This window comes from Halalkalibacter flavus (genome assembly GCF_036663575.1).
GTDB lineage: Bacteria > Bacillota > Bacilli > Bacillales > Bacillaceae_D > Halalkalibacter > Halalkalibacter flavus.
In genome coordinates, this window is record NZ_JAWRVK010000017.1 from 57,672 (window position 1) to 106,515 (window position 48,844).

General features: G+C 37.3%; 52 protein-coding genes and 1 pseudogene (1 of these 53 running past the window's edge). 17 read left to right on the forward strand and 36 right to left on the reverse strand.

Annotated elements, in window-relative coordinates:
• Window positions 1-404, reverse strand: partial view of an MFS transporter gene (locus SAY88_RS12815; protein ID WP_332632216.1) — the 5' portion only. The gene continues 337 nt to the left of window position 1, outside the view; 404 of the gene's 741 nt are visible here — the first part of the coding sequence; it begins with the start codon at window positions 402-404; its stop codon lies beyond the left edge, outside the window.
• 142 nt (window positions 405-546) lie between these two features.
• Window positions 547-825 carry a YlbG family protein gene (locus tag SAY88_RS12820; protein WP_332632217.1) on the reverse strand — a complete coding sequence of 93 codons (279 nt, stop codon included), beginning with the start codon at window positions 823-825 and terminating at the stop codon, window positions 547-549.
• 140 nt (window positions 826-965) lie between these two features.
• Here SAY88_RS12820 and SAY88_RS12825 point away from each other — a divergent pair, with 140 nt between their 5' ends.
• Window positions 966-1,289: a hypothetical protein gene (locus SAY88_RS12825; RefSeq protein WP_332632218.1), complete on the forward strand. Its 324-nt coding sequence runs from the start codon at window positions 966-968 to the stop codon at window positions 1,287-1,289.
• Between the two features lie 63 nt (window positions 1,290-1,352).
• On the opposite strand, the gene SAY88_RS12830 is transcribed toward SAY88_RS12825, so the two are convergent.
• Both SAY88_RS12830 and uvsE read right to left on the reverse strand, forming a co-directional pair.
• Window positions 1,353-1,793 (reverse strand): YlbF/YmcA family competence regulator, encoded by a 441-nt coding sequence (locus tag SAY88_RS12830; protein WP_332632219.1) that lies wholly within the window; start codon window positions 1,791-1,793, stop codon window positions 1,353-1,355.
• Window positions 1,794-1,834: 41 nt separating this feature from the next.
• On the reverse strand, window positions 1,835-2,824 hold the full coding sequence (uvsE, locus tag SAY88_RS12835) for a UV DNA damage repair endonuclease UvsE (protein WP_332632220.1): 990 nt from the start codon (window positions 2,822-2,824) through the stop codon (window positions 1,835-1,837).
• A 75-nt stretch (window positions 2,825-2,899) separates the two neighbouring features.
• Here uvsE and SAY88_RS12840 point away from each other — a divergent pair, with 75 nt between their 5' ends.
• Window positions 2,900-3,673 (forward strand): ATP-grasp domain-containing protein, encoded by a 774-nt coding sequence (locus SAY88_RS12840; protein ID WP_332632221.1) that lies wholly within the window; start codon window positions 2,900-2,902, stop codon window positions 3,671-3,673.
• Here the strand turns inward: SAY88_RS12840 and SAY88_RS12845 are convergent.
• The 4 genes from SAY88_RS12845 to SAY88_RS12860 all read right to left on the reverse strand — a co-directional run bounded on the left by SAY88_RS12845 (window position 3,660) and on the right by SAY88_RS12860 (window position 6,222).
• On the reverse strand, window positions 3,660-4,106 hold the full coding sequence (locus tag SAY88_RS12845; protein WP_332632222.1) for a hypothetical protein: 447 nt from the start codon (window positions 4,104-4,106) through the stop codon (window positions 3,660-3,662). The genes SAY88_RS12840 and SAY88_RS12845 overlap by 14 nt on opposite strands.
• Before the next feature lie 91 nt (window positions 4,107-4,197).
• On the reverse strand, window positions 4,198-4,461 hold the full coding sequence (locus SAY88_RS12850; protein ID WP_332632223.1) for a YlbE-like family protein: 264 nt from the start codon (window positions 4,459-4,461) through the stop codon (window positions 4,198-4,200).
• A 24-nt stretch (window positions 4,462-4,485) separates the two neighbouring features.
• Window positions 4,486-4,914 (reverse strand): YlbD family protein, encoded by a 429-nt coding sequence (locus SAY88_RS12855; RefSeq protein ID WP_332632224.1) that lies wholly within the window; start codon window positions 4,912-4,914, stop codon window positions 4,486-4,488.
• A 234-nt stretch (window positions 4,915-5,148) separates the two neighbouring features.
• Window positions 5,149-6,222, reverse strand: coding sequence for a CAP domain-containing protein (locus SAY88_RS12860; RefSeq protein ID WP_332632225.1), 1,074 nt, complete (start codon window positions 6,220-6,222; stop codon window positions 5,149-5,151).
• Window positions 6,223-6,494: 272 nt separating this feature from the next.
• Here SAY88_RS12860 and SAY88_RS12865 point away from each other — a divergent pair, with 272 nt between their 5' ends.
• The gene (locus SAY88_RS12865) at window positions 6,495-6,845 is read left to right on the forward strand and encodes a YugN family protein (RefSeq protein WP_332632226.1); all 351 of its coding nucleotides are present in this window, start codon (window positions 6,495-6,497) and stop codon (window positions 6,843-6,845) included.
• 31 nt (window positions 6,846-6,876) lie between these two features.
• Here the strand turns inward: SAY88_RS12865 and SAY88_RS12870 are convergent, their stop codons facing one another.
• On the reverse strand, window positions 6,877-7,326 hold the full coding sequence (locus SAY88_RS12870; RefSeq protein WP_332632227.1) for a TcaA NTF2-like domain-containing protein: 450 nt from the start codon (window positions 7,324-7,326) through the stop codon (window positions 6,877-6,879).
• A 170-nt stretch (window positions 7,327-7,496) separates the two neighbouring features.
• Here SAY88_RS12870 and ytvI point away from each other — a divergent pair, with 170 nt between their 5' ends.
• Window positions 7,497-8,558 (forward strand): sporulation integral membrane protein YtvI, encoded by a 1,062-nt coding sequence (gene ytvI, locus SAY88_RS12875; protein ID WP_332632228.1) that lies wholly within the window; start codon window positions 7,497-7,499, stop codon window positions 8,556-8,558.
• Between the two features lie 51 nt (window positions 8,559-8,609).
• Here ytvI and SAY88_RS12880 read toward each other — a convergent pair whose 3' ends face one another.
• From SAY88_RS12880 to cyoE, 6 genes are all read right to left on the reverse strand, one after another.
• Complete coding sequence (locus SAY88_RS12880; RefSeq protein WP_332632229.1) at window positions 8,610-9,170, reverse strand: DUF420 domain-containing protein; 561 nt, start codon at window positions 9,168-9,170, stop codon at window positions 8,610-8,612.
• Window positions 9,171-9,390: 220 nt separating this feature from the next.
• Window positions 9,391-9,735: a cytochrome C oxidase subunit IV family protein gene (locus tag SAY88_RS12885; RefSeq protein ID WP_332632230.1), complete on the reverse strand. Its 345-nt coding sequence runs from the start codon at window positions 9,733-9,735 to the stop codon at window positions 9,391-9,393.
• 13 nt (window positions 9,736-9,748) lie between these two features.
• The gene (locus SAY88_RS12890; protein ID WP_332632231.1) at window positions 9,749-10,363 is read right to left on the reverse strand and encodes a cytochrome (ubi)quinol oxidase subunit III; all 615 of its coding nucleotides are present in this window, start codon (window positions 10,361-10,363) and stop codon (window positions 9,749-9,751) included.
• A gap of 3 nt (window positions 10,364-10,366) precedes the next feature.
• The gene (ctaD, locus tag SAY88_RS12895) at window positions 10,367-12,235 is read right to left on the reverse strand and encodes a cytochrome c oxidase subunit I (RefSeq protein ID WP_332632232.1); all 1,869 of its coding nucleotides are present in this window, start codon (window positions 12,233-12,235) and stop codon (window positions 10,367-10,369) included.
• 26 nt (window positions 12,236-12,261) lie between these two features.
• A complete protein-coding gene (gene coxB / locus SAY88_RS12900; protein ID WP_332632233.1) occupies window positions 12,262-13,290 on the reverse strand; it encodes a cytochrome c oxidase subunit II in 1,029 nt (342 codons plus the stop codon).
• Between the two features lie 112 nt (window positions 13,291-13,402).
• The gene (gene cyoE, locus SAY88_RS12905; RefSeq protein ID WP_332632234.1) at window positions 13,403-14,338 is read right to left on the reverse strand and encodes a heme o synthase; all 936 of its coding nucleotides are present in this window, start codon (window positions 14,336-14,338) and stop codon (window positions 13,403-13,405) included.
• 298 nt (window positions 14,339-14,636) lie between these two features.
• On the opposite strand from cyoE, the gene SAY88_RS12910 reads away from it, so the two are divergent.
• The gene (locus tag SAY88_RS12910) at window positions 14,637-15,536 is read left to right on the forward strand and encodes a COX15/CtaA family protein (protein WP_332632235.1); all 900 of its coding nucleotides are present in this window, start codon (window positions 14,637-14,639) and stop codon (window positions 15,534-15,536) included.
• Window positions 15,537-15,741: 205 nt separating this feature from the next.
• On the opposite strand, the gene pyc is transcribed toward SAY88_RS12910, so the two are convergent.
• From pyc to glsA, 3 genes are all read right to left on the reverse strand, one after another.
• Complete coding sequence (gene pyc, locus SAY88_RS12915) at window positions 15,742-19,188, reverse strand: pyruvate carboxylase (RefSeq protein WP_332632269.1); 3,447 nt, start codon at window positions 19,186-19,188, stop codon at window positions 15,742-15,744.
• A gap of 278 nt (window positions 19,189-19,466) precedes the next feature.
• Window positions 19,467-19,748 (reverse strand): Fpa/YlaN family protein, encoded by a 282-nt coding sequence (locus SAY88_RS12920; RefSeq protein ID WP_250095249.1) that lies wholly within the window; start codon window positions 19,746-19,748, stop codon window positions 19,467-19,469.
• Between the two features lie 98 nt (window positions 19,749-19,846).
• Entirely contained in the window at window positions 19,847-20,776 is a 930-nt protein-coding gene (gene glsA / locus SAY88_RS12925) for a glutaminase A (protein ID WP_431308868.1), read from the reverse strand.
• 207 nt (window positions 20,777-20,983) lie between these two features.
• Here glsA and SAY88_RS12930 point away from each other — a divergent pair, with 207 nt between their 5' ends.
• A complete protein-coding gene (locus SAY88_RS12930) occupies window positions 20,984-21,493 on the forward strand; it encodes a peptidyl-prolyl cis-trans isomerase (RefSeq protein WP_332632236.1) in 510 nt (169 codons plus the stop codon).
• A gap of 70 nt (window positions 21,494-21,563) precedes the next feature.
• On the opposite strand, the gene SAY88_RS12935 is transcribed toward SAY88_RS12930, so the two are convergent.
• Together SAY88_RS12935 and SAY88_RS12940 are read right to left on the reverse strand one after the other, a co-directional pair.
• Entirely contained in the window at window positions 21,564-22,895 is a 1,332-nt protein-coding gene (locus SAY88_RS12935; protein ID WP_332632237.1) for a PhoH family protein, read from the reverse strand.
• Between the two features lie 219 nt (window positions 22,896-23,114).
• Window positions 23,115-23,573 (reverse strand): pyridoxamine 5'-phosphate oxidase family protein, encoded by a 459-nt coding sequence (locus SAY88_RS12940; protein WP_332632238.1) that lies wholly within the window; start codon window positions 23,571-23,573, stop codon window positions 23,115-23,117.
• A gap of 251 nt (window positions 23,574-23,824) precedes the next feature.
• On the opposite strand from SAY88_RS12940, the gene SAY88_RS12945 reads away from it, so the two are divergent.
• Window positions 23,825-24,028, forward strand: coding sequence for a YlaI family protein (locus SAY88_RS12945; protein WP_332632239.1), 204 nt, complete (start codon window positions 23,825-23,827; stop codon window positions 24,026-24,028).
• A gap of 21 nt (window positions 24,029-24,049) precedes the next feature.
• On the opposite strand, the gene SAY88_RS12950 is transcribed toward SAY88_RS12945, so the two are convergent.
• A complete protein-coding gene (locus tag SAY88_RS12950) occupies window positions 24,050-24,376 on the reverse strand; it encodes a YlaH-like family protein (RefSeq protein WP_332632240.1) in 327 nt (108 codons plus the stop codon).
• A gap of 21 nt (window positions 24,377-24,397) precedes the next feature.
• Complete coding sequence (gene typA, locus SAY88_RS12955; protein ID WP_332632241.1) at window positions 24,398-26,233, reverse strand: translational GTPase TypA; 1,836 nt, start codon at window positions 26,231-26,233, stop codon at window positions 24,398-24,400.
• 268 nt (window positions 26,234-26,501) lie between these two features.
• Here typA and SAY88_RS12960 point away from each other — a divergent pair, with 268 nt between their 5' ends.
• Window positions 26,502-26,687 (forward strand): DUF5325 family protein, encoded by a 186-nt coding sequence (locus SAY88_RS12960; protein ID WP_332632242.1) that lies wholly within the window; start codon window positions 26,502-26,504, stop codon window positions 26,685-26,687.
• 76 nt (window positions 26,688-26,763) lie between these two features.
• On the opposite strand, the gene SAY88_RS12965 is transcribed toward SAY88_RS12960, so the two are convergent.
• The 3 genes from SAY88_RS12965 to SAY88_RS12975 form a co-directional block, all read right to left on the reverse strand.
• On the reverse strand, window positions 26,764-27,654 hold the full coding sequence (locus tag SAY88_RS12965; protein WP_332632243.1) for an NAD(P)-dependent oxidoreductase: 891 nt from the start codon (window positions 27,652-27,654) through the stop codon (window positions 26,764-26,766).
• Window positions 27,655-27,657: 3 nt separating this feature from the next.
• A complete protein-coding gene (locus SAY88_RS12970) occupies window positions 27,658-28,458 on the reverse strand; it encodes an inositol monophosphatase family protein (protein ID WP_332632244.1) in 801 nt (266 codons plus the stop codon).
• A gap of 146 nt (window positions 28,459-28,604) precedes the next feature.
• Window positions 28,605-28,793, reverse strand: coding sequence for a hypothetical protein (locus SAY88_RS12975; protein WP_332632245.1), 189 nt, complete (start codon window positions 28,791-28,793; stop codon window positions 28,605-28,607).
• Window positions 28,794-29,033: 240 nt separating this feature from the next.
• Here SAY88_RS12975 and SAY88_RS12980 point away from each other — a divergent pair, with 240 nt between their 5' ends.
• Entirely contained in the window at window positions 29,034-29,663 is a 630-nt protein-coding gene (locus SAY88_RS12980) for a YktB family protein (RefSeq protein WP_332632246.1), read from the forward strand.
• 22 nt (window positions 29,664-29,685) lie between these two features.
• Here SAY88_RS12980 and SAY88_RS12985 read toward each other — a convergent pair whose 3' ends face one another.
• Together SAY88_RS12985 and SAY88_RS12990 are read right to left on the reverse strand one after the other, a co-directional pair.
• Window positions 29,686-29,961 carry a UPF0223 family protein gene (locus SAY88_RS12985; protein WP_332632247.1) on the reverse strand — a complete coding sequence of 92 codons (276 nt, stop codon included), beginning with the start codon at window positions 29,959-29,961 and terminating at the stop codon, window positions 29,686-29,688.
• Between the two features lie 3 nt (window positions 29,962-29,964).
• The gene (locus SAY88_RS12990; protein ID WP_332632248.1) at window positions 29,965-30,933 is read right to left on the reverse strand and encodes an NAD(P)H-dependent flavin oxidoreductase; all 969 of its coding nucleotides are present in this window, start codon (window positions 30,931-30,933) and stop codon (window positions 29,965-29,967) included.
• Between the two features lie 183 nt (window positions 30,934-31,116).
• Between SAY88_RS12990 and SAY88_RS12995 the strand changes: the two genes are divergently transcribed.
• Window positions 31,117-32,592, forward strand: coding sequence for an aminotransferase class I/II-fold pyridoxal phosphate-dependent enzyme (locus SAY88_RS12995; RefSeq protein ID WP_332632249.1), 1,476 nt, complete (start codon window positions 31,117-31,119; stop codon window positions 32,590-32,592).
• Window positions 32,593-32,706: 114 nt separating this feature from the next.
• On the opposite strand, the gene SAY88_RS13000 is transcribed toward SAY88_RS12995, so the two are convergent.
• The 4 genes from SAY88_RS13000 to SAY88_RS13015 form a co-directional block, all read right to left on the reverse strand.
• Window positions 32,707-32,832 (reverse strand): GapA-binding peptide SR1P, encoded by a 126-nt coding sequence (locus SAY88_RS13000; protein WP_084138636.1) that lies wholly within the window; start codon window positions 32,830-32,832, stop codon window positions 32,707-32,709.
• A gap of 182 nt (window positions 32,833-33,014) precedes the next feature.
• Window positions 33,015-33,464: a hypothetical protein gene (locus SAY88_RS13005; protein WP_332632250.1), complete on the reverse strand. Its 450-nt coding sequence runs from the start codon at window positions 33,462-33,464 to the stop codon at window positions 33,015-33,017.
• Window positions 33,465-33,568: 104 nt separating this feature from the next.
• Entirely contained in the window at window positions 33,569-34,663 is a 1,095-nt protein-coding gene (locus SAY88_RS13010; RefSeq protein WP_332632251.1) for a M23 family metallopeptidase, read from the reverse strand.
• 267 nt (window positions 34,664-34,930) lie between these two features.
• Complete coding sequence (locus SAY88_RS13015; RefSeq protein ID WP_332632252.1) at window positions 34,931-35,773, reverse strand: polysaccharide deacetylase family protein; 843 nt, start codon at window positions 35,771-35,773, stop codon at window positions 34,931-34,933.
• A 151-nt stretch (window positions 35,774-35,924) separates the two neighbouring features.
• Here SAY88_RS13015 and SAY88_RS13020 point away from each other — a divergent pair, with 151 nt between their 5' ends.
• The 3 genes from SAY88_RS13020 to SAY88_RS13030 all read left to right on the forward strand — a co-directional run bounded on the left by SAY88_RS13020 (window position 35,925) and on the right by SAY88_RS13030 (window position 39,454).
• A complete protein-coding gene (locus tag SAY88_RS13020) occupies window positions 35,925-36,965 on the forward strand; it encodes an FUSC family protein (protein ID WP_332632253.1) in 1,041 nt (346 codons plus the stop codon).
• Window positions 36,966-37,119: 154 nt separating this feature from the next.
• Entirely contained in the window at window positions 37,120-38,736 is a 1,617-nt protein-coding gene (locus SAY88_RS13025; RefSeq protein WP_332632254.1) for a glycine betaine uptake BCCT transporter, read from the forward strand.
• A gap of 205 nt (window positions 38,737-38,941) precedes the next feature.
• The gene (locus SAY88_RS13030; RefSeq protein WP_332632255.1) at window positions 38,942-39,454 is read left to right on the forward strand and encodes a hypothetical protein; all 513 of its coding nucleotides are present in this window, start codon (window positions 38,942-38,944) and stop codon (window positions 39,452-39,454) included.
• 18 nt (window positions 39,455-39,472) lie between these two features.
• On the opposite strand, the gene lpdA is transcribed toward SAY88_RS13030, so the two are convergent.
• The 5 genes from lpdA to SAY88_RS13055 all read right to left on the reverse strand — a co-directional run bounded on the left by lpdA (window position 39,473) and on the right by SAY88_RS13055 (window position 45,415).
• The gene (gene lpdA, locus SAY88_RS13035; protein ID WP_332632256.1) at window positions 39,473-40,882 is read right to left on the reverse strand and encodes a dihydrolipoyl dehydrogenase; all 1,410 of its coding nucleotides are present in this window, start codon (window positions 40,880-40,882) and stop codon (window positions 39,473-39,475) included.
• Between the two features lie 2 nt (window positions 40,883-40,884).
• Entirely contained in the window at window positions 40,885-42,171 is a 1,287-nt protein-coding gene (locus SAY88_RS13040) for a dihydrolipoamide acetyltransferase family protein (protein ID WP_332632257.1), read from the reverse strand.
• 92 nt (window positions 42,172-42,263) lie between these two features.
• Window positions 42,264-43,241, reverse strand: a complete 978-nt coding sequence (locus SAY88_RS13045) for an alpha-ketoacid dehydrogenase subunit beta (protein ID WP_332632258.1) — start codon at window positions 43,239-43,241, stop codon at window positions 42,264-42,266.
• A gap of 3 nt (window positions 43,242-43,244) precedes the next feature.
• Window positions 43,245-44,330, reverse strand: a complete 1,086-nt coding sequence (gene pdhA / locus SAY88_RS13050; protein WP_332632259.1) for a pyruvate dehydrogenase (acetyl-transferring) E1 component subunit alpha — start codon at window positions 44,328-44,330, stop codon at window positions 43,245-43,247.
• 434 nt (window positions 44,331-44,764) lie between these two features.
• Window positions 44,765-45,415, reverse strand: coding sequence for a YkyA family protein (locus SAY88_RS13055; RefSeq protein ID WP_332632260.1), 651 nt, complete (start codon window positions 45,413-45,415; stop codon window positions 44,765-44,767).
• 343 nt (window positions 45,416-45,758) lie between these two features.
• Here SAY88_RS13055 and SAY88_RS13060 point away from each other — a divergent pair.
• The 4 genes and pseudogenes from SAY88_RS13060 to rnjA form a co-directional block, all read left to right on the forward strand.
• Window positions 45,759-45,836 (forward strand): annotated as a pseudogene (locus SAY88_RS13060) (YjcZ family sporulation protein); the annotation flags it as partial.
• Between the two features lie 116 nt (window positions 45,837-45,952).
• The gene (gene def / locus SAY88_RS13065; RefSeq protein WP_332632261.1) at window positions 45,953-46,501 is read left to right on the forward strand and encodes a peptide deformylase; all 549 of its coding nucleotides are present in this window, start codon (window positions 45,953-45,955) and stop codon (window positions 46,499-46,501) included.
• Window positions 46,502-46,858: 357 nt separating this feature from the next.
• Entirely contained in the window at window positions 46,859-47,068 is a 210-nt protein-coding gene (locus SAY88_RS13070; protein WP_332632262.1) for a DNA-dependent RNA polymerase subunit epsilon, read from the forward strand.
• 4 nt (window positions 47,069-47,072) lie between these two features.
• Window positions 47,073-48,740: a ribonuclease J1 gene (gene rnjA, locus SAY88_RS13075; protein ID WP_332632263.1), complete on the forward strand. Its 1,668-nt coding sequence runs from the start codon at window positions 47,073-47,075 to the stop codon at window positions 48,738-48,740.
• Window positions 48,741-48,844 lie beyond the last annotated feature (104 nt).

Sequence of the window (48,844 nt, forward strand, 5' to 3'; positions counted from 1 at the left end):
ATATCAGTTACAAATGCTTGCAGAATTGAAAATAATGCTACTCCAAGCATAGAATAGATTAAAACATGCTGCGCACCTTTCTTATCACTTAATTTCCCTAATTGAGGGGAAGTAAGCATATTTGCAAACCCCATCACCGAAATGGCTAAACCTGCATAGACAGCAACCGTTGTAGGAGACGTTAACTCTTCTACAAACAAAGATAAGAGAGGATTAACCCCCATGACAGCAAATTGTATTAAGAAAATTACGACATAAAGTGATAGAACTGGCTTCTTTTTTATAATGAACTTGAACTCAGCAACTGTACTTGATTTCTCTTGTGCATTAACTGGAGAGAATTGCTCTTTGACAAAGAGGAGGACAACAAATGTTGCGAGAAGAATACACGAAAGTCGAAACATTCAACATCGATTATGCATCTTATCTGTGCCTATGACTATACTTTTTAAATAAAAGATCTCTCTATCTCCGTTTTTATCCAATTATGTGTAAATAAAAAAACGACTCTGTAAAAGCCGCAAACAGCTTCTATACAGAATCGTTCTATATCCCCATTTTATAATCATATTCCTTTGCTTTATCGGGTTTTGCGTTTTGAAATTCTGTCTCGATAAAAGGACGCATCGAAGGTTTCACATCACGTACAAAGGGAAATGCTTGTAATTTCTTGATTGTCTCATCAACTTTTTCTTGATCACAATAAAAAACAACATATTTCATTTTTTTCGAGACATAATGGACATTACCAAACCGTCGCAGTTGTCTAGCAAATTTAAGTGACGTTAGCCAAACTGCCACTCCTTGCCGCTTTGAACCTAGCATAAATTTTTTCTCCTCCTAAAGAGTATACTCTTTAATTAGTCTAGCACGTTCGTAACGTTCCAGCAATAGAAGTAGTTGTCATAATTAAACATGAAGATTATCTTAGTACTACGTAGTGTTCATTTAGAGGGGGAAAGAAAATGGACCTTGAAATAATTTGGAATTCATTTATAGAAAAGTTACAAAAAGACGAGTGCATTCAATCAATTCAGAGAAAGAAGTTTGGTGGTCTCCCTTTTGTTTATATTGACTTAGAAAAACCAATTAGTAAACTTCAGTTAGATCACCTGCTCACACGCTTTTCTAAAGAAGCAATGCAAGGAAAACGTCTCAGTTGTGACATCTCTTTTGTTCGGATGCAAAAGAAAGCATTTGTTTACCACATTCGCTTTAAAGTACCTCAAGAAAAACTTTTCTGTTGTGGAAACGGATGTACAGATTGTGTACGGCACAAAAAAGTATAGCCACGTATCAACCTTTTCTTCTACCTAAAAAACGAGGGAGAAGCTGACGCTTCTCCCCTCGTTTTAACTGCAGCCACAACCGCCGCCTGTACTACATCCACCACTACATGACATATTGTCAAAAAATGGATTACCAGTTGGGACCTTTATCGTATCTGAAACAGCCCTAGCAACAATCTCGCTAATTTCGTTCAACAGAGATTCTAGCTCGCGTTCTGCCTTCTTGAAAACAGAGACGGCTTCAGTTAAATCAACCTCTCGTTTCACTTGCCTAATGTCTTTTGAAACTTTATCGTAATCTGGGTGATATTTCCCAAAGCGTTGTACTTCTTCATATTGATCCTTTAGTTGATTAAACTTGCGAATTCTCTCTTGCGCATTAGGGTCTGCTTGCAGCTCTTTCTTTGCTAGCATATATTGCTGATATACATCAGACTTTATAATAGCTTGACCAAGTTCACTAGCTTCGTCAATCAACTCGTATGTTGATATAGTTGCGAGCATACTCACACCTCCTAGCAATCATTATAACACGTTCTTATCAATTAAGATAATGGTGTGCTATTGATCATAATAGAAGAAGGATTCTGAACTTGTATACTTTTTATTTGAGACAACTCTTCGGATAACTTTAATAGAGCTTTATCTTTTTGTTTCGCTTCGATCATAACATCCACTTGATCAACCGTACCTGATATTAATTGCAAAAAATCATAGAACCTTTGAACATCGATGAAATCATGATGCTTTCTATCATCTTTTCCATTTTTCGGACTTGAAATATGGATTTTAATTGGCAAAGGGCTATGTTTCCACGTCTGCACGACTCGCTCCCACAATGCAAGAAGATCGGTTGATTCATGTAATACATCAAAATGGTGAAGGTCTAGGATAACAGGTATATGTAACTTTTCTCCAATGTATAACACGTCTTCAAGAGGGTAATTCATATCATCATTTTCTAACATAATCATCTCCTGAATGACTGTTGGAATCTTCCCAAAGTTTTCAATGAATTGTTCTAACCCCTCTTCTCTTCCAGCTTTCTTACCACCAACATGTAAAACACAACGATGTACATGAGAGAACCCCATGCCCTTTATTAATTTATAATGCATGATAAGTGTCCGTAATGATTGTTGTAATATTTCTTTAGAATTATTATTTAGCACGACAAAATGATCCGGGTGAAAATCGACTCTCATGTTTTCTTTCTTTATAAATTCACCTATCTGTTTTAATAATGGTGCCAATGCTTTCTCATATCTCCATCCTTCGGTTAACGGATGATTTGCAAGTGGAACGAGACGAGATGATAAACGAAAAAAAGAAATATCGTGAGCTTTATTGTGCTTTAACAATCGAAAGCAATTGTTTAAATTGGATGAAGCAATCCGTTCCAACTTTCGAATTCCAGCTTCCTGGTCTGAAATTTGTTCAAATTGCCTCACCGTCATCGTTTGGGAAGGAGAAGCATTTGAGAGTACTACACTCATTGCTACATACCCTAGACGAACCTTAAAAGTTTTATCCATGATTGACTTCCCTCCTGACTTTGTCTATAATTCACTCGTCTTGTTTAATTGAATAAAAGAAGGTGAGTCGAATAAATGAAGATTGTAACATTTAACCCATTTCGAACAATTGGTATGCCCGGCATTCAGTATGTGAAGCCTGAGCGTATGTTCGACGAACGCGAAAAAATTGCTAATGCAGACGTTTGTTTATTTCCAGAAAATTGGCAAGTGAATGCACTTGTGTACGGTATGAAAAAAGCTATTTTTCCAAGTATTCAATCCATTCAAATGGGCTTTAATAAAATTGAAGTTACCCGTGCTCTATGGAGTGTGTGCCCTGATCATGTTCCGCGAACGGTAATTTTAGGTCGTAATCACGATAATATTAATCGGGTTTTCGCAGAATTTCCTTTTCCTTTTGTTGCAAAAGAAATCCGTAATTCAATGGGTAAAGGTGTATTTTTAATTGAAAATCATAAGCAATTTAGTGAATATGCCGAAAACAATCCATATTTCTATGTACAGGAGTACTTACCAATTGACCGAGATTTACGTGTTTGCTTTGTTGGAGATGATGTTGCATTAGCTTATTGGCGAATTAATGATCATAATACGTTCCGAAACAATGTAGCACAAGGTGCCCGAATTTCTTTTGAGAATATTCCTGAAGAAGCGCTTGATCTTGTACGAACAACGGCTAGAAATTTAGGTGTCAACCATGCTGGATTTGATGTCATTTCCGTTGGTGGAAAATATTATTTCCTTGAATTTAATACTCTTTTTGGCAATCAAGGTTTTCAACAATTAGGAGTATCAATTGAACAAACAATCTATAATTACCTACAAAAAACAGTCAATCTATCGTAACTACAAATGTCTCTTCAAGTTCATATGGCGAACGGTCATTTTTCACAACAACGACTCGTATTTCATATTCACCTGAAGGAATGCCCTCAATAAGGAAGGCTGATTCATAAAGAGTATCAACATGCTCATCGTTTATATAAAGTCGGATATGCCCTTCTCCATCTTGATGAAGTGCTCCGGCTTTTTCTTGATTAAACGAGAAGTGATTAACAAAACACTCTACGAACAAATCATTTTGCCTAACTTCATGATAGACATTTAATTCTCTTTTTCCACCTATTTGCACTCGAACAACGCCCGTATTTTGCAAAGGGACAATATGTAAACCTTTAAGGTCGTTTTTTTCAGCGATGTCTGTATTTGCACTTACAGTAGGTGAGAAGTTTATGATTAGAAAAAGAACACACACTAAAACAGTTACAGATTTCAACATTTCCCTGCTCCTCCTATATTTTGTCACCTTTATCGTCTCACTTCCTTCGATCTTCTATTCGCTTCGTTAGGCATAAAAAAAGACCTGTCATCTATTGAACAGGCCCTTGTGAATCACCAACAGTTGATTGCCCCATTTTTAACATTTCCATCATCATCATGACAAGCCCAAGAGAATTTTGAACCCTTTCTACCCGTTGAGGAAGTGTACGTCCGTAAAATTGGTTGGCCTCCTTTTCTAAGGTTGGGAATTGACTCGGATCTCTTGACAATTTGCGATACCAATTAGGATGCTGCCTTATATATTGGCGTAGCTCAGGGCGTTCATAAAGCATTTGTTGAACCTCAGCTCTCAAACTAATCTCCTCCTATACAATCAATTAGTCACGCCGAAATGAAAATGGATGGTCATGTTGCCTTTGATGTGGTGGATTAGAAGGCTTCTGAAATGATTGAATGACATTTTGAACATTAGACAGTACCGAACTAAATTGCGTAAGGTGGTACTGAAGGTCATCGACATTCATACGTTTGATAAGTCCCATAATCTGTCCAAGGGTATCACTTGCACTTTTGGATGACTTTTCATTCTCTACACTTTCTTCAGTTTCTGCCTTCGCACCATTTTTAGAAGGGGTTGTTTCATAATTTTCCCATTGCTCATGTTCACTGCCTAATACGCTCCATTCTTCAAAAAGTTCTTGAAGCGTTTTTCTTTTTTCTTTTACTTCCTTCAATAAGTGCGGGTTAGACTTCATGAATTGTTTAAATTCTTCAACAGAAGGATGCAAACCCTGTCTAGATTCCATCTCCTTCGTCCTCCTTTTTCTCTTCTTTATAAATAGTTTACACAGGTGCCCAGTCCAACGTTCGCGAAAAAAATCACCTTATTAGTTATTTGCTACAATATAGGAAATAAGAAGGGGTTGTTCTAAAAGGTCTTTTTTGACCTTCTAAAACAACCCCCCAAAAATGAGTAACTACCTCTTTAAAAGCATAAAAGAACGATTTTCTCTTCCCATAGTCAGTAGACAACAAAAGATTCACAGTTGCCAAGGAGTCAAGAAATTTTGGGTATAGTGCTCTCTAAATACCCCTACGCCCAAATGCGTAAATTCTTCATGAAGTAGATTTAAACGGTGCCCTTCACTATTTAACCATCCTTCAACTGAAGCCAAACCATCAACATATTTAGCCGCAATATTTTCTCCAGCTAACATAAAGGGAACACCTTCACGATCAAACCTATCCGCTACCTCTCCGTAGCTAGGTGAGGTGTGTGAAAAATACTCACTCTCACTCATATCTTTACTGTGTAAATAAGCAACTCTAGACACATTTTCTTCCCATTCAAATGGCTCTAAGCCATGTCTAGTTCGAATAATATTCGTAAAGTCAAAAATTTGTTTTGCATTCCCTTCTTCAATCCGAGCCCACTGATCCTCAGAAAAAGTTGGGCGTTCTGGAGGTGTTCCTCGGTAAGAAACGGAATAAGGTCTCTGTTTTATGAGAACATCCTTTTCTAGAATACGCATACTCGATAATTCATCTGTATGCGTGTCAAAATAAAATTGGACCCACACATCTTCAATCTGACCAAGTGGTCTCATCTTTAAATCTTCATTTGTTAATTCAAATTGATACATTCCTCCATCACTTGATATTACATCTACTTTTTCTTTAAATTGTAATAACTCATTTATTTCATCATACGTCTGCCCTAAAGAAAGAGATTCTCCTCGTATGTTACCTGTTAGAAAGACTGTAACAACCTCCCCCTTTTCTATCCCTATTTGCATATACGAATTATTTGAAAGTGGATAAATCCACCAGTCATACCCGTATGCCGATAAATCAATGCGCGTCGGTTCACCAAATTCATTTTTTATTTCTTCATCTGTCAAACCTATAAAACGCTCATGGCCTGCAAAAGACAATGAATCTTCTTCCTCTGTTTGTGTTACGATTGAGGAGACTTCCTCAGCAGCTAACGTCTCTTCCTCATAGGGTTCTGTCTGCTGAAACCATTCTGAAATTTGATCCTCATATACGTTCTCAAAAAGAACGATGGAAACAAATAGCAAAATGGTTCCTGCTATCATATTTTTTTTCTTCATATATTCCCCTCTCTCTCAAATTAAAAAGATCTTGTATTCCATTGTTAACAACAAATGTAATAGTCACACACTCTTTAATATCCTTTACAAAAAATTCGCAGTGCACCTTGTCATATCCTTTCACTAACTATGTAAGGTTGTGTCGCTTCCAACACCAATACTGTCGAAGAAATTTTATCCATAAAACATTCATGATTAATTGATTGCAACTGAAGAGTTTTCATACTATCATAAGTAGAGTACATATTTGATGAATTGGAGGCGCATTCGTAGTGAAATTTGAACATATTGAACTTGCAGACAAAGAATTAAAATTTGAAACACTTCGTTACGCTGCGGAATCAATTGGCTTTATTCATGCTGGTCAATGGGATTACCAACGAGTAACATTCGATTACAAAATTATCAATCAAGGAGATGTCTATTACCTTCGTGTTCCTGCATATGCAGTAAAAGGAGATATTCCTAAGGACGACACAATTGTTAAACTTATGACACCTATGCTTGGCAAACACTATTATCCTCATGGTGTTGAATATGAAGGAGAAACATTCCCACAGCCAATTATTGATAAGTGTAATAAAAAACTTGAGTTACTATTAAAAAACATTGAGACAAACTAAAAATAAGACAACGAGGGAGTCCCTCGTTGTCTTATTTTCTTTCTTTTATCGTTACAATACGAAAAGAATCATCCCCGCCACGAACGAGTTCAAAGCGTAATTTCCTAGAGATCTTCTTCTCTTCACCATGCTCGTACAATGTCACCACTTCGTCAACATCAGAATGAATTTCTCCAATTTCATCTTCATAGACTGCTTGTACATCAAAATGATCCAACTCTTTTGTGGAGCGCTCTCCGTGTAAATCGCTCGAATAACGCCTTAAGGAGTGATAGAAACTATTATTTGTAATTAAATAAGGTTCTAACTTGTTGAAATCACCAGTATTAACTGACTCAATCATGTTTTCCTTGTATGAAAGTAAAAAATCAGCAACCTCATCGGCTTGTTCACCTTCTAGTAATATTAATTCTTCAGGCTCTGAAGAACCACATGCTGTTAAGGCTATTAACAACATAAAATAGATACATAATTTTTGCATTCAAACTCTCCTTGTTTCCCTATTTTTTATCTTCGAATGATTATAACATAGAATATGAAGCAAGCAGTAACGATTAAAAATGACGACTTTAGGAAATTAAGTCATTAACCTGTTCATCTGTTTAGGTTCGTAATATAATAAAGATAGCATTACGAGAGAGGAGTCTCACATTGGCAGCACTTATGACAAAAAAGACGTTAATAATAATAATAATAACTATTCTTGCCGTTTTACTTGTAGCTTATTTTATCTTACCTGTATCAATCCCACTTATTGCGGCTTTTGTAACAGCACTTATTTTGACACCTGCTGTCACTGCGTTACATAAACGAGCCAAAATAAAAAGAAATATAGCTGTAATGATTGTGTTCACTTTATTTGTTTTCTTTATCGGACTAGCTGGTTATTATATTACAACCCAAGCAGTCACTCAAGGAACACAAATTGTAGAAAACTTACCGCAATACGTTAACGATATAAATCGAGCTTGGCTTAATTTCCAGCGAAGTTTAGAAGAAGAATATCAAAATCTTCCACCAGATCTCGTTCAAGAAATTAATGAACAAGTAACCAATACATTAAACTCAATTCGAACAACGATTGCTGAACGTAATTTAATAAATGACGTGGCATCTGTTATTACAAGTATTCCCGGATACTTAGTTACATTTATTGTTTACTTAATTGCTTTGTTCTTATTTATGCTTGAATTACCGTCACTGAAAAATAAAGCTTTTACGTATTTATCAGATCGTACAAAAGATAAAGTGAACTTTATGACTTCAAGGTTAACATATGTCATTTGGGGCTTTTTCAAAGCACAATTTTTAGTAAGTATTATTATTTTTATTGTTTCTTTAATAGGATTGCTACTAATCGTACCAGAATACGCGTTACTTATGGCTTTTATCATATGGTTAATTGACTTTATTCCTTTAATCGGATCAATTGCCATTTTAGCTCCATGGGCTATTTTTCAATTAATTGCAGGCAATACTACTATAGGGACTCAGCTGTTAATCTTAGCTGCTGTATTACTCATTATCCGGAGAACTGTCGAACCTAAAGTAATGGGCCAACAAATTGGGTTGTCACCTCTAGCCACATTAATTGCGATGTATTTAGGCCTTATGTTATTTGGTGTTATGGGCTTTGTTATAGGACCACTTCTTGTCATCGCCTTCACTTCAGCAAAAGAAGCTGGAATTATTAAATTGAATATTAAGATCTAACATCAGTAAAAAGACGTAAAAAAAACTTGGTCACCATCGTGACCAAGTTTTTTAGTAATAAGGTGAAATCATAATATAAACGAGAACACCTGTTAAACTTACATATAACCACAAAGGCATTGTCCACCTAGCAATCTTACGGTGTCGCTCATTTTCCATATTCCAAGCACGAGCAACAGAAGTAAGAGCAAGAGGAACAATCACTGCAGCTAAAATAATATGCGTAATTAATATAAAATAATAGAATCCAGCCATGACCCCTGTTCCTCCATATGGAGTAGAGGCGGATAAGAAATGATGGGCTACATAAGTGACAAGAAAAAGAGTAGTTGTAATAAAAGCTGCATAAATAAAACGACGATGGATAACTACATTTTTCTTCATAATCGCAATTAATGCCGCAAGCAAAAATAAGAATGTAAAGCTATTAAAAATAGCATTCATCAATGGAAGAATCTTCACATCAAATGCATTGAAATTTTCAACTCCAGGTAAACCTGCAAGTAGTGCTACTAACCCGTTAATTAAAATCGTAATGATAATAATAGCAGGTTTATAATTACGTTTACGATGGGTTTGACTTAAAACCCCTTGATTTTCTTGATCGTTCATTTAATCACGCCTTCTTCTAGTTTTCATACGTGTTCATTATACAACAAAAAAACGACAATATACCATGATCGCTCTTTACAATATCATGAACAAAAATAGGTTCGAACCCGTAAAAAGTAAGGCACTGCAAAGGTAAACACCTTATTTAGAGCAGTCGTAATTAGCCTCCATACCTAAAAAAAGAGGTGACTCTATTATTAGAGTCACCTCTTACTTTCATTTAGTATTTTGTAATACCAAGTAGCAACATTAGCGCTGCAATCGTTGGAACTGTTACAAAGATACCAGAAATCATAAACGCAGTTGCCCAACCGTGATCCTTATCTTTTAAATGCATAAAGAATATCAACTGCAAAGCAAGTTGTACCAATGCTAAAAGTAGAATAAACGGAATCGCAAATGAGCGTGGAATAATATCTGCTCCGACAGCTAAAAACGAAATAATTGTTAAGAAAATCATTAGCGCAAAAACAACAATCTGTTTACGAATTTCCTTACTCGTCTGACGTTTTTCTTCTTCTGTCATCGCACTTTTCTCAAATGGTGTACTTAAGTTATCTGCCATATACTAGCCCCCCTTATACTACTCCCATAAGATATACAACCGTGAAGATGAATACCCACACGACGTCAATGAAGTGCCAGTATAAACTAGCTAAATAAAACTTAGGAGCATTCGTTAATGTAATACCAGTCTTATTGTAGCGAATAAGTAGGACAGTAATCCAGCACAAACCGAAAGCAACGTGGGCACCGTGCAATCCAACAAGTGAGAAGAATGAAGATGCAAACGCACTTGTTGTAAAGCCTAAGCCATGATGAACATACTCATAGAATTCGTAAATTTCAAATCCTAAGAATGCAAGACCAAGTAAAACCGTAATCCACATCCAAATCTTAAATGTGCCAAATTTATTTTTCTTCATTGCAAACATAGCTAATACACTCGTCAAACTACTTGTTAAAAGTAGCATTGTCATAATGAAAACAAGTGGTAAATGGAACAAGTCTTGTGACGTAGGACCATCCGCAACACCGTTTCGAAGTCCTAAGTACGTTCCAAAAAACGTTGCAAAAAGTATTGTTTCCCCGCCAAGGAAGAACCAGAAACCGAGAAATTTGTTTTTACCTTCTAGTGTCGCTCTCTCCGGATGCGAAGGAAGCCCTTTGGAAGTATCTACATGTCCCGCCATTTCTTAGTTTCCTCCTTTCTTAAGATCCGCTTTTACTTGCTCAACAGGAACATAGTAGCCATGATCCTCTTTCACAGAACGGACAAACATTGCGCCAAATGTGATAGCTAAACCGCCAACTGCAACAATCCATGGATTGATAATTGGGTTTTCCATGTTTAACATAATCATCCCAAACCCTGCAAAGAAAAGACCTACAGAGATAATTAGAGGTAAAATTGACCCATTAGGCATGTGAATCGGTTGAACTGGTTCAGCCGGCTTCATATTTCCATCACCATGAATTTTTTCATAGAATAATGGATCTAATGAACGAACTTGTGGTGTTTGTGCAAAGTTGTACTCTGGCACTGGAGTAGGAACAGCCCACTCAAGCGTACGAGCATCCCATGGATCTGCAACTGTTACACGCTCACCCTTAAACGCAGAATAGATAACATTAATCACGAGAAGGATCACACCTGCTGACATGAAGAATGTTCCAATTGTACTAATAAAGTTAAATGTATCTAGTCCTTGATCGCCAAGATACGTGTAAACACGACGAGGCATCCCCATTAGACCTAATAAGTGTTGAACAAAGAAAGTTAAATGGAAACCAATATAGAATACCCAGAAGAAAAGCTTTCCAAGTGTTTCATTTAACATATGTCCAAACATTTTTGGATACCAATAGAAAAGACCAGCAAATAATGCTAACACGATACCACCAACAATTATGTAGTGGAAGTGAGCAACAACAAAGTACGTATCATGGTAAAGGTAGTCAACTGGTGCCATTGCAAGCATAACCCCTGTTACCCCACCAAGTACAAATGTTGGTACGAATGAAGAAGCAAAAAGCATTGCCGTATTAAACGTGATTTTTCCGCCCCACATCGTAAATAACCAGTTAAAGATTTTAATACCAGTCGGAACCGCAATCGTCATTGTTGCAATCGCAAAGATTGAGTTTGCTACAGGTCCCATACCTACTGTAAACATATGGTGAGCCCAAACCATGAATCCTAAGAAAGCAATAATCATCGTAGCAAATACCATTGCCGTATAACCGAATAGACGCTTTCTTGAGAATGCTGGAATAACCTCAGAAATAATACCAAATGCAGGTAAAACAAGAATATATACTTCCGGGTGACCAAAGATCCAGAAGATATGTTGCCATAAAACAACATTACCACCCATATTTGGAATAAAGAACTGTGCATCAAATATACGATCTAACATTAAAAGTGCAAGACCAGCAGCAAGTGGTGTAAATGCAAATAAAATTAATGTTGAAGAAATAAATGATGTCCATACAAACAATGGTAAACGCATCATTGTCATTCCTGGTGCACGCATATTAATGATTGTTACTAAGAAGTTAATTGCTGAAACTAGTGTACCAATACCTGATACTTGTAAACCTAATACATAAAAGTCAAGACCTACTCCTGCGTAGTCACGACTTGAAAGTGGTACATACGCAGTCCAACCTGCGTCTGGTCCTCCACCAAAGAACCAACTCATACTAAGTAACAAACCACCTGATAGGAAGATCCAAAAACCAAGTGCGTTAACAAATGGGAACGCAACATCACGAGCTCCAATTTGTAGTGGTATGACATAGTTCATAAATGCAAATAATAATGGTGTGGCAGCTAAAAATAGCATAATCGTACCATGCATCGTAATGAATTCATTAAATGTTTGACCACTTAAGAAATTCATCTCTGGATACATGAGCTGGATACGCATAAATAGCGCCATCACACCAGCTTTTACAAAGAAAAGCGTCCCTGCAATCAAATACATGATTCCAAGCTTTTTATGGTCAACCGTTGTTAACCAATCCCAAATAACGCTTTTTTCCTGTTTTTGTGCAGCCAAAGGGTTTACCTCCTTTTAATTCAATTTTAATGGTTTTGAACGTCTAGAGAACGAAGGTAAGCAATAAGCGCTTCCATATCTTCATCGCTCATATCTGGAAATGCTGGCATGTTATTGCCTTGTTTTAGAGCTTCTGGATCACGAATCCAAGCTTCTAAGTTTTCATCATTGTTTTCTAAGTATCCTGCAACAACTTCACGATTTGCAAAGTCTGATAGAGCAGGTCCTGTAGCTGATCCCATGCCGCCTACTGCGTGACAGCCAATACAGCTAGCTTCGAATACATCTCTTCCTTGTTGAGCTAAAGCTTCTGTAGGCTCTTCTACTTCTGCTTGCATTCCTTCAACCCATGCATCATACTCATCACGCTCAAGGGCGATAAGTTTAAAGTCCATTAATGCATGTGAAGGTCCACAAAGCTCAGCACATTTACCTTTGTAAACACCTGGCTCATCAGCTTCTAGCCACATATGATTCGTAATACCAGGAACCGTATCAAGCTTACCACCTAGAGCTGGTACCCAAAATGAATGCAATACATCTTGTGCATGTAATTCGAAGATTACTTTTTCTCCTACTGGAATGTATACTTCTTGCCCAGCAGTAAAGCCTTCATCTTCATAATCAAATTGCCACCAGAATTGGTGACCCGTTACTTTAATATAGACTGTATCTTCGCCGATCTCTGGATCAGGCTCTACATCAGCTAACATAAATTGTCCAGTAATTGTTGGAACAGCTAAAATTGTTAACAAGATAATTGGGATAACAGTCCAAGTAATTTCTAGTGCCGTATTTCCGTGTACTTGCTTTGGAATCTCATCGTCTCCTGGAGCACGACGGTACTTTGCAAGAATAATGAAAAAGATTGCGAATACGACAATTGTCACTAAGGCCATGATGTACAACGATAATAACATGTTGTCAAATAACCATTGTGATTGTGGTCCCTTTGGATCAAGGGCAGTTAAGTTCGTCTCTCCCAAACAACCCGTTAAAACAAACACGAGCAATGAAAGAGGTAGAAAACGCCATGCAGTTTTCCAAAGTTTCATCTGACAATCCAACCTCACTTTCGTTACGTAGTTAAAACTACAATTAAGATATATATCTACAGTCATTATTCATTTTAATATCTTCCAATAAGTAATAGAGATATCTGCATTATTAAATATGAACAATAACCATAAGAACAAAGAGAATAGTTAAATAATTGAGCGAGTAAACAAACATCAGCCTTGCCCATTTTATATCATCTTTCATTTTAAAACCAGCAAATCCTAACACAATCCATCCTAAACCGAGTATTGCTGCTACAACTGTATACACAATACCAAATGGATATAGCATAAGTGAAACTGGCAGTAAAGCAATAACATAGACGACCATTTGTCGTTTTGTCACTTCAAACCCTGCAACAACTGGTAACATAGGTATTCCTGCTGCACGATACTCTTCCACGCGCTTCATTGCAAGAGCTAGGAAATGTGGCGGCTGCCAAAAGAACATAATAAAAAATAACACCCAAGCAAATGTGTGTAAACTTCCATCTATGGCTGCCCAACCAATTAACGGCGGTACAGCTCCAGAAAAGCTACCAACAATGGTGTTTAACGTTGTAGTACGCTTTGTCCACATTGTATATAAAACTACATATATAAATAATCCAATTAACCCAATGACAGCTGCTGTTGCTGTCGTTAGGGCTAAAAAGCCTAAACCGAAAGCCGCTTGGAGTAATCCAACTAACAAAACATGACTAGCAGAAAAACGCCCTGTAACCGTTGGACGATCCTTCGTTCGTTCCATAATGTGATCGATATCTCGATCAATGTAATTATTTAACGTACAACCACCTGCCATGACAAGCGCCGCACCAATTAGTGCAAAGAACATTGTTGCAAAATGTGATCCTAATCCAACCCCTGTATAAACAGCCGCTAAGTATATCCCGGCAAATGTAGTAATCAAATTCGACGTAACAATCCCTTGCTTCGCAAGTACTAGATAGTCCTTCCATGACTTTTGCTGACTAACAGCAACTGATGAATCAGGACTAGCTATAACTTTTGATGAGTCCAAAACAGTATTAGTCTTATTCATCAAATCTTCACCTCCTTTGTAGAGTCAACCAATTCGAGCACTTTCGTAAACAATAAATAAAGGAAACAAAATTAATTAGATGTGCTACAAGTCACATTATATCTTAAAATCTATTTAGTTTCATTAAAATCATGAGTTTCACATTATCTTCACATTTAGCGACGTCCATAAAAAATTCACTCTAGTAAAATTGACTTTTTTCTCGTTTGTTTTTAAGATCAATGAGGAAGCTTTAAAGTTTTCCCTTGCTAACTCTAGCATATATCTTAACAATTTTATAGAAGGAAAGGTGAATTGAATGCATAAAAGATTAAAAATCTACGGCATTCTGACCTCAATTGGCTTACTCATTGTCCTACTTCAAGGTGCACTTGTTACAAAGACGGGATCCGGAGAGGGCTGTGGTGCAACATGGCCTTTATGTTTTGGAGAAGTGATCCCTGTCAATCCTGCTATTGAAACGATCATTGAATATAGTCATAGAATTGTTTCTGGTTTAGTAGGTGCAATGGTCATTATACTTGCCATTTGGTCATGGAAGCAGCTAAAGCATATGAGAGAAACGAAATTCATGGCTATTGCTGCCGTCGCTTTAATAATTTTCCAAGGTTTACTTGGTGCCGGAGCCGTTGTCTTTGGTCAATCAAAAGCAATATTAGCTCTTCATTTCGGCATATCAGCAATGTCGCTTGCCTCTGTTGTTCTCTTGATGATCTTAGCTTTTGAAGATGGAAAACCTAAACAGATAGCTCCTAAAGTAACAAGAGGATATAAAGCATTTTTCTTCTTTGTCATCACATATTGTTATGCCGTTATTTACACTGGTGCATATGTGAAACACACTGATTCAGCTTTAGCTTGTGCTGGATTCCCTTTATGTAATGGAATGATATTCCCTGGACTAACCGGACCAATGGGAGTACAATTTTTGCATAGGGTAGCAGGAATAACGTTGGCGATTTTGTTGCTTATTCTTATGATGTGGACAATTAGCAGCTTTCGAAATGAGTTAGTGCTCGTTTGGACAAGCATCATTGCCTTTATTCTTATTATTTTACAAATGATTACTGGAATTTCAGTTGTATTTACTCAGAACGATATTTTATCAATAGGTCTACTGCATGCATTAATCATTTCGATCTTATTTTCTAATTTAGCTTATATGGCAATGGTCTTACTCCGTAAATCAACAAAATAAACCTGAAAAAAATGACAGCATTTCTGAGGGCACTAAAAAAGGCGGTTTTCCCTTTTTTAGTGCCCTCTTTCAGTGGCTTCCATTCTCGCTGTCATTTTTTCATTTATTACCCAGTTTAAGTAATTTTATACGTCTTCAATAGATCATCTTATCAAAAAAAAGCTGACCTACCCTTAGCGAATGGATAGATCAGCTATTCTTATTATTATGCTAATTCAATTAATAAATCTCCCGTTAAAATTGGATCTCCATCATTTACATAGACATCCTTAACAATACCATCAAATTGAGCTTGAACTGTTGTTTCCATTTTCATTGCTTCTGTAATCATTAAATGATCACCTTTTTTCACTTTATCTCCTTTTGAAACTAGCGTCTTAACTACCGTTCCAGGCATTGAAGCCCCAATTTGATTTGGGTTATCATTATCTACTTTTGGTCTTGAGACAGAACTCGTTTGAACATTTACATCTTTTATCATAACTTCACGAGGCTGTCCATTTAGCTCAAAGTAGACGATACGTGTCCCGTCTTCTTTTGGCTTGGAAATAGAGACCAGCTTCACTATTAAAGTTTTCCCTTTCTCAATTTCTACTTCAATTTCTTCACCTAAACGCAAGCCGTAGAAGAATGTAGGTGTATCCAGAACAGAAATATCTCCAAACTGTTGACGGAACTGCTCGAATTCCATAAATACTTTCGGATAGATGGCGTATGAAAGTAAATCGTGACTTGTCACTTGACGATTTAACTTTTTAAACAGAGATTCTTTCACCTCTTGGAAGTTTACCGGTTCCATTGTTTCACCAGGTCTTCCCTCAATCGGCTTTCTCCCCTTTAAGATGATCTCTTGAAGCTTTTTAGGAAAACCTTGATACGGTTGACCTAATTGACCTTGGAAAAGCTCTACAACTGAGTCAGGGAAATCAAGCTTTTCCCCTTTCTCATACACATCTTCTTCCGTTAAGTTATTTTGAACCATATAAAGAGCCATATCCCCAACAACTTTAGAAGAAGGTGTTACTTTTACAACATCACCGAACATGTCATTGACTGTTCTGTACATCTTTTTAACTTCATTCCAACGCGCACCAAGCCCAACCGCTTTTGCTTGTTGTTGAAGATTACTATATTGGCCACCTGGCATTTCATGCTCATAAACTTCCGTATGTGGTGCATTCATTCCGCTTTCAAAGCCAGCATAATATTTGCGGGTATAATCCCAAAATTCGGCTAGTTGCTCTAGTGACTTAACGTCGACATTCGGTTGACGCTCCGAACCGCTTAGCGCATAATACAAACTATTTGCACTAGGTTGTGATGTAAAACCTGCCATTGAGCTTACAGCGACATCAACAATGTCTACTCCTGCTTCAATGGCACGTGCATAAGTAAATAGACCATTGCCGCTAGTATCATGAGTATGCAAATGAATCGGAACATCTATTGTACTTTTCAACTCTGTCACAAGCTGATATGCTGCTTCTGGCTTAAGCAATCCTGCCATGTCTTTAATCCCAAGAATATGTGCGCCAGACTGCTCTAATTCTTTAGCTAAATTCTTATAATACGTTAAATCATATTTCGATCTAGAAGGATCTAAAATATCGCCAGTATAACACATTGAGGCTTCAGCAATTTTTCCGCTCTTGCGCACGGAATCGATCGCAAGTGTCATCCCTTTTACCCAGTTTAAGCTGTCAAAGATACGGAATACATCTATACCAGCCTCTGCTGATTGTTCAACAAATTCCTCAATCACATTATCAGGATAATTGGTATACCCGACAGCATTCGATGCACGAAGTAACATTTGGAACAAGACATTAGGCGCTTTTTTCCTCAGTGTAATCAACCTTTCCCACGGATCCTCGTGCAAAAAGCGCATCGTTACATCAAACGTTGCCCCACCCCACATTTCAAGTGAGAATAAATTCGGAAGCATACGAGCAGTCGGCTCAGCAATTTGTTTTAAATCATGAGTCCGTACTCTAGTTGCGAGTAATGATTGATGTGCATCGCGGAATGTTGTATCCGTAAGTAGTACTTCCTTCTGGTTTTTTACCCAGTTAGCCAAACCCTCTGGACCTTGTTCATCTAAAATTTGCTTCGTCCCATTCACAATAGGATCCGTATATTTTAGTTTAGGAACGGGCGCTTTATCAAAAACTGGCTTCTTCGAACTTTCAAGACCAGGATATCCATTGACGATTGTCTCACCAATGAACGAGAGCATTTTCGTACCTCGGTCTTTTCTTTTTGGAAAGACAAAAAGCTCAGGTGTCGTATCTATGAACGATGTGTTGTATTCACCATTTAGGAATTGCGGGTGTTGAACAACATTTTCTAAAAACGCTATATTCGTTTTAATACCACGAATTCGAAACTCTCTTAAATTTCGCAACATTTTAGCTGCAGCACTTTCAAATGTAAGGGCCCATGTGGATACTTTGACTAAAAGAGAATCATAATACGGTGTAATAATTGCTCCTTGGAAACCATTTCCTGCATCTAACCTTACCCCAAAACCTCCACCTGAACGGTAGGCATTAATACGTCCTGTGTCCGGCATAAAGCCATTGCTAGGGTCTTCTGTTGTCACACGTGATTGAATCGCATATCCATTACAAACTATTTTCTCCTGTTCTGGGATACCAAGCTTTGATCCGTGCAGCTGTTCACCATCTGCAATTAATAATTGCGACTGGACAATATCTACACCTGTTACCATTTCCGTAATGGTGTGCTCTACTTGAACACGAGGGTTGACCTCAATAAAATAGTACTCCCCCGAGTCCGTCACAAGAAATTCCACTGTTCCTGCGTTCACATAATGAATATTTTCCATAAGTTGTACTGCTGCACCACAAATACCTTTACGAACATCTTCAGGTAACGAAACGCTAGGGGCGATTTCGACAACCTTCTGGTGTCGACGTTGGACTGAGCAGTCTCTTTCATATAAATGAACAATATTTCCATGTTTATCTGCTAGTATTTGGACCTCAATATGTTTAGGGTTTTCGATAAATTTCTCAACATACACTTCATCATTGCCGAAAGCGGATTTAGCTTCAGACTTTGCACGCTCATAAGACTCTTTTAAATCATTCTCATTGCGCACAATCCGCATCCCACGCCCGCCGCCGCCAAGCGATGCTTTAATAATAAATGGATAACCATGTTGATTAGCAAAGGCTTGCACATCCTCTACACTATGTACAGGACCATCACTACCAGGGATTACAGGAAGGTTAGCTTTTAACGCTTGTTCACGCGCTTGAACTTTATCTCCAAACATTACTAGGTGCTCAAGCTCTGGACCAATAAAGATAATCCCTTCTTCCTGACAACGTGTTGCAAAATCAATATTTTCAGATAGAAATCCATAACCAGGATGGATCGCATCAACGTCATGTAACTTAGCTACTTCGATAATACCTTCAATATCTAAGTAAGCCTCAATTGGCTTCTTACCCTCACCAACTAAATACGCCTCATCAGCTTTGTAACGGTGGTAAGCACCTGAGTCTTCTTTTGAGTAAATGGCAACCGTCCGGATATGTAATTCCGTACAAGCTCGAAAAATACGAATAGCTATTTCCCCACGATTAGCGACAAGTACTTTCTTAATGTTGGTTAATCCGTTCATTTTTTCAACCTCTCTTCCTTCTCCTAAATTTGTCTTTCCCCATTGCACGATTGTTCTTCTCCCTATCTTTCACAAAATGAGTGAGCCATTGTCACTACTGACCTCTAGCTTTATTCTAGTATAGATAATAGAAGATTCCCTTGGCAATCTTTTTTTAAAGCCTCCTCAAGCGAGGGCACTGAAAAAGTGAAAAGGCGACCTTTTTTATCTCCTTGGAAAATATGCGCTTTTTTTCCAGAAAAAAATAAAGATCAAGCTATTATATAATAGCTTGATCTTTATTTTCTCACAGATGCCTCATGTAAGTCATCTAATTTACGTTGTAATTCTCCTAAAATCTGTTTGCCATGTTCCTCATTGACTAGACCCAAACGTACAGCAAAGTCAATTTCCCTTGACAGTCCAAACATTTGTGTATCAAGAACCTCTTCATAGAGAGGACATTGGGGCATCGTTAAATTCTCCAACTGCACTTCAATAAGCTGGCGAATTTTATCCGCATCTGATTTCAGAAGGGCAAATGCTTTTTCTTTATCTCCAGTCACCATTTCTGCTGACATGTTGATCCCCTCCTTTGTTGAATTTTCCTTGTCTTAATAGTATCTTTTTCAAAAGAAAATTGCAACGATTTTCACAACAAGGGCTGGTTTATAACTTTCTAAAATATACTTAGATGATACTTAGCTGATAGCAATTCTAACAATTTCATCCCTGCAATACTATTGCCTTTTTCATCTAATGCCGGACCATACAGACCGATTCCAATCCCCCCCGGAACAGCACCTACAATTCCCCCAGATACTCCACTTTTTGCTGGTATGCCAACACGAATAGCAAATTCACCCGAAGCATTATACATACCACAAGTAACCATAAATGTTTTCACTAACCTCGCTATTTCAAATGGTATAATCGAATAATTTTTATTTGGATGTTCCCCTTGATGTGCTAAAGTATAGCCAATCTTTGCTAGATCTTCACAATCAACTTCTATCGCACATTGCTTTGTATAAAAGTCAAGTAACACATCTACCTCACCTAATATAACCCCATGCTGCTTCATAAAATATGCTAACGACCTGTTCAAGTCAGCTGTCTCAAATTCTGACTTTGCCACTTCTTGATTATACGTAATTTTACTGTTTCCACTTAATTCTCTAACAAATTGAATAAGTCTATCCAATTTTTCTTCATTAGAGCTACCTTTTATTAAAGAACTAACAGCAAGAGCACCTGCATTGATCATTGGATTTAAAGGCTTTGACGGAATGTGTGATTCTAATTTTGCTATTGAATTAAACGGGTCTCCTGTCGGTTCCATTCCCACCTTGCTAAACACAACCTCCTCTCCATGGTCCATTAACGCTAATGCTAATGTGAGGACTTTCGAGATACTTTGTAATGTGAACGGTTTATGATGCTCTCCTTCACTAAAACACGTCTCATTTCCATCAAAAATCGCCACACCAACATCGTCACGGTTGGCTTTTAATAAAGCCGGAATATAATCAGCTACTTTGCCACTCTTTGTATAGCCCTTTACTTGTTCAATCATTTCTGTTAGATCTTTCCCATAATGACAAACCACAAAAACCCCACCTCACCTATAAGTATGTACCTCATATCCTTTACCAAAAGTGACAAAAACATTGAAACACTTTATACTTTAAGAGGTTGTTCTAAAGTTAGAACAATAGAGCAAAGCCGCTCCATTATTATTACGATTCTAACTTCATGGGGCACTTGAATTGAGTTCTAATACGCTTAAAGAGAAGCTGTTATAGGAGGGGACAATATGCAAGAGTTTGTTTTTTTTATTGAAGGAGAAGTCGGACACCCATTAACGATCGATCCCACTGTATGGATCTTTGATGAAAGAAAGGTAGATCTCGATACATATTTTGAAGAAATAAAAACAAAAGACGATGAGGAAACGGCATACAAAAAAGCCATTTCGGCTCAATGGGATAAAGAAATTACAGAAGGCTCAGCTCCACCGCGGCCTAATAGTAATGGAAATGAAATTAGGTACGAAAAGCAAAAGTTAATTAACGGTTCTTTCGGGATGCCTCTCAAACCATTTTTAGTAAACGCAGAACCTTTAAAAGGGGTAACCAATGTGGAAATAACAGAAGAAAATGGTACCAAACATGTCGTATCACTATCGGATGCCTTATCTGGCATTGTTGGTTTTTCTCATAAAGGACAACCACTTCGCGAAGATGGACCTATCCATTTTTATTTTGGAGATGGTTCAAATCAAACCAGCCCAATTACAAATGTATGTAAGTTCACTCTCCAATAGGGGTGACTCCCAAAATCGCACTGCAGCGAACGATTGCCACTGCAGTGCGATTTTTTAGCTAATGCAAAGGCTATAGTAAATCAGCTGCTAGCTGCGCTAATCCTGAACGTTCACCTTTCACTAATTTAACATGCCCACTTGCTGTTTGATCTTTGAATTTCTCTACCACATAGGTAAGACCATTATTGTATTCATCTAAATATGGATGATCTATCTGCTGCGGATCGCCCATTAATACAATTTTACTTCTCTCGCCTACACGAGTTAAAATTGTTTTCACCTCATGCTTTGTTAAATTTTGCGCTTCATCAATAATGATAAATTGATCTGGAATACTTCTTCCACGAATATATGTTAATGCTTCAACTTGAATTGATCCCATACCTGCAAGGATTTGATCCAGTTCACCAGGCTTTTTCGTATCAAACAAAAATTCTAAATTATCATAAATCGGTTGCATCCACGGCCGCAATTTCTCCTCTTTCTCTCCTGGTAAATAACCTATATCCTTTCCAAGTGGTACTACCGGCCTTGCTACAACGAGTTTTTTGTACTTACCTAGGTCCTCTGTCTGCATTAGTCCAGCTGCAAGAGATAATAGTGTCTTACCCGTCCCAGCTTTCCCTACCATTGTCACTAGACTAATATCATCTCTTAACAATAATTCAAATGCCATTCGCTGTTGAACATTTCTCGCACGTATCCCCCATACATGATCGGGTTCATTTATAAAAGGCTTAACTTTTTTTCCATCTGGTTCAACTTTTCCTAATGCAGAACTAGAACTACCTAGAGCATCCTTCATTATAATAAATTGATGCGGGTAAAACGGGTGTTTTGTTAACTCGGAAATAGCAATTTCACCATTTGTATAAAACCTCTTCATAACATCGGCATCTACAAAGATCTCTACATAGCCCGGATATACATGATCAAATTCTACTACGCGATCACTTAGAAAGTCTTCAGAAGGCAAGCCTAACGCATCAGCCTTTACCCGTACTAGGGCATCTTTACTAACAAGAATCACATGTCTTCCATTAATTCGTTCCTGCTCTTCAATCATTAGATTAAGGGCTACTGCAATAATTCGATTATCATTTGTCATTTCTGCAAACGAATCTTTTAATCGCAAAAATGATCGGTGATTTAATTCAACTCTTAACTTACCGCCTGATTCTATTGGGACCCCTTCATGCAACTTCCCCATCCCTCTGAGATTATCTATTAACTTTGAAAATTGTCGTGCATTTCGACCAATCTCGTCCATATAGCGTTTCTTCGAGTCCACCTCTTCTAACACAACTGCTGGTATAACTACTTCGTTATCTTGAAATGAAAAAATGGAGTAAGGATCCTGTAAGAGTACGTTCGTGTCCAATACGTAGATTTTTTTCAACATTCCGCCTCCTGACTAAAGAATCGTTTATCAACTACTATTAAGTTATGCAAATTGAACAAGTTGGTCCATATGTTTAACCAATTGTTCAATTATTCTCTTAATATGAATGTATGTTCAAGCTATCAAACTTAGACGAAGGAATCGAAAACAAAACGTGGTTATAATAAAAAAATCCAAATAACGGACACATATAGTCACTATTATTTGGACAAAAATGGATTATTCCTTTTTCTTTAACGCTTCCATAACTTGACGATCTAGTTTTGCAGCAGCTTCTGCATCATATGTTTTTTCATAAGAAGGCGTTATCGTCATTTTTGCGCCATAAAACATCACATCGCGCACCTCTTGAATTTCCATTTCAATCATTGATAATTTTAATGGAATATTATCAATACGTTCTATCACAATCTTTGCAGATCCAGTTATTGAATAAGTTGAACCATTGGCAATCAAAGTCAGAACAACACCTTTATTGGTCTTAATGTTTTCAACAATTCGCGAACGATTATCAATCATAAATCGTATGGTTTGTACATTAGGAGCATACACCCATGAAATAGCTTTTACATTCGGAATGTTTTTTTCATAATCAATAGTTGCAATTGTAAGGTAACATTCCTTTTGTAGCAACGGTAACATCTCTTCTGTTAATGCATGTTCAACTTGGTTGGCCATATCAAACCCTCCTTGTTTTTTCTACATTCATTTATTACTATCATACCATTATTTTTCAACGAGTTTGAGCGCTTCATTACACTTTTTTCTTGAAAAGTAACTTTTAAATTTTTCGAGTCTGTTTAAAAAATCCGGAACAGAGGTGGCCCAAAGGTCAATAACAGACCTTTTATGACTCCCCCATTTTTCATTGAAGATAGCTTTTTTTCTGTTTTTTGTTAAAATGAAAGAAGAATGGAGTGATTATTCCTATGCGAGTGAAATGCGTACTATGTGATAAAATTGATAAATTAGACGATCAATTACCTTTAGCTAAACGTTTACGTAACCGGCCAATTCATACGTATATGTGCGACGCTTGTTATGAACGCATAAAGGAACGAACAGAAACAAGAAAAGCCTCTAGTTCATTTCAATTAATAGTAGAAACAAAAAAAGAGAGCGAATGGATCTAATTCCAAACGCTCTCTTCTTTTTTAAGCTTGTTCTTTTTCTTTTCGATGTTTATGCAATCTGAATCGATACATACCAAGGATAACTCCTGAAATGATTAATACTGCAATAATTGGAGCACCGAATGCAAATTCAAGAAACCACATGACAAAACTACCGATCACCAATAGCACATAGACTATTGCTTTTTTGAGAACTGGTAACTCTCTTGCAAAACCTAAATTAAATACAACAATGGTTAATAAAACGACGACTAGATACGATAAAAAACCATACCATGGATTCTCCGCCGTTATCCGCATCATCCATGTTAATGCTTCTAATTCTTCTTCCGTAAACTGGTTGTCCATTCGATCACCAACTTTTTCTTGTTACTTCGCCGCAAGCTTTCTACGTTTTTCTTCACGTTCACGTTCTGATTTGATAAGAATTTTCTTGCGAAGTCGGATTGAATCTGGCGTTAGTTCACAGTACTCGTCCTCATTCAAATATTCAAGAGCTTCTTCAAGTGTCATGATTCTAGGTTTTTTCATCGTAACAGTAGTATCTTTTGTCGCTGATCTGACATTTGTTTGTTGTTTCATTTTGGTAATGTTAACAGCTAGGTCATTATCACGAGTGTGCTCTCCAACAATTTGACCTTCATATATTTCCGTTCCAGGCTCAACAAAGATTGTACCTCGATCTTCCACTTGCATAATCCCGTATTGACTTGATTTACCTGTCTCCATGGAAACAAGTACACCTTGACGACGTCCACCAACTTGTCCAGGAGTCAGAGGTGCATAGCTGTCAAACGAGTGGTTAATAATGCCATAACCACGAGTTTGTGAAAGGAACTCTGTTGTGTAACCAATTAGACCACGTGCTGGCACTAAAAACTCTAGACGAACTTGTCCGCTACCGTTATTCGTCATATTTAGCATTTCACCTTTACGTTCTCCAATTGACTCCATAACAGATCCCGTATATTCTTCTGGAACATCAATTTGTACTCGTTCCATCGGCTCCGATTTCACACCATCAATCTCTCGAATAATAACTTCTGGCTTAGAAACTTGAAGCTCATACCCTTCTCGACGCATATTCTCAATTAGAATAGAAAGGTGAAGCTCGCCACGTCCAGAGACAATCCAAACATCCGGAGACTCTGTATTTTCTACACGAAGACTTACATCTGTTTCAAGCTCTGATTTCAAACGCTCTTCAAGCTTACGGCTTGTTACAAATTTCCCTTCACGCCCAGCAAATGGACTGTTGTTAACAAGGAATGTCATTTGTAGAGTTGGCTCATCAATACGCAAAATCGGAAGAGCTTCTTGATGATCTACTGGACAAACTGTCTCACCAACATTGATTTGCTCCATACCCGAAACCGCTATTAAGTCTCCAGCCTTCGCTTCTTGAATTTCCGTACGCTTTAGCCCTAAAAAGCCAAACATCTTCGTAACACGATATTGTTTAACTGAGCCATCAAGCTTCATTAAAGCCACTTGCTGTCCAACTTTTATTGTCCCTCTAAATACACGGCCAATCCCGATTCGGCCAACATAGTCATTGTAATCAAGCATCGTAACTTGAAACTGAAGAGGCTCATCACTATTATCAATTGGAGCTGGGATTGTTTCAATAATTGTATCAAATAAAGCTGACATGTTGTCATCTTGCTTCTCAGCATCCATACTAGCTGTACCATTAATGGCCGAAGCATACACAACTGGGAACTCTAGCTGATCTTCATTTGCTCCTAAATCAATAAATAGATCAATGACTTCATCAACTACTTCTGCAGGACGAGCAAAGTCACGATCAATTTTATTTACAACTACGATTGGCGTCAGATTTTGTTCTAGGGCCTTCTTTAATACAAATCGAGTTTGTGGCATACATCCTTCGTAAGCATCAACAACAAGCAATACACCGTCAACCATTTTCATAATACGTTCTACTTCTCCACCGAAATCAGCGTGTCCTGGTGTATCCATAATATTAATCCGTTTATCGTTATAGTTAATGGCTGTATTTTTAGCAAGGATCGTTATTCCACGCTCTTTCTCAAGTGCATTTGAGTCCATCGCACGTTCATCTACTTGCTCATTTTCACGGAAAGTACCCGATTGTTTTAATAATTGGTCAACTAATGTTGTTTTCCCGTGATCAACGTGGGCAATAATAGCGATGTTACGTATATCGTTACGAAATGTCATTTTTTTCTCTCCTTATTCGTTCATTAACTGTACAAGTATATCATAAATTCTTTATAAAGAAACAATTATCGACAAATACATTGCACGAAACGTTTATTCTTACTTTTTATATACTAGATATTATGAACGTAAATGACTTAGATAAACACCCTCCTTAACACTATCTGTACCATGTTTAACGTATTTGTCACAATGTTGGGGTTTTTCTTTTTTCAAATAAGAGTTACACTAATGATAAGCGAATGATCTTTTGAGGGGGATCTCATAAATGAAGAAAGAAAATATATTGTTTTTATTGCTTTCTGCTATTACCGTTATTTGTATAATGAGTATTGGAGTCGCTGTTGCTGAAAGAAGTATTCTGATTGCTGTTCTTGCCATAGCTGGAGTTTTCATCGCAACCGGCCTTGGGTTCACGCTTCGTAAAAAAATTAGAGAATCAAGCGAAATGTAAAAGAAGCACGCAAGAAAGGTTTAAAATCAAACTTTTCTTGCGTGCTTTTTTGTAAGAATCTGGTCAATTGCTGTTTTTACCCTTTTCTTTTTAAAACTGTTCCTGTCTTCTCTTCTAATGGACGAACAATTGCACATACGTCTTGCTCACCGTATTTTTCTTTCGCTTCCGCTACTTTCTGTTCTCCTAATCTTATTAAATCAAGTGGCATGTTTACTTCCTCCGCTAACTGTAAGGCAAGCAAAATGTCTTTATGTAAAAGATTGATAGAGAAGCGTGGATCGAACTTCCGATCAAGGATGGCATCAACAGACCAATCCATACTTTTTGAGAATCCTGCACTTCTTTTAATTAAGTCATATGCGATTGCAGGATCAACACCTGCTTTTTCTGCCATTATGTAGCATTCTGCTAAGGCTGATTGATGAACACCAATTAACATATTATTAAGCAACTTGACAACCGTGCCACTGCCAGTTGGTCCAACATGAACAATATAGTCACCAAAAGCTTTCATGACTGGCAAAGCTTTTTCAAAGGCTTCTTCTTCTCCACCACACATAATTGTCAATGTTCCTGCAGAAGCCCCCATTGGTCCTCCACTAACTGGAGCATCAATAAAAAGCGCCCCTTTTTCAGCTAATAATTTGGCAACATGTTCATTTGTTTCACGATTAACAGTAGAGTGGTCGATTACAATTTTTCCTTCTACAGCCCCAGCGATCAAACCATCTTCCCCTTCATAAACGTCAATAATGGTTTGTGGCACCGGCAAGCAAGTCATAACAATGTCCACTTTCTCAATTAAATCTTTCGGAGAAGCTGCCTCTTCTGCACCAAGCGTTACAGCTTTATCAATTGGTCCTCTACTGCGCCCTACTACAAATGTTTCGTATCCAGCATCAATTAAATGTTTAGTCATTGGCAATCCCATTGTTCCTAAACCGATAAAGCCAACTTTTGTCATCGCTTATAACTCCTCTCCAACATACGAAGAAACCATCTCTTTATGTAATCTTGGTTTCCCAACAATAACAGTACTTTTTTGTAAGTAATTTAAATGTTCCCCTCTAAAAGTAGAAGCTTTACAACCCACTTCTTCTAATAAAATAATCCCAGCCGCGTAATCCCATGGGGACAGATTTACACTTATATACCCATCTAATCGGTCTGCTGCGACATAAGCTATTTCAAGAGCAGCAGATCCATAAGAGCGAATACTTCTCACATCTCGAACGAGTGCTTTCAGTGGATTTCGAAATGGATTTTTTTCTTGCACTAACCATTTTGCATTCAATCCAATAATCGATTCATGTAAAGGCCGCTCCTTAACAGGAACGAGTTCCTCATTATTTACATAAGCACCATGTCCCCGAACTGCATGAAATAATTCGTCATTCATTACATCATAAATAAGACCGACCATTCCGACTCCATCATGATAGACAGCGACTGAGATAGCAAAATTATATTTCTGATGAACAAAATTCATTGTCCCATCAATTGGATCAACAATCCAAACGGTTCCATCTAACGAATTAAGTTCTTCAGCAATCCCTTCTTCACCTAAGAAATGATGCTCGGGATATGTTTGATCAATCTTATGATAAAAGAATGATTCAATTGCTCTGTCAACCTCAGTAACTAAATCATCCGGATTAGACTTGGCTTCAATATGAATAGGGTTGGCGAGAGATTTTTTGATCAAGCCAGCAGCTTCATATGTCCATGCTCTAGCAATCTTTTCAAGTTCTAACCAGTCGACTGACATCTACATGACCTCCTAAATGGTACTTCACTTTTCAATTTCCATTATGACATACATTTTCCAAATAGAAAAATAGTAACCCTTTTCAAGTCAAAAAAAAAGAGTAGCTTATATCCTAATAAAAGCCACTCTCAAGAAATTAAATATTACTATACTTCTAATAAAATAAGTTCTTGTCGTAATTGTTCAAGTCGTTGTTTTGTCTGTTTAATTGTTAGTAAATCTTCATCGAGTAAAGCATCATGTAGAGTCGCAAGCTCATAATCAATTTCAAGACGCAACACCGGAATTCTCATTTCTCCATCTTCGCGAATAAAAGCTTTCACAACTTGTTCCATACGGCTTCACTCCTCTTTATCTAATCAATATACTAACCTCTGGATAAAAACTAAATTTTCTGTTATTTAAATTAATTTTATTATAGCATATTTGAAAGTAGAAGAAAATGTTAATTAAAAAAAGATTAAAATATTAATATAGTCATGTTTTATGTCCTATTAACCAACTGCATACTATTCGATTTTATTAGATAATATATGATAAAATACATCTATAAATGATAAAGTGAGGTTAAAATAATGAGTTTAAAAGGGTTTTCACAGTCAGATTTTGATGTCTTCCATATCGATGGTCTTGAAGCAAGAATGGAAGCAATTCAAACACAAATTCAACCAAAATTTAAAGCGTTTGGAGATATATTAGCAGAGGAACTTGCTGTTCTCGTTGGAAACGAAATGTACCTTCATATTGCAAGACACGCTAGACGAAAGGTTAATCCACCAAATGATACGTGGATGGCAATAGCTCACGATAAACGCGGTTACAAAAAGCACCCACATTTTCAATTAGGGTTATTTGACGATCATTTATTCATCTGGTTTGCTCTTATATATGAGGCACCAAATAAAAAGGCTATCGCCAACAGCTTAATGACAAATAGTAATTTAATTATGGAATTACCGGATGATTACGTCATTTCATTAGACCATATGAAAAAGGACGCAACCCCAATCGGAGAAAAAAACGAAAGTGATATCATTGCAGCTTTAGAAAGATTACGTGACGTAAAAAAAGCTGAATTCTTAGTAGGACGTCACCTTAAGCCTAATCAATCACTCGTTCAAGACGGACAAGCATTGCTGAACCTTACTAAGGAAACATACGAACAACTACTGCCAATTTATCAACTAACTATGTCTCAATCTTAATATAATAAAATGGAAAGAGTATTCATCCTCTTTCCATTTTTATTATATTCTCCGTTCCTTCACGGGCTTTTTTTATGACATGGTAACTAGATATTCCTAGCTCCTCATCATATTGTTTAAAGAGTTGTTTCTCCTCGCTTTTACTTGGCACAATTTCCTTAAATCTTCGATAATCTCTTAGAAGCTTCTCTCTTTCCACTCCTTTTTTATATGCTTTCTCAATTGTCTCAAAAAACTGAATGACAGTAATCACTTCTTCTGTCGACCAATCAAGTGATATAGGTAATTTAGATTCCAAAATTTATTCTCCTCCTAATACAACCCATTGTTTTCGTATCATCTTTGCTTCATTGATTATTTTCGTTATTAATTGTGATACTGTCAACTCTTCATGAATTCTTCCTACGATTTGTCCTGCCCAGCCAAATCCCTCATCTTCGTTTCCCTTGTAAATATAGGATTTGTTTGCATCTCCACTGATATACTCTTTTAAAGCATCATATGTCGGTTCATCCTTTTCTATATCAAGAATTTTATTTGTCCATTTATTCTTCAAGGCACGTGCAGGAGATCCGATCGAACGTTTTATAACAGTTGTATCGTTCTCCGTTGCCGTTATGATGTTCTTTTTATAATTTGGATGTGCATGAACACATTCCTTCGTAACGATAAATCTAGTCCCCATTTCAATTCCCTCTGCTCCAAGAGCCATTGCAGCCATCAACCCTCTTCCATCTCCAATTCCACCGGACGCAATAACAGGGATTGATACGGCATCAACTACTTGAGGTACTAATACAATTGTCCCTGTATCTGCTCTTCCTAAATGCCCCCCACCTTCTTGGCCTACAACCATCACAGCATCTGCACCGAGCGCTTCTGCCTTCTGTGCTTGCCTTGTAGATGCCACTAAAACCACTTTTTTTATCTTCGTATTTTCTAATCTCTTCATTAAGGGTGCAGGATTTCCACCGGTCATTGATATAACAGGTACATTTTGTTCAATCGCAATATCTAGCATATGTTCATAACTTCGTCCATGATGTCCAATAGCGAAATTCACACCAAATGAATGTTTTGTCCGTTGTCTTACTTTTCTTATCTCTTCCTTTAAAGCATTAGGAGACGGAAGTGACATTGCTGTGATTTGCCCTAATCCACCTGCATTTGAAACGGCAGATGCTAATTCTGAGTACGCTAAATAGGCAAGTCCCCCTTGAATAATCGGATATGTTGTTCCTAATAATCTTGTTACTCTATTCTCCCACATTAAAACCCCTCCCTAGCTGAATTAACAAAATCGTACCATATAATAACGCTGAATTTTGTCAAATTTGCACATCAATCCGGTTATTGTATCTTTGCTTTCAGTCACATTTTTGATATACTCAAATTTGTTTTAGAAGTTCTTACAACTAGCTTTTAGTTTATAATGAAAAATGAGGTGAACCTGTTGTCACGACAACATCTTACTCCGTTGTTCACCGGTGTACGTAATCACGCCGAAAAACAACCCATTCAATTCCATATTCCTGGGCATAAACAAGGAAAAGGCATGGATCCTGAATTTAGACAATTCATTGGAGAAAACGCCCTTTCAATTGACTTAATAAATATTGAACCATTGGATGATCTTCACCATCCACACGGGATTATAAAAGAGGCACAAGAATTAGCTGCTGAAGCTTTTGGTGCAGACCATACGTTTTTTTCTGTACAAGGGACAAGCGGGGCCATTATGACTATGATCATGTCTGTCTGTGGTCCAGGAGACAAAATCATCGTCCCTCGCAATGTGCATAAATCGATTATGTCTGCCATTATTTTTTCTGGAGCTACTCCTATTTTCATTCATCCTGAGATCGATCCTGTACTTGGAATATCTCATGGAATAACAACAGATTCAGTTGAAAAAGCATTAGATTCGCATCCTGATGCAAAAGGACTCCTTGTCATTAATCCTACCTATTTTGGCATTGCTGGAAATTTAAAGAAAATAGTTGAAATTGCTCATTCGTATGATGTTCCAGTGCTTGTAGATGAGGCTCATGGTGTTCATATTCATTTTCATAATCAATTGCCTATTTCAGCGATGCAAGCAGGGGCTGACATGGCCGCAACAAGTGTTCATAAACTTGGAGGTTCGATGACGCAAAGTTCTATCTTAAATGTCAAAGAAGGCCTTATTTCACCTAAGCGTGTACAATCTATTATTAGTATGTTGACAACTACTTCAACTTCATATTTACTACTCTCATCTTTAGATGTTGCTAGAAAACAACTTGCAACGAAAGGAGAACAATTAATTTCAGAAGTCATTACTCTAGCTGAAACAACAAGAGCCCGTATTAATAAAATTGATGGATTAACATGTGTTGGCGACGAAATCTTAGGTACAAAAGCAACGTTTGATATCGATCCAACAAAATTGATTATCAGTGTAAGAGATTTAGGTATTAGTGGTCATGAAGTTGAAATTTGGCTCCGTGAGCATTACTCCATTGAAGTTGAAATGTCAGATTTATACAATATCCTATGTATTGTCACATTAGGGGATACACACGAAAAATTGGATATTTTAATTGATGCACTATCACAACTTGCTTCTGATAAAGCAAATACTACTAAAACTAATCAAAGATCGTCTGTGTATGTGCCTAACATTCCTACTCTAGCTTTGTCTCCTCGTGATGCCTTTTACGCTGAAACAGAGGTTGTTCCATTCCATGAATCAGCCGGGAGAATTATCGCTGAATTTATTATGGTTTATCCACCTGGAATCCCTATACTCATACCAGGAGAAATTGTAACAGAAGAGAATCTATCCTATATAGAAGAAAACTTAAAGAATGACTTACCTGTGCAAGGTCCTGAAGATGCAACATTCCAATCATTGCGTGTTATAAAAGAACATAGAGCAATTCGATAAGAAAAGCCGCACAAGCGGCCTTTTCTTTCAGGCTTTTTCGAAAGACCGCCATTTTATTCTTTTCTATATAAAAAAGAAGACTCCCCAAGTGGGAGTCCTTCTTCTTTTGTATCATTATTTTTTTTGTTCGGCTGGTTTACAATGTGTGCAACCATTTCCCTTTGCATAAAGCTTTGTGACTTTTTCACCTTCAAACACATCGATCGTCTTGTTACATGATTGACAAATGATAATCCCCATTTGAGTCATCCCCTTTATGCATTTTAATATTTTGGAAGCGGTTTTAATTTCCTTAACCATATAATAATACATACTAATTGGTCACGTCAATCATTAATTGTATGTCACATTAGTTTTTTTAAAAAATAAAAAAGGATACTGATTAATGGCGTTTTAACCAGTACCCTCTTTGAAATTTACTTTTAATAAGTATGTGGATGAAACGTTTCATGTTGAACCTCAATAAAACGCCCTACCTCTTTTAAAAAAACGAAATCATCATCAGACACAACATAGTAATCCAAAGGAACATACAAAACCATAATACCGAGTAAATGATGCGTTTTATAAAAGGGCAAATAAATGATTTGCATATCTTGTTCCACTTGATGGAACAGATCTCCTTTTATAGCCACTTCACTAAGTGTCCCTTCACCAAAGGACATCAGCTGATCTAAATAACATGGACCAGCGCACACTCTCATAATAAATTCACGATCTGTCGCTTCATAGATCGAAACGGAGGAACGATTATCCATAATATTAGCAAACTTTCTCGTAATACCACTATAGAAACTAGATAATGTTTGTACTTGTTCACGCACAAGACCAATTTCTAGTCGTAACTCATCAAGAAAATAGGACTTATCCATATTAGAAACCTCCAACCAAACAAACTCAACTACCCTCTACCTTAGTTTACCATAATTACCCATGTCGAAGGATGCAATGTTAGAGTAACTATTGTCGAGACATTCTAATCCCAGATTCTTTCTAACACTTCTAACACTTCTTCTTGAGATAATGGTTTCCAAAAAAGTTCTCCATAGATCAGTAGATCCTGATGCAAGTGCAAACCAGCATTATAATCCCCTATCACACCATCACTTGTCCCTGAGTTTCCGACATATCCAATAACCGTTTCAGCAGTTACACGATCGCCAACCTGTAAGTTACTAGGGATCTCATGAAGATGAGCAAATCGATTCATAACTCCACCTTGATATTGGACCCACACTTGTCTTCCTCTTAGTCTGTCAAAAATATATTCCGGCGTATCTTGAAGCTCTGCTGTATAAGCTAAATCTTGATTTCTAATTTCAGACGATTCATATTCAACAAAATCATGATCTGCTCTCACAACAACCCCCTCAGCCATTGCGTAAATCGGTGTTTCCGTTGTAATTCCCCCACCACTTGCATGATCATACCAGTCGATCCCTTCATGGAATCCATTGCGATATGCTCTTGGAGCACCTGGCAAATGGCTTGGAATTTTACTTACTTGAGCTCCTTTGATTGGTTTTTCTAGAAATGATAAATATTCAACCATTTCATCAACAGTCCACTCTTCAAATGTGAACGCTTCTGGAGGTCCGCCCACTCTTTCTGCTGGGCCGTACCAATCGAATGAAACTTGATCATCGCTAAAAACAACACTCGTATCGAGAGCTTGTCCAAGAAATTCAACTGGTAAATAAATCTCTTCATTACCTGCTTCTCCTTCTACGATTAAGTAAATATCCTCTGAAGGAATATACTCCCCATTTCTCTCTAAAACAGGTACTTCGTCAATTAAATAGAAAGAGTCTTCATTAATTGTTAATTGTAATGTACGGTGAATTTCATCAAATTCATAACTTCCTCCAACAACCTCAAGTAAGTCATCAAGCAGAAATCTTGCTTCATTTTCTTTAATTTCAATCGATACTGTTTCATGATAATCACTTTCATTTTGACTAAGTCCATCTGTTTGGGCCGCTTCTCTACCTGAGTCATTTTGCTCACCTTGACAACCACTAATTAAAAATAAAACAAATAACACTGATAAAACCTTCTGAGCTACTTTCATATAGTACAACCTTTCCTTGTGTGTAAAATTCGTCACATATCGATTATTTTACCCTTTATTGACTATCGTTGACAAGATGAGAAAAGAAGCAAAAAAACGAATTAGGAAGGTACTGAAAAAGGTGTTTTTTCCTTTTACAGCACCCTCTAAGCAATGGATGGAGTCGTTGTAATTGGTGTTAGACACTTTTCACCTAAAAAACCTGGTATATAATTGAGCCCCTGAAAAAGGTTGGTTCACCTTTTTCAGGGGCTCCCGTATTAACTCTCACTTATGCGTTGCAATTTCATTAGGATGAACAATTTCATAACCTCGCTCCCTAAGTCCAATAACGATATCTTCTAATGCTTCTTTTGTCCACAACCGATCATGCATTAACAGATTCGCCCCTTTTGTTAGCAAGGGACTATTAACCATGATTTCAGCTAATGCGTCCGCTTCTTGATACTCGTTCTCCCAATCATAACCATACGTCCAATTCATTGATTGCATCCCTTCCGCTTCTACAACTTTATTAGACGTTTCAGTATTTACTCCAAAAGGTGCCCGGTAAAACCTTGGTCGTTTTCCGATGATACCTTCAATTAAACGGTTTAATTCAATTATCTCGTTTTTTTGATCTTCTTGTGATAATTGACTCATATTCGGATGTGTCATCGTATGATTCCCGATTTCAAAGCCTAATTCATGAATTCTTTTCAGTTTTTCTCGGTCTTCTTCCGTTTGCAAGAAATGCCCATTCACAAAAAAAATGGCTCCAGCATCTAAACGTTTTAATATTTCTGCCATAGCTACACTATAATGTTCAGGCGCATCATCTATCGTTAAAAGAACAACTTGATCAGATGCGTCATCTATCGGTTCAACTAACCAATTCGTTTTATTAATTGTATATTTTTTTTCAAATTCATTCAAAACTTCTGATTCCATAACCCCACTTTCTAACTCCTCGTCTTGAACAGTTTCTTCCCCCCTTTCCCCCTCTTCTTCTACTTTTTCTTCTATTTCCTCTTCAACTTCTACTTCGCTTTCAACACGATCATTTTGACATCCGATTAAAATGAATAAGCTCATAATAAATAAGATAACCATGGCAAGAAGTCGCTTCATTGAATACCTCATCCTTTCTCGTCTAACATACCATAACGCTCATGTCGAAAAATGGAGTATAACTTCCTTTTTTCTCTCTCATACTAAATGTAGGACTTATTAGTATGTACTGACCGAAAAAACAATTTTCACCTAAGGAGTTCGTGTTGATATGAAAAGCTGGATTGGGAGGCGTGTAATAAAAACGGGTGTCGCTGTTTTCATAACAGCTTTTATTTGCCACCTTATTAATTTACCACCTACGTTTGCAGTTATAACCGCTATTGTTACAACAGAACCCACAGCTGCTGATTCTCTAAAAAAAGGGATGATCCGTTTACCTGCCGCCGCTCTTGGGGCAACGTTTGCTATTGCTGTTGATTTTGTTCTAGGCCAAAACGCAATCACTTATGCACTTGTCGCCATGCTTACGATTATCGTTTGTTCAAAACTTAAACTTGATACTGGAACATTAGTTGCCACTTTAACTGCAGTAGCCATGATTCCTGGTACAACAGATCATGCTATTTTTGATTTTTCTATTAGAATTTCTGGTACATCGATCGGGATTATTGTTTCAACCTTTGTTAATTTTATTATTCTCCCACCTAAATTTGGACCGATACTAGTAAAAAAAGTAGATGCTTTATACCAACAAACAGCTAATAAATTTGCTTTGATTCTTGAATCCCATTTATTAGACGATACAGTGGATCGCACACATTATTATCGGCAATTACATGAAGAGCTCACAAAGGCCTACCAATTAACACAATTTCAACATGATGAGTGGCAATATAGGCGATCATGTGAATTTGAGCGAAGGTCTTTTGGTTACTTACAAAAAAAGTTAGATTACTTACATCTTACTCTTTTTCATTTAGGGAAAATTTGTCATCTACGCTTAAATCAATCTTTATCTAAAAAGGAAAAGGAACTTCTTCGTAATACAATCAAATCATTTTGTACCATTTATGAAGATCATTATCACCAAATTACAACTGCTCATTTTATAAATATAGAAAAAATGAAACAACTACGTTCTGAGCAAAATAAGCAAGATTCATTTTTATCACAAATATGTCACGAGCTTATCTCGCTGAATGAAGTTACATCTGAACTAGCACAAATCACGACAGATGAACGAAGGTTTTCCATGGAAGAAACAAGCTATCCAACTTATATATTCCAAAAACAGGCGTTATATGATTGAGGCAATGAAATAGTGATATTCTCTTTTTCAAAAAATTGTATTAGGTTTCATTCAGATGCAAGCGGGTACTTAGATAAAGCAGATTAAATCTTTTGCACTCTATTTCAAGTTTATGTTACGGTAGAAGTTGGTTTTTAAAGAAAGGTTGATGAAAATGAAGAAAGTGACACCTGTTTTTACAATTTCAGTTGCAATTGCAGTCGCCTTTATTATTTGGGGAATCGTAGCTCCAAATAATCTAGAGGCAGTTACAACAGGCATTCAAAGTTTTATTACGAATGAATTAGGTTGGTTTTATCTTTTAGCCGCTACTGGATTTTTGATTTTTTGTATATATTTAATATTTAGTCCATACGGAAGAATTAAACTAGGTAAACCTGATGATAAACCTGAATATAACTATCTAACCTGGTTTGCTTTTTTATTTACTGCTGGAATGGGAATCGGGCTTGTCTTTTGGGGCGTTGCGGAACCACTGTATCATTTCTTTGAGCCTCCTACAGCAGAGCCTGGTTCCACACAAGCTGCTGGTCAAGCGATACGTTATGCCTTTTTCCATTGGGGCCTACATCCATGGGCAATTTATTCTATCGTTGCATTAGCACTAGCATATTTTAGATTTAGAAAAGAGTCGCCAGCTGTAATGAGTGCCGTCCTAGAACCATTGTTAGGAGAAAGAGCAAATGGCGGTTTAGGTACATCAATTAATGTATTGGTTGTTTTTGCAACAATTTTTGGAGTAGCTACATCTTTAGGATTTGGAGCTGCCCAAATTTCAGCTGGGCTTTCTTATTTAATTCCAGGCTTACAAACGATGAATGAAGTAATGCTTCAACTTATTGTCATCCTTATTGTTACTGTATTATTTATGATATCAGCCCAAACTGGTCTAAATAAAGGAATTCGTATTTTAAGTAAAACAAACGTGTATCTTGCTATTTCTTTAATGTTATTTATCTTACTATTTGGTCCGACTAGCTACATTATGGGCGTTTTTACACAAGGGATTGGTAGTTACCTTCAAAATCTCGCTGGAATGAGCTTCAGGCTCGATGTATACAACCCTGAGACGACTTGGGTTGAAGGATGGACTATTTTCTATTGGGCATGGTGGATTTCATGGGCGCCATTTGTAGGAACATTTATAGCACGCGTTTCGAAAGGACGTACTATTAGAGAGTTTGTTGTTGGTGTACTTGCTGTTCCATCTATCTTCGGTGCTTTGTGGTTTGCTGTCTTCGGTGGGACAGGAATTCAACTTCAAAGACTAGGTACAGCCGACATTATGGGAACGATGTCTGAAGGTGGTATGGAAGTTGCTCTGTTTGCAGTACTCGAACAATTTCCACTCGGGTTACTCCTTTCCATTATTGCTGTCTTTTTGATTTCCTCTTTCTTTGTTACATCGGCTGATTCAGCCACAGTTGTACTGGGGATGCAAACAACGAACGGAAATTTAAACCCACCAAATGGGGTGAAATTTGTTTGGGGACTAATTATTTCTGCAACAGCAGCTGTTCTACTTTCTACAGAGAAAGGGTTAGGAGCCTTGCAAACAGCAGCGATCATCGCCGCACTCCCTTTTACAATTATTATGATTATGATGATTTTCTCTATTATGAAATCATTAAAAGCAGAAAAGCCAACTTTAGCAACAGAAAAAGAACGTATTCGTCTTGAACGGTATGAGCTCAAACAAGAGCGCGAAAGATTAAAAGAAGAAAAATTTGCTCTAAAAAAAGAAAAAGCAGAGTTAAAAAAGAAGAAATAAAATTATATAATTAGTTAAGACCAAAAGGCGTTTCTCCGGTTTCCCCACCTAGGAGAGGCGTCTTTTGTCATATAAAAGTCCTAAATATTTCTATTTGATTACATTTAAATAATAAATATCATAAGTGAATCAATGCGTGATAAAATGAAGTAACATAATGTAATTAGTAAAAAATTGTAATTTCAGAAAGAGGATGTGACTAATAATGGACAAGTATGTCGAAGTGATGATAATTGGATCAATTCTATTATTAAACTCGTGCTTTTCATCAGCATCGTCAATAGAAAATCCTTTAGAGCAACATACTGACGAAACAATTACTGTCCTTTTTTCAGATTCTTCTACTATGCAAGATGAGAAGACATATTATGACGCGTTCCTTGAACTAAAACAAAATTATCCAAGTGAAATCCCTTCGTTTTTAATTATTGACGCAGATGAACGCGAGGTGATTCGTTATTTTAACATCGAACACTTCCCAACTATGCTCGTAATAACCGGTGATCACGAAAACCTACGAATGGAAGGCATATTTACAAAAGACGAAATATTAACACATTTAATGGAAGTTTTTCAACTTGAGAAGGAAGTAAGGATAAACCTCACCTCTTTTTCAATTGAATACATACAAAAATCCAGTATCTCTTTCATAGAGAAACTGGATTTTTTGGGCATGAAACCTTTGTATGTACATAATAGTAAAAAGACCTTCCACTAAGTGGAAAGCCTTTTCTTATTACTTAACAATATGAATTGGTGTTCCAAGGGCAACTTCTGCTGCTTCCATTGTAATTTCACCTAAAGAAGGATGAGCATGAATCGTTAATGCGATATCTTCTGCAGTCATTCCTGTTTCAATTGCAAGACCTAATTCTGCAATCATATCAGAAGCATTAGGTCCAGCTACTTGAGCACCAATAACTAGTCCGTCATCTTTACGAGTAACAAGTTTCATAAACCCATCTGTTTCGTTTAGAGATAGGGCACGTCCATTGGCAGCAAATGGGAATTTCGATGCAATCACATCAAATCCAGCATCTTTTGCTTCCGCTTCTGTATATCCAACACTTGCTAGCTCAGGATCAGAGAATACAACAGCCGGAATCGCTAGGTAGTCTATTTCAGACTTTTCACCTGCAATTGCTTCAGCAGCAATTTTCCCTTCATAAGAAGCTTTGTGAGCTAAAGGTGGGCCTTCTACGATATCACCAATTGCATAGATATTTGAAACGCTTGTACGGCACTGCTTATCAATCTTAACAACTCCGCGATCTGTTGTTTCAACACCAATTTGCTCAAGTCCAATCTCATCTGTATTCGGACGACGTCCAACCGTTACTAAGCAGTAGTCAGCCTCGAAGACTTCTTCCTTACCTTTCACCTCAGCTGTCACTTTTACACCGTCTTTTGTTTCTTCAACACCTTTAGCAAGTGCCTCCATCTTGAATTCAACACCGTTCTTTTTCAAACGACGTTCTACAACCTTAGCCATTTGTTTTTCAAAACCGCCAAGAATTTGCTTTGAACCTTCGAGAACAACAACTTCTGTTCCCATATTCGCATAAGCACCAGCTAATTCAATCCCAATGTATCCTCCACCAATAACGACCATTTTCTTAGGTACTTCTTTAAGAGCTAGGGCACCTGTTGAATTAATGACGCGATCCGTGTATTTGAAACCAGGAATTTCAATAGGGTTAGAACCTGTTGCAATGATACAATTTTTAAAATTGTATGTTTGTGCGCTTTTCTCATCCATGATACGGACAGAGTTTTCAGACGCAAAATACGCTTCACCACGAACAATTTCTACTTTATTTCCTTTTAGAAGTCCTTCTACTCCACCAGTTAACTTTTTAACAACTGAAGCTTTCCATTCTTGTACTTTCTCAAAGTTAATAGAAACTTTTTCTGCAATAATTCCCATATCTTCGGAATGCTTAGCATTGTGATAACGATGTCCTGCTGCAATCAACGCTTTAGAAGGAATACAACCAACGTTTAAACAAACGCCACCCATTTCTCCTTTTTCAACGATGGTTACTTTTTGTCCTAGTTGCGCAGCGCGAATTGCTGCAACGTATCCACCAGGACCAGAACCGATGACAAGTGTGTCTACTTCATTTGCGAAATCTCCTACAACCATGCTTACCCCTCCATTAATAATAATTGTGGATCATTTAATAGGCGTTTAACGTGGTTTAGTGCATTCTGAGCTGTAACGCCATCAATAAGACGGTGATCATAACTGATTGAAAGCGCTAGTACAGGAGCAGCTACAATCTCGCCATTCTTTACAACCGGCTTCTCTTCGATACGACCAATACCTAAAATGGCTACTTCTGGATGATTAATAACTGGAGTGAACCAAAGACCACGAGCTGAACCAACATTGGAAATTGTGGCAGATCCGCCCTTCATTTCTGCACCACTAAGTTTACCATCACGTGCCTTAACTGCCAACTCATTAATTTCATCAGCAAGAGCAAAAATTGATTTACGATCTGCATCTTTAACAACTGGTACAAATAAACCATGCTCAGTATCTGCAGCAATACCGATGTTGAAATAGTTTTTGTATACAATTTCATCATTCGCATCGTCAATTGATGCATTAAGTGCAGGGAATTTACGTAGAGCAGCTGTGAGAGCTTTGACAACGTATGGTAAGTACGTAAGCTTAGTACCTTGTTCAGCAGCTATTCCTTTATATTCTTTACGGTGTGCAACTAAAGCAGAAACTTCAACTTCATCCATGTGTGTCACATGAGGAGCTGTATGCTTAGAATTCACCATTGCTTTTGCAATTGCTTTACGAACACCTTTGAAAGGAACACGGTGCTCTAACTCACCAACTGGAATAGCAACTGGCTCTGTTTTTTGAGGTGCAGCAGCAGGTGCTTCTTTTTCTTCTGTTTGCGCTTGTGCTGCTGGTGCTTCTTGCGCCCCACCATTTAAGAATGTATCGATATCTTCTTTAACGACACGACCATTTTTTCCAGTTCCACTTACCTTGTGAATTGCAACACCTTTTTCACGAGCATATTTACGTACAGAAGGCATTGCGATTACACGAGCATCACTTTCTACCTCATCATTTGCTGTATCAGCAGCAGGCTCAGAAGTTTTTGCTACTTCTTCTTTTGCAGCTGGTTCTTCTGCTTCCGGAGTAGTTTCTTCTTCTGCAGGATTTGCATCTCCAGCATCAATCGTTAAAAGAACATCACCAACGATACTAACCGTTCCCTCTTCTACTTTAACTTCAAGAACTTTACCGTCAACCGGTGATGGAATCTCTACAACAGCTTTGTCATTTTGAACTTCAAGAAGAATGTCATCTTCCTTAATTTCATCACCTGGTTTAACAAACCATTTTACAATTTCACCTTCGTGAATACCTTCACCAATATCAGGAAGTTTAAAATTATATGCCACTTTGAAGTGCCTCCTTTAATTCCTCTTAAACTAAATTTCAATGAAAAGGAAAGACAAAATCTTTCCTTTTCTTATGCTTGTCTCTTGTTAGGTTAGAAATTAATAACTTTCTTTGCTGTTTCAATGATTCCTTTATAGTCAGGCAACCAAGCATCTTCTGCTTGTGCAAATGGATAAACAGTATCAGGTGCAGCTACACGAAGTACTGGAGCATCCAAACTTAAAATCGCTCGTTCTGTAATTTCAGCTACTACGTTTGCTGCAATCCCCGCTTGCTTTTGAGCTTCTTGAACAACAATCGCACGATTTGTCTTCTCTACAGAAGCAAGAATCGTATCGATATCAAGTGGACTAATTGTCATAAGGTCGATAACCTCAACGTCAATGCCTTCTTTCTCTAGCTCTTCAGCTGCTTTAAGGGACGAGTGTACCATTGCTCCGTATGTAACAATAGTTAAATCTTTTCCTTCACGCTTAATATCTGCTTTACCAAGTGGAATTGTGTACTCTTCTTCAGGTACTTCTCCACGGAATGAGCGATATAGCTTCATATGTTCAAGATATACAACAGGGTCGTTATCACGAATAGCTGAAATCAAAAGTCCTTTTGCATCATAAGGAGTTGAAGGAATAACTACTTTCAACCCAGGAGTTTGTGCAACTAGCCCTTCTAAACTATCAGCATGCATCTCTGGTGTTTTAACCCCTCCACCAAATGGAGAACGAACAGTAATTGGTGATGTTAATTTGCCACCTGTACGATAACGCATACGATTCATTTGACCAGCAACAGAATCAAAAACTTCAAACAAGAAACCGAAGAATTGAATTTCCATAACTGGACGGAATCCCGTTAATCCTAAACCAATTGCTAAACCACCAATACCAGACTCCGCGAGTGGCGTATCAAATACGCGCTCTTCACCAAATTCTTTTTGTAGGCCTTCTGTCGCACGGAACACTCCACCGTTTTGACCGACGTCTTCACCAAACACAAGAACATCTTCATTATTCTTAAGCTCATTACGCATAGCATCCGTAATCGCTTGAATCATTGTCATTTGTGCCATAGGTTACTTCGACTCCTTTGCTGTGTATTCTTCCATTTGCTCACGAAGATTATAAGGTAAATCTTCGAACATGAAACCAATAAGATCTGTTACTTTTTGCTTAGGTGCAGCATCTGCTTCTTTCATTGCAGCTTTGATATCTTCTTTCGCTTGCTCAACGATTTCATTTTCTTTTTCTTCTGTCCAAAGGCCTTTCGCTTCTAAGAACTTACGGAAACGAACTAAAGGATCCTTTTTCGTCCACTCATCATCTAAATCAGAAGAACGGTAACGAGTAGGGTCATCCCCTGCCATTGTATGTGGACCGTAACGGTATGTCATTGTTTCAATTAATGATGGGCCATCGCCTGCTAATGCACGGTCACGAGCGTCTTTTGTTGCAGCGTAAACAGCAAGAATATCCATACCATCTACTTGAATCCCTTCAATACCAGCCGCTACTGCTTTTTGAGCAATTGTTTTAGCTGCAGACTGTTTTTCAACAGGTACAGAAATCGCAAAACGGTTATTTTGTACGATGAATACTGCAGGAGCATTATATGCACCAGCAAAGTTCATTCCTTCATAGAAATCCCCTTGTGAAGCTCCTCCATCACCTGTGTATGTGATCGCAATGTTGTTTTTGTTTTTACGCTTAAGACCTAATGCTACCCCAGCTGTTTGAATAATTTGTGCTCCAATAATGATCTGAGGGAATAGAACATTTAATCCATCAGGGAATTGGCTTCCTGCAAAGTGCCCACGAGACCATAGGAATGCTTGATGTAACGGCAGTCCGTGAAATACAATTTGAGGAATATCACGGTAACCAGGTAGAATCCAATCATCTTTATCAAGCGCAAATTGACTTCCTAACATTGATGCCTCTTGACCAGCAACAGGTGCATAGAAGCCAAGACGTCCTTGGCGGTTTAATGAGATCGCACGTTGATCCCAAATACGTGTATAAACCATACGTCTCATCATTTCTTGTAATTGATCATCACTTAAATTAGGCATAGCAGCTTCATTAACAACTTCGCCTTCTTCATTTAAAATTTGGAAAGTTTCAAATTGATTTTCAACTTGTTCTAACGTTTTTGTACTCACTACCTTCACCTCTTCCTTTCGAATAAAAAAATTAATGATTAAGATAATCTAATGACTATTTGACAAATCTCCCCCATAGGATACCCAAACTACTACCTTCCATAACCTTTGGAGAAAAGTTTGAAACAAAAATTCATGCAAGCTTTTTAATGTCACACCAGAACGTTTTCATATTCACGCCCACTTAAAATCTTAACTGTATCAGTCTAATTCCCATCAAAGTGATACAACCACAACTCTCAAAATTAAGTCTACATCACTTCTATAAATTCCGTCAATCCTTTTACTTATCTAAATTCAAGATTTTTTTCTACGCAGATAGTAAATACTCCCAAAGCACCTTGTTGTATATCAACGACTTGCAATATTAGTACAGTTTAGTTTTTTATTTGTAATTTGGTTGCAGTATACGCAAAAGGAGCTTAATGACAGTACTAATCGTACTGTACATTAAGCTCCGCTTTTTTATAAAATTCCCTTTTCACCTGGTTATAACGATCTGTCGATTCATTAAATTGTTCCTTATGTTCAATTACACTTCCATATTTCTCATTCACTTTGTCGATTTGTTCTTGGAGAGTTTCCATTGTTAAATCTTCTTGCTTCAGCATTTCAAATAACGCCTTATCTAAGCTAATTGCTTCATTATAACTAACATATAACTGTTGATAGTATTCATAACGATCATCCATAGTTGATTTAAGTTGCTCTAATAAATTGCTAAGTTCCTCTCCCTCTATGTCCTCAAACTGTTCCTCAATTTTTAGAAACTCTTGATAACCATCCTCTATACTTTCTTTTTCTTGTAATAACATGGATTCTCTAGAGTTTATAGATGAGATTGCTTCTTCTGCTAGTACCACTATTCCTTCAAATTCATCCATGCCAAGTGAAATAATTTCTTCAAATAATTCATTTTCTCTCATTTCAGCTTTTTGCAAAGGTTCTTGTTGTTGTTCAAAAGGCTCTTCTAATTCTACTGCAGCTTCTAAATGTTGATATACTGATTCTGCCGGATTCTCCCCACATCCTGTTAATAAGAACATTGTTAATAAAAGTGCCGCTCCCCATTTCTTAACACTCACCAGCCTTTTCCCCCTTACCATGTACTAGAACTCTACCATAAAACAAACGGAACAAATTAACAATATTTCAATTTCAAAGCTAGTATATGAGCAGTTATTTTGTAATATGAGCCTGTCCATCAAATAATTATAAAAGAATCCGTAAAAATAGGCATTCGTCCAACCAACTTGCCTATGTATGCATAATGTAGTTAGTGAATCGCAGACAATGCGGTGCAAGAGAAAAAGGAGGAATGTAAAAATGTTTGGTTACGGATATGGTGCAGGTCACGGATGTACTGACCCTTGTGGATATGGTTATGGCGCTCCAGTAGTTGCGGGTGCTGCTTACGCACCTGGTGCTGGAAGAGGGTTCGCGTTAATCGTAGTACTTTTCATCCTGCTTATCATTGTTGGAGCTTCTAAGTTCGGACATTGTTAATAATTATATGGAGGAATAAGACAAAATCGTCTTATTCCTCCTTTTGTAAGAATATTACTTGATATTTCATTTATTTCTTCATAAAGTAAACGTAAGTGCAAAAGGAGTGATACATAATGTTAACCATGAAAGATGTTGTAAGAGAAGGCGATCCCGTTTTAAGAAAAATAGCTGAAGAGGTTTCACTTCCTGCAAGTGAAGAAGATAGGAAGATCCTACAAGAAATGCTTGACTTCGTTATTAACAGCCAAGACCCTGAGATTGCGGAAAAATATGAATTAAGACCTGGTGTTGGAATCGCAGCTCCCCAAATTGGAATTTCTAAAAGAATGTTTGCTGTTCATGTAACAGATGAACAAGATCAATTATATAGCATGGGTTTATTTAACCCAAAAGTAATAAGCCATTCTGTAGAAGAAACACATTTAGAAGGTGGCGAAGGATGTTTATCTGTAGATAGAGATATTCCTGGGAATGTCCCTCGCTATTCAAGAATCACTGTAAAAGGAACCAATTTAGATGGTGAAGAGGTAACTTTACGTTTACGAGGCTTAGTATCAATTGTTTTCCAACACGAACTCGATCACTTAAATGGTATAATGTTCTATGACCGAATTGAAGGTTTTAAAGATAAACTAAAGAAGGAATTGCCTAATAAGGCATAAAATTGATGATTCATCTCCTGCGGTTGCTCGGAGTTGAATCATTTTTTTATCCATTTATTACCTTGAACAGCTAAATGCTAACCAACACATACTATACATATAAAAACCCTCACCTATTGGAAAAAAGTGAATAAGGAGTGTGGAACCTAATGTTACGAAGATTGAGAAAAAAAATCGTGAAAGGCTGCAAAAACCTTTTACCAAAAAGCCGTTTAATCGAAGTTTAATTAATACTTGTAACGTGAATAATGGACATTTATGCAGAGCAGAAAACGTACTCTAAAATAAAATAACATGAAATGAGGAGACATTTGCTTTATAATGAAAATATAACCAATGGTAAGGAGAGGTAGTAACATGTTATTTAAAGTATTTTATCAGAAGAATTTTAATCAAGTACCTGTTCGTGAATTTACTGAAGCTATGTTCGTAGAAGGCGAAAACGAAGCGGATGTCAGGAAGAAACTAGCCGATCGCAATTTTAATATTGAATTTGTAACACCTGTCTCTGGAGCTTATCTCGAATACGAACAACAAAATGAAGATTTCAAAGTGGAGACTATTTAATTTTATGAAACAAGTAAAGAATAACCAAACTGCAGTATTTGCCTTAGGTGGATTAGGCGAAATCGGAAAAAATACGTATGCAGTTCAATTTCAAGATGAAATTATTTTAATTGATGCCGGGATTAAGTTTCCAGAGGACGAGCTTCTTGGCATCGATTATGTAATACCAGATTATACGTATTTAGTTAGAAATGAAGACAAAATCAAAGGTCTTTTTATCACTCATGGTCATGAAGATCACATTGGCGGCATTCCTTATTTACTCCGAGCAGTAAACGTTCCTATATACGGAGGAAAGTTAGCTCTTGGATTATTAAAAGGAAAACTGGAAGAACACGGTTTGCTTCGTAAAACGAAACTGCATGAAATTCATGAAGACCAAATCGTTAAGTTTACAAAAACGTCGGTTACATTTTTCCGAACGACTCATAGCATTCCTGACGCATACGGTATTGTTGTTAAGACACCACCCGGAAATGTCGTTCATACTGGTGATTTCAAGTTTGATTTCACACCGGTAGGAGAACCAGCCAATTTAACAAAAATGGCCAAAATTGGGGAAGAAGGCGTCCTCTGTTTACTATCTGATAGTACAAATAGTGAAATCCCAGAGTTCACCATGTCTGAACGTAAAGTTGGGGAAAGTATTAGTAACATCTTTAGAAAAGTTGATGGACGAATCATCTTTGCAACATTTGCTTCTAACATTCATCGCCTTCAACAAGTAGTTGAAGCAGCTGTCAACCATGGACGAAAAGTGGCTGTATTTGGACGAAGCATGGAGTCAGCTTTAACAATCGGACAAGAATTAGGCTATATTAAAGCTCCTAAAAATACATTTATCGAGCCTTCACAATTAAATAAATTACCTGATAATCAAGTAACTATCTTATGTACAGGAAGCCAAGGCGAACCAATGGCGGCACTTTCTAGGATTGCCAATGGTACACACCGCCAAATACAAATAATACCTGGAGATACAGTTGTCTTTTCATCTTCACCAATCCCTGGAAACACACTAAGTGTAAGCAAAACCATTAATCAGTTGTATCGTGCTGGTGCAGATGTGATTCACGGATCTCTTAATGACATTCATACTTCAGGTCATGGAGGACAAGAAGAACAAAAATTAATGTTACGACTAATGAAGCCACAGTATTTTATGCCAATACATGGTGAATATAGAATGTTAAAGATGCATATCAAACTGGCTGAAGATTGTGGTATACCAAAACAGAATAGTTTCATTATGGATAACGGCGATGTTTTAGCTCTTCACCCCGAAGAAGCAGGAGTTGTTGGCAAAATCCCTTCAGGGTCTGTCTATGTTGACGGAAATGGGATTGGAGATATTGGAAACATTGTCTTAAGAGACAGACGTATCCTTTCAGAAGAAGGTCTTGTTGTTGTAGTTGTTAGCTTAAATATGAAAGAGTTCAAAGTAACAGCGGGGCCAGATCTAATTTCTCGCGGATTTGTTTACATGAGGGAATCTAGCGACTTAATTCACGAAGCCCAAAAGTTGCTTGCCTCACATCTAAATGATGTGATGGAGCGCAAAACAACTCAATGGTCAGAAATCAAAAATGAAATCACAGATTTACTTGGGCCATTTTTATATGAGCGGACGAAAAGAAAGCCAATGATTTTACCAATCATTATGGAAGTATAAAAAAGCGGATGACTAATTAGTCATCCGCTCAGGCTGTTGAGAAAGTCTTCTCAATAGCCTTTTTTTGTAGCTATTAATCCGATTATTCAGGTGAATATAGTATA

Bases quoted from the DNA above. Each gene is read 5' to 3' on its own strand.
- SAY88_RS12840 (WP_332632221.1), top strand. From the start codon at position 2,900: ATGAAGATTGTAACATTTAACCCATTTCGAACAATTGGTATGCCCGGC.
- SAY88_RS13025 (WP_332632254.1), top strand. From the start codon at position 37,120: ATGAAGAAAGTGACACCTGTTTTTACAATTTCAGTTGCAATTGCAGTC.
- SAY88_RS12990 (WP_332632248.1), bottom strand. From the start codon at position 30,933: ATGTGGGAGAATAGAGTAACAAGATTATTAGGAACAACATATCCGATT.
- SAY88_RS12930 (WP_332632236.1), top strand. From the start codon at position 20,984: ATGCAAGAGTTTGTTTTTTTTATTGAAGGAGAAGTCGGACACCCATTA.
- SAY88_RS12970 (WP_332632244.1), bottom strand. From the start codon at position 28,458: ATGTCAGTCGACTGGTTAGAACTTGAAAAGATTGCTAGAGCATGGACA.
- SAY88_RS12885 (WP_332632230.1), bottom strand. From the start codon at position 9,735: ATGGCAGATAACTTAAGTACACCATTTGAGAAAAGTGCGATGACAGAA.
- SAY88_RS13010 (WP_332632251.1), bottom strand. From the start codon at position 34,663: ATGAAAGTAGCTCAGAAGGTTTTATCAGTGTTATTTGTTTTATTTTTA.
- SAY88_RS13000 (WP_084138636.1), bottom strand. From the start codon at position 32,832: ATGGGGATTATCATTTGTCAATCATGTAACAAGACGATCGATGTGTTT.
- cyoE (WP_332632234.1), bottom strand. From the start codon at position 14,338: ATGAATAAGACTAATACTGTTTTGGACTCATCAAAAGTTATAGCTAGT.
- SAY88_RS12890 (WP_332632231.1), bottom strand. From the start codon at position 10,363: ATGGCGGGACATGTAGATACTTCCAAAGGGCTTCCTTCGCATCCGGAG.
- SAY88_RS12950 (WP_332632240.1), bottom strand. From the start codon at position 24,376: ATGGACAACCAGTTTACGGAAGAAGAATTAGAAGCATTAACATGGATG.
- SAY88_RS12845 (WP_332632222.1), bottom strand. From the start codon at position 4,106: ATGTTGAAATCTGTAACTGTTTTAGTGTGTGTTCTTTTTCTAATCATA.
- SAY88_RS12920 (WP_250095249.1), bottom strand. From the start codon at position 19,748: ATGTCAGCAGAAATGGTGACTGGAGATAAAGAAAAAGCATTTGCCCTT.
- SAY88_RS12945 (WP_332632239.1), top strand. From the start codon at position 23,825: ATGCGAGTGAAATGCGTACTATGTGATAAAATTGATAAATTAGACGAT.
- SAY88_RS13070 (WP_332632262.1), top strand. From the start codon at position 46,859: ATGTTATTTAAAGTATTTTATCAGAAGAATTTTAATCAAGTACCTGTT.
- SAY88_RS12910 (WP_332632235.1), top strand. From the start codon at position 14,637: ATGCATAAAAGATTAAAAATCTACGGCATTCTGACCTCAATTGGCTTA.
- lpdA (WP_332632256.1), bottom strand. From the start codon at position 40,882: ATGGTTGTAGGAGATTTCGCAAATGAAGTAGACACACTTGTCATCGGT.
- SAY88_RS13045 (WP_332632258.1), bottom strand. From the start codon at position 43,241: ATGGCACAAATGACAATGATTCAAGCGATTACGGATGCTATGCGTAAT.
- SAY88_RS12830 (WP_332632219.1), bottom strand. From the start codon at position 1,793: ATGCTCGCAACTATATCAACATACGAGTTGATTGACGAAGCTAGTGAA.
- SAY88_RS12940 (WP_332632238.1), bottom strand. From the start codon at position 23,573: ATGGCCAACCAAGTTGAACATGCATTAACAGAAGAGATGTTACCGTTG.
- SAY88_RS13015 (WP_332632252.1), bottom strand. From the start codon at position 35,773: ATGAAGCGACTTCTTGCCATGGTTATCTTATTTATTATGAGCTTATTC.
- def (WP_332632261.1), top strand. From the start codon at position 45,953: ATGTTAACCATGAAAGATGTTGTAAGAGAAGGCGATCCCGTTTTAAGA.
- SAY88_RS13020 (WP_332632253.1), top strand. From the start codon at position 35,925: ATGAAAAGCTGGATTGGGAGGCGTGTAATAAAAACGGGTGTCGCTGTT.
- typA (WP_332632241.1), bottom strand. From the start codon at position 26,233: ATGACATTTCGTAACGATATACGTAACATCGCTATTATTGCCCACGTT.
- coxB (WP_332632233.1), bottom strand. From the start codon at position 13,290: ATGAAACTTTGGAAAACTGCATGGCGTTTTCTACCTCTTTCATTGCTC.
- SAY88_RS12965 (WP_332632243.1), bottom strand. From the start codon at position 27,654: ATGACAAAAGTTGGCTTTATCGGTTTAGGAACAATGGGATTGCCAATG.
- SAY88_RS12935 (WP_332632237.1), bottom strand. From the start codon at position 22,895: ATGTTGAAAAAAATCTACGTATTGGACACGAACGTACTCTTACAGGAT.
- SAY88_RS13030 (WP_332632255.1), top strand. From the start codon at position 38,942: ATGGACAAGTATGTCGAAGTGATGATAATTGGATCAATTCTATTATTA.
- SAY88_RS12980 (WP_332632246.1), top strand. From the start codon at position 29,034: ATGAGTTTAAAAGGGTTTTCACAGTCAGATTTTGATGTCTTCCATATC.
- SAY88_RS12870 (WP_332632227.1), bottom strand. From the start codon at position 7,326: ATGCAAAAATTATGTATCTATTTTATGTTGTTAATAGCCTTAACAGCA.
- SAY88_RS12820 (WP_332632217.1), bottom strand. From the start codon at position 825: ATGCTAGGTTCAAAGCGGCAAGGAGTGGCAGTTTGGCTAACGTCACTT.
- pyc (WP_332632269.1), bottom strand. From the start codon at position 19,188: ATGAACGGATTAACCAACATTAAGAAAGTACTTGTCGCTAATCGTGGG.
- rnjA (WP_332632263.1), top strand. From the start codon at position 47,073: ATGAAACAAGTAAAGAATAACCAAACTGCAGTATTTGCCTTAGGTGGA.
- SAY88_RS12860 (WP_332632225.1), bottom strand. From the start codon at position 6,222: ATGAAGAAAAAAAATATGATAGCAGGAACCATTTTGCTATTTGTTTCC.
- SAY88_RS12880 (WP_332632229.1), bottom strand. From the start codon at position 9,170: ATGAACGATCAAGAAAATCAAGGGGTTTTAAGTCAAACCCATCGTAAA.
- uvsE (WP_332632220.1), bottom strand. From the start codon at position 2,824: ATGGATAAAACTTTTAAGGTTCGTCTAGGGTATGTAGCAATGAGTGTA.
- SAY88_RS12960 (WP_332632242.1), top strand. From the start codon at position 26,502: ATGAAGAAAGAAAATATATTGTTTTTATTGCTTTCTGCTATTACCGTT.
- SAY88_RS13005 (WP_332632250.1), bottom strand. From the start codon at position 33,464: ATGGATAAGTCCTATTTTCTTGATGAGTTACGACTAGAAATTGGTCTT.
- SAY88_RS12975 (WP_332632245.1), bottom strand. From the start codon at position 28,793: ATGGAACAAGTTGTGAAAGCTTTTATTCGCGAAGATGGAGAAATGAGA.
- SAY88_RS12855 (WP_332632224.1), bottom strand. From the start codon at position 4,914: ATGGAATCTAGACAGGGTTTGCATCCTTCTGTTGAAGAATTTAAACAA.
- SAY88_RS12825 (WP_332632218.1), top strand. From the start codon at position 966: ATGGACCTTGAAATAATTTGGAATTCATTTATAGAAAAGTTACAAAAA.